This is a genomic window from Aeromonas sp. S11(2024), assembly GCF_041402345.1.
Taxonomy (GTDB): Bacteria; Pseudomonadota; Gammaproteobacteria; order Enterobacterales; family Aeromonadaceae; genus Aeromonas; species Aeromonas veronii.
Genome location: NZ_JBGLRC010000015.1, coordinates 1 through 56331 on the forward strand (window position 1 = coordinate 1; position 56331 = coordinate 56331).

At 59.2% G+C, this 56331-nt stretch carries 57 protein-coding genes (1 of these 57 only partly in view); 29 read left to right on the top strand and 28 right to left on the bottom strand.

Features of this window, described 5'->3' with window-relative positions:
* Positions 1-195: 195 nt before the first annotated feature.
* The 9 genes from ACB040_RS13190 to glpT form a co-directional block, all read right to left on the bottom strand.
* On the bottom strand, positions 196-1386 hold the full coding sequence (locus ACB040_RS13190) for an amino acid aminotransferase (protein ID WP_371155210.1): 1191 nt from the start codon (positions 1384-1386) through the stop codon (positions 196-198).
* Between the two features lie 145 nt (positions 1387-1531).
* The gene (locus ACB040_RS13195) at positions 1532-2473 is read right to left on the bottom strand and encodes a hypothetical protein (protein ID WP_371155208.1); all 942 of its coding nucleotides are present in this window, start codon (positions 2471-2473) and stop codon (positions 1532-1534) included.
* 175 nt (positions 2474-2648) lie between these two features.
* Positions 2649-3521, bottom strand: a complete 873-nt coding sequence (gene hdfR, locus ACB040_RS13200) for an HTH-type transcriptional regulator HdfR (RefSeq protein ID WP_139406517.1) — start codon at positions 3519-3521, stop codon at positions 2649-2651.
* A complete protein-coding gene (locus ACB040_RS13205) occupies positions 3521-3892 on the bottom strand; it encodes a DUF413 domain-containing protein (RefSeq protein WP_005350885.1) in 372 nt (123 codons plus the stop codon). Before ACB040_RS13205 ends, hdfR begins: the two co-directional genes overlap by 1 nt.
* A 298-nt stretch (positions 3893-4190) precedes the next feature.
* On the bottom strand, positions 4191-4673 hold the full coding sequence (eco, locus tag ACB040_RS13210) for a serine protease inhibitor ecotin (RefSeq protein WP_005337529.1): 483 nt from the start codon (positions 4671-4673) through the stop codon (positions 4191-4193).
* Between the two features lie 218 nt (positions 4674-4891).
* A complete protein-coding gene (gene glpQ / locus ACB040_RS13215; RefSeq protein ID WP_129504254.1) occupies positions 4892-5980 on the bottom strand; it encodes a glycerophosphodiester phosphodiesterase in 1089 nt (362 codons plus the stop codon).
* Positions 5981-6086: 106 nt separating this feature from the next.
* Positions 6087-7574 (bottom strand): glycerol-3-phosphate dehydrogenase, encoded by a 1488-nt coding sequence (gene glpD, locus ACB040_RS13220; RefSeq protein WP_371155205.1) that lies wholly within the window; start codon positions 7572-7574, stop codon positions 6087-6089.
* A 317-nt stretch (positions 7575-7891) separates the two neighbouring features.
* On the bottom strand, positions 7892-8650 hold the full coding sequence (locus tag ACB040_RS13225; protein ID WP_005337538.1) for a DeoR/GlpR family transcriptional regulator: 759 nt from the start codon (positions 8648-8650) through the stop codon (positions 7892-7894).
* Between the two features lie 102 nt (positions 8651-8752).
* Positions 8753-10111: a glycerol-3-phosphate transporter gene (gene glpT, locus ACB040_RS13230; protein WP_005337540.1), complete on the bottom strand. Its 1359-nt coding sequence runs from the start codon at positions 10109-10111 to the stop codon at positions 8753-8755.
* A 489-nt stretch (positions 10112-10600) separates the two neighbouring features.
* On the opposite strand from glpT, the gene ACB040_RS13235 reads away from it, so the two are divergent.
* The 4 genes from ACB040_RS13235 to ACB040_RS13250 all read left to right on the top strand — a co-directional run bounded on the left by ACB040_RS13235 (position 10601) and on the right by ACB040_RS13250 (position 15634).
* On the top strand, positions 10601-11449 hold the full coding sequence (locus ACB040_RS13235) for an MIP/aquaporin family protein (RefSeq protein WP_005350866.1): 849 nt from the start codon (positions 10601-10603) through the stop codon (positions 11447-11449).
* A 54-nt stretch (positions 11450-11503) separates the two neighbouring features.
* Positions 11504-13006: a glycerol kinase GlpK gene (gene glpK / locus ACB040_RS13240; RefSeq protein ID WP_371155202.1), complete on the top strand. Its 1503-nt coding sequence runs from the start codon at positions 11504-11506 to the stop codon at positions 13004-13006.
* A 224-nt stretch (positions 13007-13230) separates the two neighbouring features.
* Complete coding sequence (locus ACB040_RS13245; protein WP_371155200.1) at positions 13231-15207, top strand: methyl-accepting chemotaxis protein; 1977 nt, start codon at positions 13231-13233, stop codon at positions 15205-15207.
* A gap of 193 nt (positions 15208-15400) precedes the next feature.
* Positions 15401-15634: a hypothetical protein gene (locus ACB040_RS13250; RefSeq protein WP_371155198.1), complete on the top strand. Its 234-nt coding sequence runs from the start codon at positions 15401-15403 to the stop codon at positions 15632-15634.
* A 171-nt stretch (positions 15635-15805) separates the two neighbouring features.
* Here the strand turns inward: ACB040_RS13250 and ACB040_RS13255 are convergent, their stop codons facing one another.
* Positions 15806-16708, bottom strand: a complete 903-nt coding sequence (locus ACB040_RS13255) for a LysR substrate-binding domain-containing protein (RefSeq protein WP_107682356.1) — start codon at positions 16706-16708, stop codon at positions 15806-15808.
* A gap of 194 nt (positions 16709-16902) precedes the next feature.
* On the opposite strand from ACB040_RS13255, the gene ACB040_RS13260 reads away from it, so the two are divergent.
* From ACB040_RS13260 to dkgB, 5 genes are all read left to right on the top strand, one after another.
* Positions 16903-17301: a DUF6404 family protein gene (locus tag ACB040_RS13260; RefSeq protein WP_371155196.1), complete on the top strand. Its 399-nt coding sequence runs from the start codon at positions 16903-16905 to the stop codon at positions 17299-17301.
* Positions 17288-17650: a VOC family protein gene (locus ACB040_RS13265; protein ID WP_371155194.1), complete on the top strand. Its 363-nt coding sequence runs from the start codon at positions 17288-17290 to the stop codon at positions 17648-17650. Before ACB040_RS13260 ends, ACB040_RS13265 begins: the two co-directional genes overlap by 14 nt.
* 259 nt (positions 17651-17909) lie before the next feature.
* Positions 17910-19241: a DUF4062 domain-containing protein gene (locus tag ACB040_RS13270; RefSeq protein ID WP_139442589.1), complete on the top strand. Its 1332-nt coding sequence runs from the start codon at positions 17910-17912 to the stop codon at positions 19239-19241.
* Positions 19242-19404: 163 nt separating this feature from the next.
* Positions 19405-19707, top strand: a complete 303-nt coding sequence (locus tag ACB040_RS13275) for a putative quinol monooxygenase (RefSeq protein WP_371155192.1) — start codon at positions 19405-19407, stop codon at positions 19705-19707.
* Positions 19708-19715: 8 nt separating this feature from the next.
* Positions 19716-20519 carry a 2,5-didehydrogluconate reductase DkgB gene (dkgB, locus tag ACB040_RS13280; RefSeq protein WP_371155190.1) on the top strand — a complete coding sequence of 268 codons (804 nt, stop codon included), beginning with the start codon at positions 19716-19718 and terminating at the stop codon, positions 20517-20519.
* Positions 20520-20680: 161 nt separating this feature from the next.
* Here the strand turns inward: dkgB and ACB040_RS13285 are convergent, their stop codons facing one another.
* The gene (locus ACB040_RS13285) at positions 20681-21691 is read right to left on the bottom strand and encodes an HAD family hydrolase (RefSeq protein ID WP_371155188.1); all 1011 of its coding nucleotides are present in this window, start codon (positions 21689-21691) and stop codon (positions 20681-20683) included.
* 351 nt (positions 21692-22042) lie between these two features.
* Between ACB040_RS13285 and ACB040_RS13290 the strand changes: the two genes are divergently transcribed.
* Both ACB040_RS13290 and ACB040_RS13295 read left to right on the top strand, forming a co-directional pair.
* Positions 22043-23221 carry an MFS transporter gene (locus ACB040_RS13290; protein WP_204483780.1) on the top strand — a complete coding sequence of 393 codons (1179 nt, stop codon included), beginning with the start codon at positions 22043-22045 and terminating at the stop codon, positions 23219-23221.
* Between the two features lie 143 nt (positions 23222-23364).
* A complete protein-coding gene (locus ACB040_RS13295; protein ID WP_136501580.1) occupies positions 23365-24036 on the top strand; it encodes an NAD(P)H-dependent oxidoreductase in 672 nt (223 codons plus the stop codon).
* A gap of 114 nt (positions 24037-24150) precedes the next feature.
* Here ACB040_RS13295 and ACB040_RS13300 read toward each other — a convergent pair whose 3' ends face one another.
* From ACB040_RS13300 to ACB040_RS13335, 8 genes are all read right to left on the bottom strand, one after another.
* Entirely contained in the window at positions 24151-24759 is a 609-nt protein-coding gene (locus ACB040_RS13300) for a DoxX family protein (RefSeq protein WP_005337566.1), read from the bottom strand.
* Positions 24756-25550, bottom strand: coding sequence for a putative DNA-binding domain-containing protein (locus tag ACB040_RS13305; RefSeq protein ID WP_371155185.1), 795 nt, complete (start codon positions 25548-25550; stop codon positions 24756-24758). Before ACB040_RS13305 ends, ACB040_RS13300 begins: the two co-directional genes overlap by 4 nt.
* The gene (locus ACB040_RS13310; protein ID WP_371155183.1) at positions 25543-26400 is read right to left on the bottom strand and encodes a DUF692 domain-containing protein; all 858 of its coding nucleotides are present in this window, start codon (positions 26398-26400) and stop codon (positions 25543-25545) included. Before ACB040_RS13310 ends, ACB040_RS13305 begins: the two co-directional genes overlap by 8 nt.
* The gene (locus tag ACB040_RS13315) at positions 26388-26723 is read right to left on the bottom strand and encodes a hypothetical protein (RefSeq protein ID WP_371155181.1); all 336 of its coding nucleotides are present in this window, start codon (positions 26721-26723) and stop codon (positions 26388-26390) included. Before ACB040_RS13315 ends, ACB040_RS13310 begins: the two co-directional genes overlap by 13 nt.
* The gene (locus tag ACB040_RS13320; protein ID WP_371155179.1) at positions 26716-27675 is read right to left on the bottom strand and encodes an MBL fold metallo-hydrolase; all 960 of its coding nucleotides are present in this window, start codon (positions 27673-27675) and stop codon (positions 26716-26718) included. Before ACB040_RS13320 ends, ACB040_RS13315 begins: the two co-directional genes overlap by 8 nt.
* 131 nt (positions 27676-27806) lie before the next feature.
* Positions 27807-27917, bottom strand: a complete 111-nt coding sequence (cydX, locus tag ACB040_RS13325) for a cytochrome bd-I oxidase subunit CydX (protein ID WP_021230659.1) — start codon at positions 27915-27917, stop codon at positions 27807-27809.
* A 16-nt stretch (positions 27918-27933) separates the two neighbouring features.
* Positions 27934-29073 (bottom strand): cytochrome d ubiquinol oxidase subunit II, encoded by a 1140-nt coding sequence (gene cydB / locus ACB040_RS13330; RefSeq protein ID WP_371155177.1) that lies wholly within the window; start codon positions 29071-29073, stop codon positions 27934-27936.
* A complete protein-coding gene (locus ACB040_RS13335; RefSeq protein WP_371155175.1) occupies positions 29073-30644 on the bottom strand; it encodes a cytochrome ubiquinol oxidase subunit I in 1572 nt (523 codons plus the stop codon). Before ACB040_RS13335 ends, cydB begins: the two co-directional genes overlap by 1 nt.
* Before the next feature lie 122 nt (positions 30645-30766).
* Here ACB040_RS13335 and ACB040_RS13340 point away from each other — a divergent pair, with 122 nt between their 5' ends.
* A complete protein-coding gene (locus ACB040_RS13340; protein ID WP_371155173.1) occupies positions 30767-32182 on the top strand; it encodes a PLP-dependent aminotransferase family protein in 1416 nt (471 codons plus the stop codon).
* 93 nt (positions 32183-32275) lie between these two features.
* Here the strand turns inward: ACB040_RS13340 and ACB040_RS13345 are convergent, their stop codons facing one another.
* A complete protein-coding gene (locus ACB040_RS13345; RefSeq protein ID WP_042056363.1) occupies positions 32276-32734 on the bottom strand; it encodes a GNAT family N-acetyltransferase in 459 nt (152 codons plus the stop codon).
* Between the two features lie 154 nt (positions 32735-32888).
* Positions 32889-33527, bottom strand: coding sequence for a tellurite resistance TerB family protein (locus ACB040_RS13350; RefSeq protein ID WP_042656069.1), 639 nt, complete (start codon positions 33525-33527; stop codon positions 32889-32891).
* 138 nt (positions 33528-33665) lie between these two features.
* Between ACB040_RS13350 and ACB040_RS13355 the strand changes: the two genes are divergently transcribed.
* Entirely contained in the window at positions 33666-34133 is a 468-nt protein-coding gene (locus tag ACB040_RS13355) for an acyl-CoA thioesterase (RefSeq protein WP_005337580.1), read from the top strand.
* 94 nt (positions 34134-34227) lie between these two features.
* Positions 34228-34383 carry a pleiotropic regulatory protein RsmS gene (gene rsmS, locus ACB040_RS13360; RefSeq protein ID WP_005359642.1) on the top strand — a complete coding sequence of 52 codons (156 nt, stop codon included), beginning with the start codon at positions 34228-34230 and terminating at the stop codon, positions 34381-34383.
* A 63-nt stretch (positions 34384-34446) separates the two neighbouring features.
* On the opposite strand, the gene ACB040_RS13365 is transcribed toward rsmS, so the two are convergent.
* On the bottom strand, positions 34447-35289 hold the full coding sequence (locus ACB040_RS13365) for a LysR family transcriptional regulator (RefSeq protein WP_371155170.1): 843 nt from the start codon (positions 35287-35289) through the stop codon (positions 34447-34449).
* A 176-nt stretch (positions 35290-35465) separates the two neighbouring features.
* Here ACB040_RS13365 and ACB040_RS13370 point away from each other — a divergent pair, with 176 nt between their 5' ends.
* Positions 35466-36728 (top strand): cyanate transporter, encoded by a 1263-nt coding sequence (locus ACB040_RS13370; RefSeq protein ID WP_371155168.1) that lies wholly within the window; start codon positions 35466-35468, stop codon positions 36726-36728.
* A 68-nt stretch (positions 36729-36796) separates the two neighbouring features.
* On the opposite strand, the gene rluF is transcribed toward ACB040_RS13370, so the two are convergent.
* Together rluF and ACB040_RS13380 are read right to left on the bottom strand one after the other, a co-directional pair.
* A complete protein-coding gene (gene rluF, locus ACB040_RS13375; RefSeq protein ID WP_244774151.1) occupies positions 36797-37813 on the bottom strand; it encodes a 23S rRNA pseudouridine(2604) synthase RluF in 1017 nt (338 codons plus the stop codon).
* Positions 37803-37925, bottom strand: coding sequence for a hypothetical protein (locus tag ACB040_RS13380; protein ID WP_005359634.1), 123 nt, complete (start codon positions 37923-37925; stop codon positions 37803-37805). The genes rluF and ACB040_RS13380 overlap by 11 nt, the downstream gene beginning before the upstream one ends.
* A 345-nt stretch (positions 37926-38270) precedes the next feature.
* Between ACB040_RS13380 and ACB040_RS13385 the strand changes: the two genes are divergently transcribed.
* Positions 38271-39851 (top strand): alpha/beta hydrolase, encoded by a 1581-nt coding sequence (locus ACB040_RS13385; protein ID WP_371155165.1) that lies wholly within the window; start codon positions 38271-38273, stop codon positions 39849-39851.
* Between the two features lie 221 nt (positions 39852-40072).
* Here ACB040_RS13385 and ACB040_RS13390 read toward each other — a convergent pair whose 3' ends face one another.
* Together ACB040_RS13390 and ACB040_RS13395 are read right to left on the bottom strand one after the other, a co-directional pair.
* Positions 40073-40441: a VOC family protein gene (locus tag ACB040_RS13390; RefSeq protein ID WP_058058755.1), complete on the bottom strand. Its 369-nt coding sequence runs from the start codon at positions 40439-40441 to the stop codon at positions 40073-40075.
* Positions 40442-40604: 163 nt separating this feature from the next.
* Positions 40605-41072 carry a hypothetical protein gene (locus tag ACB040_RS13395; protein WP_371155163.1) on the bottom strand — a complete coding sequence of 156 codons (468 nt, stop codon included), beginning with the start codon at positions 41070-41072 and terminating at the stop codon, positions 40605-40607.
* A 154-nt stretch (positions 41073-41226) separates the two neighbouring features.
* Here ACB040_RS13395 and ACB040_RS13400 point away from each other — a divergent pair, with 154 nt between their 5' ends.
* The 9 genes from ACB040_RS13400 to gloA all read left to right on the top strand — a co-directional run bounded on the left by ACB040_RS13400 (position 41227) and on the right by gloA (position 52227).
* A complete protein-coding gene (locus ACB040_RS13400) occupies positions 41227-44370 on the top strand; it encodes a DUF3427 domain-containing protein (RefSeq protein WP_371155161.1) in 3144 nt (1047 codons plus the stop codon).
* Positions 44371-44551: 181 nt separating this feature from the next.
* Positions 44552-45133, top strand: coding sequence for an electron transport complex subunit RsxA (gene rsxA / locus ACB040_RS13405; protein WP_005337600.1), 582 nt, complete (start codon positions 44552-44554; stop codon positions 45131-45133).
* Positions 45134-45135: 2 nt separating this feature from the next.
* The gene (gene rsxB / locus ACB040_RS13410) at positions 45136-45714 is read left to right on the top strand and encodes an electron transport complex subunit RsxB (RefSeq protein WP_005350799.1); all 579 of its coding nucleotides are present in this window, start codon (positions 45136-45138) and stop codon (positions 45712-45714) included.
* Between the two features lie 14 nt (positions 45715-45728).
* The gene (gene rsxC, locus ACB040_RS13415; protein WP_371155158.1) at positions 45729-48470 is read left to right on the top strand and encodes an electron transport complex subunit RsxC; all 2742 of its coding nucleotides are present in this window, start codon (positions 45729-45731) and stop codon (positions 48468-48470) included.
* A gap of 11 nt (positions 48471-48481) precedes the next feature.
* Positions 48482-49534, top strand: a complete 1053-nt coding sequence (gene rsxD / locus ACB040_RS13420) for an electron transport complex subunit RsxD (RefSeq protein ID WP_005337606.1) — start codon at positions 48482-48484, stop codon at positions 49532-49534.
* A 43-nt stretch (positions 49535-49577) separates the two neighbouring features.
* Entirely contained in the window at positions 49578-50210 is a 633-nt protein-coding gene (gene rsxG, locus ACB040_RS13425; protein ID WP_005359614.1) for an electron transport complex subunit RsxG, read from the top strand.
* A 15-nt stretch (positions 50211-50225) separates the two neighbouring features.
* The gene (locus ACB040_RS13430; protein WP_005337608.1) at positions 50226-50987 is read left to right on the top strand and encodes an electron transport complex subunit E; all 762 of its coding nucleotides are present in this window, start codon (positions 50226-50228) and stop codon (positions 50985-50987) included.
* A gap of 13 nt (positions 50988-51000) precedes the next feature.
* Positions 51001-51642, top strand: a complete 642-nt coding sequence (gene nth / locus ACB040_RS13435) for an endonuclease III (protein ID WP_371155155.1) — start codon at positions 51001-51003, stop codon at positions 51640-51642.
* Between the two features lie 171 nt (positions 51643-51813).
* The gene (gene gloA / locus ACB040_RS13440) at positions 51814-52227 is read left to right on the top strand and encodes a lactoylglutathione lyase (RefSeq protein WP_005347113.1); all 414 of its coding nucleotides are present in this window, start codon (positions 51814-51816) and stop codon (positions 52225-52227) included.
* 84 nt (positions 52228-52311) lie between these two features.
* Here the strand turns inward: gloA and ACB040_RS13445 are convergent, their stop codons facing one another.
* Complete coding sequence (locus ACB040_RS13445) at positions 52312-53187, bottom strand: OmpA family protein (RefSeq protein WP_005350788.1); 876 nt, start codon at positions 53185-53187, stop codon at positions 52312-52314.
* A 223-nt stretch (positions 53188-53410) separates the two neighbouring features.
* Between ACB040_RS13445 and ACB040_RS13450 the strand changes: the two genes are divergently transcribed.
* Positions 53411-54376 carry a hypothetical protein gene (locus tag ACB040_RS13450; protein ID WP_371155153.1) on the top strand — a complete coding sequence of 322 codons (966 nt, stop codon included), beginning with the start codon at positions 53411-53413 and terminating at the stop codon, positions 54374-54376.
* A gap of 114 nt (positions 54377-54490) precedes the next feature.
* On the opposite strand, the gene ACB040_RS13455 is transcribed toward ACB040_RS13450, so the two are convergent.
* Positions 54491-54703 (bottom strand): hypothetical protein, encoded by a 213-nt coding sequence (locus ACB040_RS13455; RefSeq protein WP_371155151.1) that lies wholly within the window; start codon positions 54701-54703, stop codon positions 54491-54493.
* Positions 54704-55004: 301 nt separating this feature from the next.
* Here ACB040_RS13455 and ACB040_RS13460 point away from each other — a divergent pair, with 301 nt between their 5' ends.
* The 3 genes from ACB040_RS13460 to ACB040_RS13470 form a co-directional block, all read left to right on the top strand.
* Entirely contained in the window at positions 55005-55544 is a 540-nt protein-coding gene (locus tag ACB040_RS13460; protein WP_371155149.1) for a hypothetical protein, read from the top strand.
* A gap of 87 nt (positions 55545-55631) precedes the next feature.
* Positions 55632-56015, top strand: coding sequence for a hypothetical protein (locus ACB040_RS13465; RefSeq protein WP_371155147.1), 384 nt, complete (start codon positions 55632-55634; stop codon positions 56013-56015).
* 312 nt (positions 56016-56327) lie between these two features.
* On the top strand, positions 56328-56331 hold the start of the coding sequence (locus tag ACB040_RS13470) for a phospholipase D family protein (RefSeq protein ID WP_021230635.1). It continues 623 nt past the right edge of the window; only the first 4 of its 627 coding nucleotides appear in the window; the start codon lies at positions 56328-56330; the stop codon falls past the right edge of the window.

Genomic DNA, 56331 nt, shown 5'->3' on the forward strand with positions numbered 1-56331 from the left:
GTGCCAGTTTAAAAGTCAGCGAGTAATCGCGCTGTGTCCGTTTCACACCTTGTCCCATCGGGTTCTCCATTTATTGGGGGGAAAGGTGTAAACCATATTCAGGACGGGACATGGCGATCAAAAAAGCCCGTCACCAAGGTGACGGGCTTTTTCATGGCATAGTGCCGCATAGTGCCAGAGCACCAGGCGATGCGATTACAGCACCTTGGCAATGGCCTCGCACAGGGGATCTATGTTGGCGCGGGTGATCCCGGCTACGCTGATCCGGCCTGAGCCGACGATGTAGATGGCAAATTCGCTCTTGAGGCGCTCCACCTGATCCTTGGTGAGACCGGAGAAGGAGAACATGCCGTTCTGCTCGCGGATAAAGCTGAAATCCTGGCTCACGCCGAGGGCAGCCAACTTCTCTACCAGCAGTTCGCGCATCTCGCGAATACGCACCCGCATAGCGGCCACTTCTTCGACCCACTCGGCATAGAGAGCCGGATCGCTCACCACGGCGGTGACCACAGCGGCGCCGTGTGACGGCGGGTTGGAGTAGTTGGCACGGATCACTGTCTTGACCTGAGTGAAGGCCACATCGGCGATCTCCTTGGTCGCGCTGACCAGCGTGAAGGCGCCGACCCGCTCGTTGTAGAGGCCGAAGTTCTTGGAGAAAGAGCTCGCCACCAACAGTTCGTCATGGCACTCGGCGAAAATCCGCAGACCTTCGGCATCCTCTTCGATACCACGGGCAAAACCCTGATAGGCGAAGTCAAACAACGGCAACCAGCCGGCGGCAGCACTCTGCTTGGCCAGCGCGCGCAACTGATCGCTAGTGGGGTCGATACCGGTCGGGTTGTGGCAGCAGCCGTGCAGCAGCACCAGCTCACCCGGCTGCACTTCGGCCAGCGAAGCCTGCATAGCGGCAAAGTCGAGCCCCTTGGTCGCTGCGTCGTAGTACTTGTACCACTTGACGGTCAGGCCCGCGGCCTGGAACACGCTGACGTGGTTGGCCCAGGTGGGATCGGAGATCCAGATGGTCTTGGCCAGACCGTTGCGCACCACGAATTCGGCCGCGATACGCAGGGCACCGGTACCGCCCGGCGCTTGCGCGGTCTTGGCGCGGCCGCTGGCAACCAGCGCAGAGTGCTGCCCGAATAGCAGTTGCTGCACGATGCGGCCATATTCGATATTGCCTTCAATACCGAGGTAGTTCTTGGTCTTCTCGTCGGTCAGCAGCTTCTGCTCGGCTTTCTTGACGCAGTGAAGAATGGGGGTGGCACCGGACTCGTCCTTGTAGATCCCTACGCCCAGATTGATCTTGTGGCTGCGAGAGTCAGCGCGGAAGGCTTCGGTCAGGCCCAGGATCGGATCCGCTGGGGCGGCAACAACCTTTTCAAACATGGTATTCCCTGTATTCCGTTGAGTTCGTTGGGTGGCAAAGCGGCTTGATAAACAAAAGCGCTCATCTGGCGAGCGCTTCGTCAACTCTTTATATCACCGCGTTCAATGGGGGAAAACCGCTTTTTGGCTCGCTTTCAGGCCAATTTCAACCAACGGCATGCCACGCTGGCGCCAGCGCACACACCTCGGCCGACAAGCCACCATTGGACTCAACCAAACCGCTACAAACTGCTAACAATGGCTTGGGGATCCGGCTCGGCTCCCAGGGCCTAGCCTCAATCAAAGGCTGGGCATACGCACTGAGAATGGGGGCCAGATCACGGGGCAACCACCAGCTGGCCGGACGACCCAGCCGCTGGGCCAGCGCCTGCAGCCGATCCACCCCGGCAGGGTCGAGAGCGGTGAGATGACTCCACAACACATTGGGGGGCAAGGCGGCCACTACCTGCTGCAAGGCTAGAGGAGCCGATGGAGGGGCCCACACCAGCAAGGTGCCGGGTTCAAGAAGCAGCTCGGCAAAGGCGCCGACGCTGTCTGTGGTGATCACCCGCTCGATACTCCCCTCCCCCCACAGGATCTTGCCAAGACCCGCCAGGGTGCGCTCGGGCAGCGCCACCTCCCCCAGCGCCTGCAACCAGGGGGCAGCATCGATCAGGGTGCCGCCGCTGAAAAAGAGGCTGAATGGCTGGGCGGCGCGCAAGCGCAACAGCTGATCGGCACAGAGCCGGATCCCCTTGTCCTCGAAATCGATCTGCTCATTGGGGGTGAAGTTCACCTCGCTCTTGCGATAGAGCGCCGCCAGCACCCGTTCGTTGACCTGCTCCCCCAATTGCCAGCCCTGAGCATGCAACCACTCCTCGGGCTCGGGGGGGGCAGTTGCGATCTCGGCCAGCATCAGCTCGCGGGTGAGATAGCGCCGCCCGGCCGGGGTGAGCTCATAGCTGTGGTTGCCATGGGCGAGCAGCAGCTGGTTATCCTTGAGCAGGCCCACCAGCGGTTGCCACTGGCGGCCACGGATCACCACAGGTGAGTGGCTCAGCAACTGCTGCGCCAGCGCCCGCCATTCGGGGTGACTAAAGTCGATCAATTACAATCCATCCCTGTCAGTGCTCAATCGGATAAACAAACAGCCTGAAAAGGTACCGTTACAGGCCGATGACGCCAAGCCTCCCGCGCCAATTACGTGACTTCGCTCCCTGCAATTTTCCCCAAACAGAAGAGCCCACCGTGGGGTGGGCTCTTTCTTGGATAACACTCGACGCTTATTCGACGTTGAGACGCAGCTCGGCGTCGTGCCAACCCAGTGGCAGGGTCAGCAACTGATCGATCAGCTCCCGGCGATCGGATTTCTCCAGATAGGCGAGATAGAGCGGACGGCTCAGCGGCTGGCCCCCTTCAACCAGATACAACGCCCCCTTCTCGAGGAAGGGGCTGACCATCCGCCGTGGCAGGTAAGCAGCGCCACCATTGGCCAACACAAACTGTAACGCCATGCTGGCAGAGCTGGAGTGCAGCACCGGGGTCTTTTGCAGGCTCTGCAAGCGGCTGGGTTGCGGCTCGAAGCTGGTGCCCCAGTCGAGGTGGATGTGCGGCATCTGCATCAGGTTGTCGGCATTGGCGGCCGGATCCCGGCTCACCAGCTCGAACACCAGCTCACCGATGGGATGCAGGGCAATCTCGTCGATCTTGGTGGGCTCGGAGAGCAGGGCCAGATCGAGGGAGCGCTCCAGCAACTGGCGGCAGAGGTGCTCGCGGGAGGCTGTTTCCAGCCGCACCGCCAAACCGGGCGCCAGCGCATAGATGTGATTGAGCCAGTCGTTGAAATCGAGCTCCCAGAACACAGCGGGCGCGCCGATGGCCAACTGCTGGCTGAATCCCGGCGAGAGTGCCACATCCTGCTTGGCACGACCAAGGGTGTGCAAGATGGCGTCTGCGTAGGGCAGCAGACGCTCACCGGAGGCGGTCAGACGGATATTGTTGCGATGACGGGCAAACAGACTGACACCCAGTTGCTGCTCTAGCTGGCGGATCCGGAAACTCACCGCCGACTGGGTCAGGTAGAGATTTTCAGCAGCCCGGCCAAAGTGCCGGGTCTTGCTCACCTCGATAAAGGTCCGAAGCAGCTCGGTATCCATTAATCGATGGACTCGTCACTGCCACCGCCGCTGCCACCACCGACATCAAAGCTGCCGCCACCGCTGCTCTCTTCGCTGGCGCCGCCAACGACGGTGCAGAGGCGATGAACGCGCTTGGGACCGATCACCTTGAGGTACTTGAACCACACCTTGGCATGGGGGTTGGCACCGGCTTCGCCGGATTTGACCTGTTCGACGAAGGCGGACTCGACATCGTCACGGGGTGCAAGGTTGCCCTGGTAGAGTGCCAGCATGGCGGTACCATACTTTTCCAGACTGTCCGCTTCGGCCACAGTGAATTCGCCACTGCGACGCAGGCCACGGGGAAAATGTTTGAAGTCGTTGAAACGCTTGTCTGATTCGAAGCTCATAGTGCTCTTTTTTCTGGTTAGTTTGACCTTTGCGGGCAAGTATCATCAGGCCATCGCCGAGTGCAAAATCAATTTTCTCACTATGTTAATAAATATCTTTTATCGAAGTCACTTTGCCCCTTCGTTGACGCCGATTTTGTGGCATAACACACAAAAAACGTTGATAAATAATAAACTTATGTAAACGTGCAGCCAATTTGCACGTCACTTTTTGGACTGTGCAGGCAAAAATAAAGCGCCATACGGCGCTTTATTTATCACATCAGGTGAACCAGCTGAACCTTTGGTTCAAACATGCTTACTCAATCATGGCCGGTTGGGCCAGGTTGTCGGCACGCCACAAACGGTAGCGCACTTCATACTCCTGCGGCACGTAGATCACGAACGGCAGTTTTGAGTTGTAGTTCACGAAGAAGCCCTGACCGTAGATCTGGACGAAGGTCTCTTTCTGCTGGTTATCCGGGCACATCATCAGGGTGCTGATGGGGTCGGAGACTTTGCCCAGTTTCAGGTAGTTGTAGCCCCAGCCTTTGACGCTGTGCTGTTCCAGGTTGCCTGCAAAACGCGGTACGTTGCAATCAACCATCATCTTTTTGCCGACCTGCAGCTCGACCATCATGTCGGCTTCTTTCTCGACTTCAGGCAGGCGGATCACCACACGTTCCTGATTCACGTCAGCGGCTGGGAACATGCTGATATCAAATTTTTTCGGCTCGGCGGCGAAGGCATGGCCACCCAGCAACAAGGCGCCCAGCAGGCTAAAACGCAATACGGTTTTCATCTGTACCTCATGGGGTTGGTTCAACGCCGCTAGACTAACCGCTCTGCCGATTTCATGCCAGCGATCTGCTACGTAAAAACTGCGTAAAATGATGCAGATCCGGCACACCATGACGTGATCTGGCTATTTTCTGACAGGGCGCACACTCCCGTTACGGGAACCTGAAACAAAAAGCGAGGCCAATTGGCCTCGCTTTGCATTCAAATGGCGCCTGGCGGTTATTTAGCCGCCCCTTCATAGGCCTTGATGACGGCGACCGCCTTGTCGGGGAAGTCGCTGAACACCCCGTCCACATCGGCTTGATAGAGGAAGATGTTGAGCAGATCGGTGAAGTCCTTGGCATAGGCCGGGATCTGCCCCTCATCCTGACGGAAGGTATAGGGGTGAACTTTCAGGCCCGCTGCATGGGCTTCTTTTACCATGCCGGTGAAGACCGGTTTGCCCAAAGTGCCCGGCTCGGTGACGATCATCGGTTTCCACGGGCCAATCCCTTCGGCATAGCTGGCGATGGTTTTCATCGCACCCGGCTTGAACATCCAGTCATAGTTGTAGGGGGTCGCCTTGCCCTTGGCGTCGTAGACCATGGTCTCGTTCCAGTCGGTCTCGGCCATCAGCTGCACCAGTTTCAGATCCATACCCATGGCGGGCATCAGCTCGCTGTTGATGCGCTTGAGTTCATCGGCATCGAAGCACTGCAGGTAGACCTTGTCATCCTTCCCGGTGTAGCCGTACTCCTTGAGCACCTTCAGCACCGCCTTGGAGATATCCTTGCCTTCGTGACGGAACAACCAGGGCGCCTTGATCTCCGGGTAGATGCCGATGTTCTTGCCGGTGCTCTTGTTGAGCCCCTGGATCATCTCTATCTCCTCCTGGAAGGTATGGATCTTGAAGTCTGACTTCCAGAGCGGGAAGCGGGCCGGATAGACCGGCACCTGCTTGCCATCCACCAGCTGGAACGGCTCGGTCATACGCAGGGAACGCACCTCGTCCAGGGTAAAATCCACCACATAGTAACGGCCGTCCGGACGGGCACGACCGGGGAAGCGCGCCGCCACATCGGTGATGCCATCGAGGAAGTGATCGTGCATCACCACCAGCTGGTCATCCTTGGTCATCACCAGATCCTGCTCCAGATAGTCAGCCCCCATGCCATAGGCCAGCGCCTTGGACTCCAGGGTATGCTCGGGCAGGTAGCCGGAAGCGCCACGGTGGGCGATCACCACCTTGCCTTCATCGGCAGCCAACACGGGTAATGAGAGGGATGCCCCAAGGCTCAAGGCGATGAGGGAAACGGCAAGTTTTTTCATATGTGATGCTCTTTATTATTGTGTGTAGGTAATTGTTCTATCAGAGGTTTGTTGCATATTTACGGTGGAAAGCGGTGGGCAGCAACGCACTGCCCACCGTCACTCATCAGCTCGCCTTGCGCAGAGCCTGATGGTATTGGTCGAGCCAGATCTGCAGCATCTGCTGCTCTGACTCGTTCAGGCGCAGCCCCAGCTTGCTGCGGCGCCAGAGAATATCGTCCAGTGAACAGGCCCACTCCCGCTCGATGAGATAGCGCACTTCCGACTCGTAGAGGCCACCACCGAAGTGAATGCCGCGATCCTCTTTTAGCCAGAGACGGGCATGGGCGCCATAGGCCTCGGCAATGCGCAGGGCGCTGCGATCATCGAGCCAGTCAAACTCCAGCGCAAAGGCGCGGGCCAGCTCGCGTACCGAGCAGTCAAACTCGCCGCCGGGCAGACGGCTGGTCGCCGTCCAGTCATCCCCCATCTGGCTGAACCAGGGCTTGAGCTTGTTGCAGGCGGCCTGCGCCAGCTTGCGATAGGTGGTGAGCTTGCCGCCAAACACCGACAAGAGCGGCGCACCGTCAGACTCGCCAGAAAGTTCGAGGGTGTAGTCGCGGGTCACCGCCTGCGGCGAGTCTGACTCGTCATCACAGAGCGGGCGCACCCCGGCATAGGTCCAGATCACATCTTTCGGCGCAATTTGGCGAATGAAGTGGGCGTTGACCACCTTGCACAGGTAGGTAATTTCGGCCTCGCTGATCTTCGCTTCCCGCGGGCTGCCGTGGTGCTCCACATCGGTGGTGCCGATAAGGGAGTAGTCCTGCTGATAAGGGATGACGAAGACGATGCGATTGTCTTCGTTTTGCAGGATATAGGCCTCTTCGCGCTCATGGATGCGCGGCACTATCATGTGACTGCCTTTAATAAGGCGAATGCCGCGGGGGGATTTCTCGTGCAGGCTCTCGTCATAGAAGGTCTTGACCCAGGGGCCCGCCGCATTGACCAGACCACGGCTGGTGACGGTGAACTGCTCGCCCCCTTCCCGCTCCAAAGTGAGCGTCCAGTGTTTGGATCCGCGCACCGCCTTGATGCAGCGAGTGCGGGTCTGCACATCGGCCCCCTTGTCACGGGCCATCATGGCGTTGAGTACCACCAGCCGGGCGTCGTCGACCCAGGCATCCGAGTATTCAAACCCTTTGTTGATCCCTGCTGTCAACCCATCTTGCGGCAGGAAGCGCACGCCACAGCTCCCCTTGAGCTTGTCGCGCTTGGCCAGATTGTCATAGAGGAACAGACCGGCTCGGATCATCCAGGCCGGACGCAGGTGCGGGCGGTGCGGCAGGCGAAAACGCATGGGACGGGCGATGTGAGGCGCCATACCGAGCAGCACCTCCCGCTCCGCCAGCGCCTCTTTCACCAGCCGGAATTCGTAATGCTCGAGATAGCGCAAACCGCCGTGGATCAGCTTGCTGGAGTTGGACGAGGTGGCAGAGGCGAGATCTTGCGCCTCAAACAGGGCAACCTTCAGACCCCGTCCTGCCGCATCGGCTGCGATGCCGACCCCGTTGATGCCGCCACCGACGACGACCAGATCATAATGTTCGCTCATGTTCACCTACTTTCATTTTTATGATTGCTATAACAGCAATGTTTGATTTCGCTCATTTTAGAACATGAAAATACAACAAACGAACATTTTATGGTGAAAGTGTGATCGCCACAGCCCGCCAGAGGTGGCAAAGGGGACAGGTCAGCGGAGCAAATGGCGTTGAGCCAGCATCGGCGAGTTAATAGCCAAAAAAACCAGATTGAATAGTGGTTTTGGCAATACCTATAAAGGGGTGAGATGGATGCAGGGATGGGGGAGAGAAAGAGAAAGGAGGCCGCCCTGACGGGCGACCGGCACAGCCTTGACGTGTTTCGCCGTCAGCAGATGTGGCAGGCAATCTGGTGTTGCGCCATCAATCGCGCCAGCTTTTCCGGTGGCTCCTGATCGGTAAAGAGGGCGTGGATCTGGCTGAGATTGCCCAGATTGACCATGGCATTGCGACCGAACTTGGTGTGGTCGGCGGCCAGGAACACCTGACGGGAGTGGGCGATGATGGCCTGGGCGATCTTCACCTCGTGATAGTCGAAATCGAGCAGGGAGCCGTCGTTGTCGATCCCCGAAATCCCGATGACACCATAGTCCATGCGAAACTGACCGATGAAGTCGCGGGTCGCCTCCCCCACGATGCCGCCATCGCGGTTGCGGATCTCGCCGCCGGCGATGATGACGGTGAAGTCATCCTTTGCCGTCAGGATGCTGGCCACGTTGAGGTTGTTGGTGACGATGCGCAGCTCACGGTGATCGAGCAGGGCGCGGGCAATAGCTTCGGTGGTGGTGCCTATGTCGATAAAGAGCGATGAGCCGTCGGGAATATTGGCCGCTACCTCGCGGGCGATGCGCTCTTTCTCCTTGAGTTGCATCACTTTACGGGCGCTGTAGGCGGTATTGACGGTACTCGAATGCAGGGAGGCACCGCCATGATGGCGCCGGATCTTGTTCTGTTCGGCGAGATCGTTCAGATCCCGGCGAATGGTCTGGGGGCTGACGTCAAAGTGGGTCACCAGATCGTCGGTCGAGACAAATCCCTGCCGCGTCAGGACGTCCAGGATCTCCAGATGTCGTTGGGTTTGCTTCACGCTTGCACTCCGATGATGAGACAAAAAAAGGCCCCGGCAGATGCGGGGCCTTTTGGCAGTTTACCTGATCCCCTTTGGGATCAATAAGCTGAGGATCACGTTTTATGCCTTATGGGCAGCCGCTTTCTTGGCCGCAACGGCAATGTTCTCATGCTTGAGGGTCATCGCCAGCAGGATGATGGAGAGCACGCAGGAGACAGTCAGCACCATGAAGCCGCCATCCCAACCAAAGTGGTCAACGGTATAACCCAGCATGGCGTTGGCTGCCACGGCGCCGCCCAGATAACCGAACAGACCGGTGAAACCTGCCGCAGTACCGGCTGCTTTCTTCGGTGCCAGCTCAAGAGCATAGAGGCCGATCAGCATGACAGGACCGTAGATCAGGAAGCCGATAGCTACCAGCGCCATCATGTCGATGGTCGGATTGCCGGCCGGGTTGAACCAGTAAACCAGCACAGCCAGGGTCACCAGCACCATGAACAGGATACCGGCCGGGGCACGGCGGCCCTGGAACATCTTGTCAGAGATCCAGCCACACAGCAGGGTGCCCGGAATACCGGCCCACTCGTAGAGGAAGTAAGCCCAGGAAGAATTGTCGACGGTGAAGTGCTTGGCCTCTTTCAGGTAGGTTGGCGCCCAGTCCAGCACACCGTAACGAATGAGGTAAACGAAGGCGTTAGCGATCGCGATGTACCACAGCAGTTTGTTGTGCAGCACGTACTTGACGAAGATCTCCTTGGCGGAAAACTCCTGCTCGTGGCTCTCGTTGTAATCCTTCGGATAGTCGTTCTTGTACTCCTCGATGGGAGGCAGACCGACCGATTGCGGGGTATCACGCATCACGAAGAAGGCGATCACCGCGATGGCGGCCGCCGCTGCCGCAGGCACATAGAAGGCGCTGCGCCAGTCGTTGAACCAGCCCATCCCGAGGATAAACAGCGGGCCAATCATGCCGCCGCCCACGTTGTGCGCCACGTTCCAGACCGCAACCACTTCGCCGCGCTCTTTCTGTGACCACCAGTGCACCATGGTGCGACCGCAGGGCGGCCAGCCCATGCCCTGTGCCCAGCCGTTCAGGAACAACAGCACAAACATGATGGCAATGCTGGAGGTGGCCCAGTGCATGGTACCCATCATGAACATGATGGCAGCCGAGAGCAGCAGACCGGCGGAGAGGAAGTAACGGGCGTTGGAACGGTCAGAGACGTTCCCCATCAGGAACTTGGACAAACCGTAAGCGATGGAGACCCCGGAGAGCGCGAAACCGAGATCACCACGGGAGAAGCCCTGCTCGATCAGATAGGGCATCGCCAGACTGAAGTTTTTCCGTACCAGATAGTAGCCGGCGTAACCGAAGAAGATCCCGAAAAACACCTGCCAACGCATGCGTTTGTAGAAGGGGTCGACCTTGTCAGCCGGGAGCCTGTCGATGTGCGCCGCAGGCCTGAAGAGACTAAGCATGTTCTGCTTCCTTATTGTTGTTATGGGCGGTTGAGGATGCCCTGACCATTCCAACGAATCATGTGAGTCCACTAATTCGTAAGCGAGCCTATTGTGCTCATATACGCTCATTTAATCTGTGATGCATGCTCAAATATTGCAGTTTTATTACAAATAAAAGCTCCAAATGAGAAATCACTCAGCAAGCGCCAGCCCTTGTGTGGCAAGGGTTGCGAGCTACCCCCTAAGTGGTAAATGGCGGTTATCAAGATGCTTTACGTCACATTTTCTTAGCAATGAGTGGGATCTTGTCCACATTTCCTATGGAGGGGGGATGGTGAAATTATTGGGAAGGGTTATTTTCTGTCACGACCGATAACGAGCGCAAACGAGCATAACGTTTGCGCAAGACGCAAAAACAACAAGGAAACGTTTTCGGCGGCAACGGATAGACACAAAAAGATAAAACGGAACATCAAACCTCTACGGGTGGATATAAGGAACAAAAGTATGAGCATACAAAGACCCAATACCCTGCTTGGCGAGTGCATCGCCGAGTTTATCGGAACCGGCCTGCTGATATTTTTCGGCGTCGGATGTGTGGCGGCACTGGTGCTGGCAGGCGCCAACTTCGGGCAGTGGGAAATTTCCATTACCTGGGGTCTGGGTGTGGCCATTGCCATCTATGTGACCGGCGGCATTTCAGGTGCCCACTTGAACCCGGCTGTAACCCTGGCGCTGATGACCTTCTGCGGTTTCGACAAGCGCAAGGTGGTTCCCTACATCATCGCCCAGATGGCCGGTGCCTTCTGCTTCGCGGCCCTTGTCTACTTCCTTTATGGTAACCTTTTCACCCAGTGGGAAGTGACCCATAACGTGGTGCGCGGCAGCGTCGAGAGCCTCGGCACCGCCGGGATCTTCTCCACCTACCCCAATGCCCTGCTGACCAACATGCAAGCTTTTGCCGTCGAGCTGGTGATCACCGCCGTCCTGATGCTGGGCATCATGGCGCTGGGTGACAACAACAACGGCGCTCCCAAAGGTTTCGCAGCCGCTCTGCTGATCGGTATCCTGATCGCGGTGATCGGCGCCTCCCTTGGCCCGTTAACCGGTTTTGCCATGAACCCGGCCCGTGACTTTGGTCCGAAACTGTTCGCGTTCTTTGCTGGCTGGGGTGATGTTGCCCTGACCGGTGGTCGTGACAACCCCTACTTCTGGGTTCCGATCCTTGGCCCCATCGTTGGCGCCCAGATTGGTACCGCTCTGTATGTCAAAGTGCTGGCTCCCTGCGTCCCGGGCAACCGTGTCGTCACCACCGAGCAAGCGACCCAAACCGCCAAAGAAGAGGCTGCCGCATAAGAGCGGCCCCCTCCAACGTATAAAAACGTGGAAAATAGAAACGTGGAGAACATCATGTCTGCTGAAAAGAAATATGTCGTCGCTCTGGACCAGGGAACCACCTCTTCCCGCGCCATCGTGTTTGATCAGGATGCCAACATTGTCGGTACCTCCCAGCGCGAATTCACCCAGCACTACCCGAAAGCGGGCTGGGTAGAGCACGACCCGATGGAGATCTGGGCGACCCAATCCTCCGTCTTTACCGAAGTGCTGGCCAAGACCGGCCTGCGCAGCGAAGAGATCGCCGCCATCGGTATCACCAACCAGCGTGAAACCACCGTTGTCTGGGAAAAGGCCACCGGCAAGCCCATCTACAACGCCATCGTCTGGCAGTGCCGCCGCACCGCCGCCATCTGCGAAGAGCTCAAAGCTCGCGGTCTGGAAGAGTACGTTCGCGAGAACACAGGTCTGGTGCTGGATGCCTACTTCTCCGGTACCAAGGTGAAGTGGATCCTCGACAACGTGGAAGGTGCCCGCGAGAAGGCGATGAACGGCGAACTGCTGTTCGGCACCATCGACACCTGGCTGGTCTGGAAAATGACCAATGGCGAAGTGCACGTCACCGACCCGACCAACGCCTCCCGTACCATGCTCTACAACATCCGCGAGCTGAAGTGGGACGAGAAGATGCTGGACGAGCTGGGCATCCCCATGTCCATGCTGCCGGAAGTGAAACCCTCTTCAGAAGTGTACGGCTACACCACCCGTGGCGGCGGCTCCCGCATCCCCATCGCCGGTATTGCCGGTGACCAGCAGTCTGCCCTGTTCGGCCAGCTCTGCTTTGAGAAAGGGATGGCCAAGAACACCTACGGCACCGGCTGCTTCATGCTGATGAACACCGGTACCGAGCCGGTTCGCTCCAACAACGGCCTGCTGACTACCGTTGCCATCGGCCCGAAAGGGGAAGTGAACTACGCGCTGGAAGGTGCGGTATTTATGGGCGGCGCCACCATCCAGTGGCTGCGTGACGAGCTGAAGATCATTCACGATGCCCGCGATACTGACTACTTCGCCTCCAAGGTGGGTGACACCAACGGCGTCTATCTGGTGCCGGCCTTCGTCGGTCTGGGCGCACCCTACTGGGATCCGTATGCTCGCGGCACCATGGTTGGTCTAACCCGTGGTGCCAACCGCAACCACATCATCCGCGCCGCGCTGGAATCCATCGCCTATCAGAGCCGCGACGTGCTGGATGCCATGCAGCAGGACTCCGGCATCAAGCTGGCAGCCCTCAAGGTAGACGGCGGCGCCGTAGCCAACGACTTCCTGATGCAGTTCCAGGCTGACATGATGCACACCCCGGTGATACGTCCGACCCGCATCGAGACTACCGCCATGGGTGCCGCCTTCCTGGCAGGTCTGGCAGTCGGCTTCTGGAAGAGCTCGGACGAGCTGGAAGACAAGTTCAGCGTGGACCGCGAGTTCATCCCGCAGATGGACAGAGACGATCGCGCCAAACGTTACAGCGGCTGGCAAAAAGCAGTTGAGCGTTCACGCCGTTGGGCTGAAGAGGAGTGATCGGGCACCCGACATTCCGTTGAGATAAACACCCAAGAGGCCGACCGCTATGTCGGCCTCTCTTTTTATGCTTTCCCTTGCCGCTTTCTGCCCCCTTCCCGCTAATTGCTCCCTCCCTTTTTCTGCCGCCCTCTGTTGTTACCATCCGCCACAACACAATTGAGTTATCTATCTATAATCATCATCTGGGTCGCATATGCGACCTTATTTATGAGGAGAGCGATATGGAGAGGGCGATACACCGTTTTACACTGCACTCACTCTGGTCAGGGCTCGGGATCCGCACCCGGATCCTCGCTGGCGTGGCGATACTGATGGCCATCGCTATCAGCTGCATCACCTTGATCCTCGAGCAGATATCCCACAGTCAGGCCCAGCAGCGGGTCGAACGCTACGAGCTGCCAAGCAGCGTGGATCGCATTGCCAACCAGCTGACCGCCCAGCTTATCCAGCACCTGACCGAAGCGCAGGCGCTGGCCAGCAACCGTTTTGTCATCGACTGGCTGACCGCTGGCATGCCAGAGCAAGAGTGGCCCGCCATGGAGCGTTACTTTCAGGATCTGCAACGGCGGATCGGCGGCAACGTCTTTATCGCCCCCCGCCAGAGCAACACCCTGATCAACTTCAGCGGCGGCCCCACCGCCCAGAAATCGCTGAGCGAATCAGACCCGAAAGATGGGTGGTTTTTCGGCTTTCTCAAACGCAGCAAACCCTATGAGCTGAACCTCGACATCTCGGATTTCGACAAGCGAGCCTCCCTCTATATCAACACCGCCGTCACCCACGAGGGCAAGACCCTGGCGGTGGCAGGCACCTCCATTGACATGAGCGCCCTGAGCAAACTCATCAGCGGCTACCGGATCGGCAAGAGCGGTCAGGTCTATCTGGCGGATATGGAGGGCAATATCGAGATCCACCCCGAGCAGGAGGTGGAAGGGGCCGCCCACCACCAGCAATCCTTCCTCGATACCGTCAAGCGGCTTATTCCCAATGCCCGGGAACAGGTGGCCGTAGAGGCGCTAACGCTGGAGGGACAAACCTACCTCATCGCGGTGCGTTACATCCCCACCCTCAACCGGCTGCTGATTGGCGAGATCAACAGCGCCGAGCTGGAAGAGGGCCTGCAGGAATCCCGCCAGCTCATTATCATGGTCTCGCTCGCCATCGGCGGGATCGCCATGCTGGCCTCTGCCTGGCTGGCTCACTCCATCAGTCGCCCCATTCGTCAGGCTGCCGATGGCATGCACCACATCACTGCCGATCGGGATCTGGCAACCCGCCTCGACTTCTCTGACGAGTCGGAGCTGGGGCTGATGGCCCAAAGCTTCAATCGGCTGATCCAGAGCCTGAACCAGAGCTTCTCCCGCTTCCAGCAGTCAGGCAGCGCCCTCTCCGCCCAGTCGTCCCAATCCATGCAACAGGCCCAGGCACTGGCAGGAGAAGCGTGCCAGCAGGCCCAGAGCATTCAGGAGCTGACCACTGTGGTCACCACCATCGGCGACAACGCCGAGCAGATCGCCAGCCGCTCTGAAGGGGTCAACGACGTAACCCAACGCATCGCCAACCATATGCTCAGCATCGAGCAGGATGTGACCCAGAGCGCCGCGCAACTCGACACCTTGCGCAGCAGCATCGGCAGCTCCTCAGCCCTGCTCGATGAAGTGGTGAAAGACAGCAACAACATCACCCAGATCATGAACCTCATCCGCGATGTCTCGAACCAGACCAACCTGCTGGCCCTCAATGCGGCCATCGAAGCGGCCCGGGCGGGGGATATGGGACGGGGCTTTGCGGTGGTGGCCGACGAGGTACGCCAACTGGCGGTGCGTACCCAGACCGCCACCAAGGATGTGCAGGATCTTATCTTGCGCCTGCAGGAGGGAACGCGGCAGGCCAGCAGCTCGATGGCAGACTCCCGCAACCTGAGCGAAGAGGGATACAACCGGATGAATCAGGCCAGAGAGGTGCTGGTTGATGCCACCAGCCAGATCAACCAGACCGCCCTCGAGATCAACGAGATCAGCGCGCTGGCGCAGGCGCAGAATCAACAGATGGGGCAAGCCAGAACGGCGCTTGACGAGCTGGCCATGGTGGCCGAACACCAGCGGGAACACGCGCAGGAGAGCAATGCCGCCAGCCGCGAACTGTTCGAACTGGCCAAGGCCATCGACGAGCAGATCCGCCAATACCGGATTGGCTAGGCCTGGCGCTTCCCTCTCTCCCTCTCAATAACCAAGACGCCACCACAGGGTGGCGTTTTCATTTTGCAAATCATTTTGCCTGCGCTCTCGAAACGGGAATGACGACAAAACTCGCAAAATATTGATAATTAACATGAAAAAATGTGGAACGGCCATTGCTTAGTGATATCAGACTCAACAGAGGGATATCGCCATGAAACCGACCACCACTCAAGCGCCCGTAGCCCACGTCGCCACTCAAAAAGAGACACTGACCCCCCGCGAAGGCACCTTCCTGATGATGGTGGCCCAACTGGTGGTGCTCACCTGCATCGTACTGGCCGCCACCGTCGGCGGCCTCTCATGGCAGTGGACTCTGCTGCTGGCCATTTCGCCGGTGATCGGCGGCGCCCTGCTCAGCCGGGTATGGGGCAAACTGCCACGGTAACTGCGCTTCACCTCACACACCTTCCCGAACCGGCGGCCGACCCTCAAGTCGGCCGTCTGTTTATCCGCCACCTGGCTAATGCTGATTGGCCGCAACGAATGAGCGGCTTGTTTTTCGTTAAGCAAACCGCAGCGACGAACCGTTCAAACAAACCGCACAAACCAACCTGAACTACAGGGTATGGCTGCCCAACTGCTCTTTGAGAAAATCGAGCCAGACCCGCAGTCGGATATCCCGCTGGGCATCGGAGTAGAAGACAGCATTGATGGGGCGCGAGGCGCCACTGTTGCTGCGGGCCAGCACCTCCACCAGCGCGCCGCTCTCCCGATCCGGCCCGGTCATGAAATCCGACAGACAGACGATCCCCTGCCCCGCCAGCGCCAGCTGACGCAAGGTTTCGCCGCTGCTGGCACGCAGACTGGGGGTGATGGCAAAGCGATCCCCCTGCTCGGCACTGAGCAGCGGCCAGTGGTTGAGGTGATCGGGATGCAAAAAGCCGAGCAGCTCGTGACCGCTCAGCAGATCCGTCGGTTGGCGCGGGGTGCCGCGCTCGCTCAAGTAAGCAGGAGAGGCCAGCAGCCGCAACCGCGAACGACCCAGCGGCAGCGCGCGCAGGGAGGAGTCGGTCAGCTCACCGATGCGGATGGCCATGTCCACCCGCCGCTCCATCAGATTGATAAAGCCCTCCGAGCTGTGCAGCTGCAACTCGATGGCAGGGTAGCGGCGGCGAAACTCGCCGATGATCGGCACCAGCCGGTGCAGGATAAAGGGGGTGGCCGCATCGACTCTCAACACCCCTTCGGGTTGTTCCCGGCGCATCAGCAGATGCCCCTCCGCCTCGCTCATCTCGGTCAGGATCTTCACCGCCCGCTGATAGAACCAGCTCCCCTCCTCGGTCAGACTGACTCGGCGGGTGGTGCGATTGAGCAGCACGGTGGAAAGCTTCTCCTCCAGCCGCTTGATGCCACGGCTCACCACCGAGTTGTCCATGCCGAGGTTCTCCGCCGCCTGGCGAAAACTGCCCGCCTCCACCACCGCCACAAACAGGGTCAGTTCATCAGAATGGGTCTTCATTGCTGTTATCCGGACAAGAGTAATGGGCCTTTATAGGCGCAGCCGCTGTGGATTGGCAAGCGTGCGCTGAGGCCAGTTCTTTTTTCTACAGAGAAAGAACGTGACCGCGAGCCCACATCATGCCCGCGATTTGTCAGTACAATGCAGCCTGAAAAGCACCGTATGGCACCACTTATTTCACAAGGATGAATACCATGACATTTGAAGAGCGGCTGGCCGCCGCCCATCAGGAGCTGGCTAACAAAGGGGTATGGCATGCCAACTACAATCCACCGCTGTGCAGACTGCTGCGCAGGTTCGGTTATCCCGTCAAACCGCCTCACTATGAAGGTTGGCTAACCAACGTTCTGGTATTCGGGGTAGGCATTGGTCTGGTATGGGGCATGGCGATGTGGTTTTTCAGCTGGCACCCCATGGGGATAGATCCGCTATTTGCCCTGCGCCAAACAGCCCTGTTTGCGGGATTCTGCGGCCTGACTATGGCATCTTGGCTCTGGCTGCGGCGCAAGCAGCTTAAACTGACCCCGTGGGAGCAACTTGCTGAGCCCACCGATGCTGATGATGAGGGAGACGAACTGAATGAAAGCCCATGAAAAACTGAACTATGTGGAGTTTGCAGCCAGAGATCTTGCCGCCACCAAGGCCTTCTTTCAGGCCGTATTTGGCTGGCAATTTGCCGATTATGGCCCCGATTATTGCGCCTTCGAGGGAGAAGGGCTGGATGGCGGCTTCTATCGCGCCGATCTGTGCAGCCAGAGTGCGCAGGGCGGCGCCCTGCTGGTGTTCTACAGCGCCGATATTGAAGCGACTCAAGCCAAGGTGAGCCAACACTGTGGCTCCATCAACCGCCCTCTTTTCGACTTCCCCGGTGGCCGCCGTTTCCACTTCGTTGAGCCAAGCGGCAATGAGTTTGCAGTTTGGGCAGAACCAAAGAAAGTCTGATGATTCGAGGGCGAAGCACCGCAACCTTCACCCTCATCATTCTCCAAACCAACAATTATCTCTCTTAAGCAAAAAAATTAATGATAATAAACATATTTTGTAATCTTAAAGATTCCTGTCAGGTAGCCAGATAGATTACAATTGTCTGCTCTTAAGTATACTGATTCGCTTTGTTATAAATTTTTAAATTTCAACTTATTAACAATTTTTGAGCATCAATGACTAAAGTCATTTAGCTAATGTGATTGGAAGGTACGCCGTGGCAGCAATTAAATATCAAGTGTTCATTAGTTCCACCTATACTGATCTAATTGATGAAAGGGACTCCATAATTAAAGCAATATTGGAAATGTACCATATACCCATAGGCATGGAGATGTTTAGCGCTGAAGACGAAGACCAATGGGAAATAATCAGAAGAACAATTGAAGTAAGTGATTATTACATACTTATATTAGGTCTTAGATATGGTTCAAAAACCACTGAAATGATCAGCTTCACCCAAAAGGAATATGAGTATGCGTTAGAGAAAAACATTCCTATTCTTGCTTTTATTATGGATGAGAATGTATCTTTACCAAAAGAAAAACGAGATGATAATCTAACGGAAATCAATACTTTCCGCGCAACAGTTCTTAGAAACTCTAAAATGGCCCAATATTGGAAAACAAAAGACGAGCTAATCAAAAATGTTTCTATTTCATTGATGAAACAAATAATGCAAAAACCTGGCATCGGGTGGACAAGAGGAAATAATGCCATATTAGAGGAAGCATTATCAAAAGAGGTGGCTAACTTAAGCAAAGAAAATAGAGAGTTAAGATTGGAAATTAAAGAACTTGAGTCAAAAATATCGCCTAAAGCACCAAAAATTGACGTATCAGTAAATGACATCGAATTCAATAGCCCGTTTAAACCATATACTGACACCATTTTACCAACGAAAATATCTCTAGATGATGTCCCACACTACTTACGTGATTATATTTCGAGCGCTGATATCGAAGGTTATAACAATAGTCTACCCAGTCAGGATGAACTCGAACTATATAATATAAAGATGAATTTTTTCTATAATCACAAAAACTTCTCATCTCCATTAACTATTGATGTCATCAATTTAGGAAATGTAAAAGCAACTAACATGTACATTGACATTATTTTCCCAAATGATTTGATTGTCATTGATAGCAACAAAAAGATAGAAGAACCCCAAAACCCTATACATCCAAGCCCAATTGAGCTGGCAGAATCTGACCTAAATTTCGGAGGGTTAATTCCAAAGCATGTTAGAGATATACTGGATGCTACCTCTCCATATTCTGGAGTATTAGGGGCTACCTTCCCTAAAATATATGAACCAATAAAAATATCGCCAATAAATCAATCATGGAGCACAAACGTCACAGAAAACAAACTAACAATAAAAATAAAGAATTTACTACATACAAGAAACATGAAGTTTGATGATGAGTATGTTATTGTCCCTATGAAATCAGGTATTTTTGATATCGAAATAAAAGTCATCTGTGAGGAACTGGAGCAACCAGAGGTTAAAATTATTAAAATCAATGTGCCCAAAGAAGATTAAAGTGCCTTACTCGTTTCCAAGCAAATAATGATGCCGATTTTATCGGTGTCATTTACTTAACATCATTGCTGCTCTCCCCTCAATACTGTTTTGCGACCAGCGCCCTATTTCCTGCAAGTCACGGCAGGCATACTGACCCTTCGTTTTTGCCAAGGAGGTTCAGATGTCATCACCCGTGATTGTGATTGCCCAGCTTGAAGCCAAACCCGAATTCGCCGCCCAGTTTCGCGCCGCCCTTGAGCCGCTGATTGCGGCCACCTTGCAAGAGGCGGGCTGCCAGCGCTATCAGCTGCATCAGGACTTGGACAATCCACACAGCTGGATGCTCTACGAGGTGTGGGAGAGCGAAGCGCCCCTCACCGCCCATCAGGGTCAGCCCCACTTTACCGAATTTGTCGCCAAGGCCGAACCCTGGTTTGCCAGCAGCACCATTCAGCCCATCGAGGGCCAACCACCACCCCATTGAGGAACGAGATGATCAATATGCCACCCATGGGTCTGGGCACCTTCCGCCTGAAGGGCGAGCCGCTGCTTGCCACCCTGACTAACGGTCTGGAGCTGGGCTATCGCCATATCGATACCGCCCAGATCTATGACAATGAAGCCGAGGTCGGCGCCGTGCTGACCCGCAGTGCCATTGCCCGTCACGAGATCTACCTGACCACCAAGGTGTGGACCAGCGAGTTTGGCCCGGGCAAGCTGATCCCGAGCCTTGAGGTGAGCCTGGAAAAACTGGGCACCGACTATCTGGATCTGGCGCTGATCCACTGGCCCTCCCCCAAGGATGAGGTGCCGATGGCGGTCTATCTGGAGCAGCTGGCTGAGGCCAAAGCCTGGGGCCTGACCCGGGAGATCGGGGTCTCCAACTTCACCGTGGCCCAGCTCAAACAGGCTATCGACATTTTGGGGCCTGGGGCCATCGCTCACCAGCAGCTCGAGGTTCATCCCCTGCTGCAAAACCGCAAGGTGGTCGAATTCTGTAAAGCCCAGGGTATCGCCGTCACCGCCTATATGCCGCTCGCCTATGGCAAGGTGCTGAGCGAGCCGCTGCTGATGGAGATTGGCAAGCGCCACGGGGTATCGGCGGCGCAGGTGTCGCTGGCCTGGCTGCTGGCGCAGGACATGACAGTGATCCCGAGCTCCACCAAGCGGGAGAATCAGGCCGCCAATCTGGCCGCTCTCGATATCACCTTGAGTAGCGAGGAGATGGCCGCCATCGCCACGCTGGATAGGGGTGAGCGCTGCGCCAATCCCGACTTTGCCCCCGCGTGGGACTGACGCGAAAGGCGTGAGACTAACGCGAAAGAAAGGCTGGCTCGCCAGCAAGCCAGATAAAACAGGGAGAGCATCATGCTCTCCCTGTCTCTTTTCTTGCCTCACGCTTTGCCGCGCTTGCTGAACGTCCAGTCGCCATATTGATGCCAGATACAGCCCCGCAATCAGGGCGCGTTCTGGCAAAGGGCGGGATCGAACACTTGCTTCCAGTCTGATTTCATATCGACCACCACCCAGCCCCGCGCTTTTGCCTGTGCCAGCCCGTCGATCAGCTTGCCGCTGGCAGGCGGATGACTGTCGTAGGCGTATTCGCGCTTGGCATCGGTGTGGTGCACCAGCAGGCCGAAGGTGTGGTAATCCGGGTTGGTCGAGGTGTATTGCAGCATGGGCACGTCGCCATCGCTGTTGCCAAAGGCGCCGACCGGACGCTGTCCCATAAAGAGGTGAATGGCGGCCGGTTTCGCCTTGCTGTCATCGAAATAGGCGCCGTTCATTGTCTTGCGGATCTCGCTGCCCTCCCCGGTCAGGGCAAACTCGCCGAGGGTAAAGGAGCCAATCACCTGCTGGGGCGGGATGCCATACATCTGCTCGGACATCACCCGCATAAAATCGACGCCGCCGCCGGAGACAATCCAGGTCTGGAAGCCATTATCCCGCAGATACCCCAGCAGCTGCTTCATCGGCAGATACCCGAGCTGATCGTAGTGGCAGCCAAAACGGGGATCCTTGCTGCTGTTGACCCAGCGAGTGACCCGCTCGGCAAACTCGGTGGTAGTCATGCCGCTGTGGGTCAGTCCCACCAGCTTGGCGAGCCCCTTCTCCCCCGATTTGGCAACGGCCTTGAGGTCGTTGTTCAGCACTGCCGCGACGATGGGGTCGGCCTTCCACTCCGAGTGTTCCGGCGCCAGGCGCTTGATCTCGTCCATCGCATACTGCAGCTGATAGGTCATGGGCGCTTCCGGCCAGAGGGTGCCGTCATTGTCAAACACCACATGGCGCTTCTCTGGCGGAATAAAAGTGGCCTGCTGCTGATCGGTGGCATTGGTTACCCAGCGGGTGATCGCCTGCTTGGCTGCCGTGTCATTCCAGGCAGAGAGGGGATCGCTCTGGCCAGCCTGTACCGCAAAGGCGCCGCACAGCAGCAAAAGAGAGGAGAGTCGATTCAATGTCATCATGTTACCTGTCAGCTGGATATTGCCTGTCTATTGCCTGTAGATGAAAGCGCACGGCTATCACAACACCGGCGCACATGGGTTCAACACACACGGGTTTCACAGGGAAAATCCTATGGCGGCCAGCTTGTACTGGAGCTTAAGCAAGCTCAGAAAAGGAGCAGCGTTCATCCCGTTCTGCGAGGCAGATCACTGCGTTGCGCTCACGCTGCGGGCAGCACAATCCCCTCCCACTCAGCCTTATTGCTGCTTATTTGGCAAAAGTAATTTGCTGTCACCGTCATTTTTGCCAACAAAACCCATCGGCATACTGGCGCCATTCTCCCGTCGGGAGTCCCTAACCAAGGAGTTGTTATGCCACTGGCGTTATTTGCCCTTACCCTGAGTGCCTTTGCGATCGGCACCACCGAATTTGTGATCGTGGGGCTTATCCCCACCATCGCCGAGCAGCTCAATGTCTCGCTCCCCTCGGCGGGCCTGTTGGTCAGCCTCTATGCCCTTGGCGTAGCCATCGGTGCCCCCGTGCTCACGGCGCTGACTGGCAAGGTGCCGCGCAAGTGGTTGCTGGTGGGGCTGATGGCACTCTTTACCGCCGGCAACCTGCTGGCCTGGCAGGCCCCCGGTTACGAGAGCCTGATTGTGGCCCGCATCCTGACCGGATTGGCCCACGGGGTCTTCTTCTCGGTGGGCAGCACCATCGCCACAGGTCTTGTGGCCAAAGAGAAGGCGGCGAGCGCCATCGCCATCATGTTCAGCGGCCTTACCGTGGCGCTGGTGACCGGCGTACCGCTCGGCACCTGGATTGGTCAGGTCTTTGGCTGGCGTGAAACCTTTCTGGTGGTGAGCCTGCTCGGCCTCGTCGCCATGGTGGGTAGCCTGCTGCTGATCCCGGGCAACCTGCCCAAGGGGGCAGCCTCCACCATCCGCGAACAGCTCTCGGTACTGACCAAAAAACCGCTGCTGCTGGTCTACGCCAAGACCGCCCTCGGTTATGGCGGCGCCTTCACGGCGTTTACCTTCCTCGCCCCCATCCTGCAGCAGGTGAGTGGCTTTAGCGCCGGTGCGGTGAGCCTGATCCTGCTGGTCTACGGGGTATCGGTTGCCGTCGGCAATATCTGGGGTGGCAAGCTGGCCGACAAGATGGGTCCCCTGCCCGCGCTGAAGCTGCTGTTTGCCGGTCTGGCGCTGGTGCTGCTGGCCCTCACCTTCACCGCCCCCCATCCGGTGCTGGCCGTGCTCACCGTGCTGGTGTGGGGCGCCTTTGCCTTCGGCAACGTGCCGGGTCTGCAGGTGCTGGTGGTGAAGCAGGCCGAACTGCACACCCCCAAGGCAGTGGATGTGGCATCGGGCCTCAATATTGCCGCCTTCAACGTCGGCATTGCGCTGGGATCTGTGGTCGGTGGTTTTGTGGTAGAGCACCTCGGCCTGATGCACACCCCCTGGATCGGCGCCCTTATCGTACTGCTGGCCTACGGGCTGACCCATGTCAGCGAGCGACGCGAAGCCCTCCGGCTCGCCGCCTGTCAGGCATAAGCTGCGCCAGCAGGCGTCACGCAAGGGCGTGGCGCCTGCTGCAATCGGCGCGGCAGGCTTCTATGCTGTGACACAGCCTCAAGCCCTCAACTGTTTTAGCAACCAAGCCTGTCACCCTCGCATCATTTGCCATGGAGTCTGTTATGAAGGTGCTTATCGTCTATGCCCATCCCGAACCCAAAAGTTTCAACGGTGCCCTCTTCTGCCACGCCATCAGGGCGCTGGAGCAGGCGGGCCACACTGTGATGACCAGCGATCTCTATGCCATGGGATTTGATCCCGTCTCAGATCGGCGCAACTTCACTGCCGCCAGCGATCCCGATTTTCTCAAGCTGCAACTCGAAGAGCTGGCTGCCACCGAGCAGAGCAGCTTCGCCCCGCAGCTGGAGCAGGAGATGCAAAAACTGGAGGCGGCCGATCTGCTGATCTTCCAGTTCCCGCTCTGGTGGTTTGGCCTGCCCGCCATCCTCAAGGGGTGGGTGGATCGGGTCTTTGCCATGGGGCGGGTCTACGGTCAGGGCCATATCTACGAGAGCGGCAAGTTTCGCGGCAAGCGGGCACTGCTGAGCCTCACCACCGGCGGCCCTGCCGAGACCTATCTACCCGACGGCTTCAACGGCGATATCGACGGGGTGCTGCGCCCCATCCAGCGCGGGATCCTGCAATTTGTCGGCTTCGACGTGCTGCGCCCCCATATCTGCTATGCCCCGGTGCGGGTCTCGCAAGAAGAGCGGGAAGCCTGGCTCGCCCAGTGGGCCGAGCGCCTTGGCCAGATTGAGCAGGAGTCCCCCATCGCGGTCGGCCGCTACCAGTAACGGCTGACGCAGCTGACACTCTCCCCCACACAGCACAAAAACAGCGAGCGGCACCCGGCCGCTCGCTGTTTTTCATGCTCTGTCGTTATGGTTTTTGTTATCCGTTGGCGGGTCTTATGCCGCCTGTTGCACGCCTGCTTTGCCGGTCACAGCACGTTTGAGCCAGTAGTCGAGGCTGACGTAGCGGCCCCCGCCGTAAACCAGCAGCACCAGCAGCATCACGAAGTAGGTAGCGGCAAACTCCATCCCGTTGTTGAGCATCACGGGATCCCCGAGCTCGGTGATGTAGTTGTAACGACCGGGGAAGTTGGCGGCCAGCCACTCGATAAAGCCATTGAGGCGCACAGTGGCCTCCATACTGCCGGTGGCGATGGCATCCCAGCCGTGCTTCCAGTGCACCATGGCACTCGCCACGCTCATCAGGAAGATGGTGGGAATGGCCATGATGCGGGTAAAGAGGCCAAGGGCGATGCAGATGCAGCCCAGCACCTCGGTGCCCGCCGCCAGAAAGGCGAGCAGGGTCGGGAACGGCAGGTTGAGCCCCCCTTCCGAAACCGGTGCGCCAAACCAGGCGACCGTGCCGGCAAAGCCCATCACCTTGGAGTGGGCCCCCACATAGATGACCGGAATGAGATAGAGGCGAATGGCCAGCAGGGCCAGAAAATCGAGCCGCTTGCACTGGGCCACCGCCCGCTCGTACCACTGGATAAGGGTGTTGTTCATGGGAATTCTCCTTGGTGTTTGCTAAATGGGGGCAAGGGGGTGCCGGACTGGCGCTCGCCAACGGACAAGGTCAACAGACCCAGCCGGTGAAAATGGCGTGCCCACCCTGTCAGATCAAAATCACGGCGAACCTGTTGCACCTGTTGCTGGAACGCGGCATGGGCGATCCCCGGCTGCTGTTGCAGCAACTGGATCAGCGCCACGTCCCATTCGCGCAAGCGCTGGGTCACCACCTGATGATCCGGGCTGCGAAACAGGCCATAGAAGTGATTGCCCTGCCGGGTCGGCACCACCCCGCTGCGACGGATGGCAAAGGGGAGTTCAAGCAGTTGCAGGGTGGGATTGAGCACAAGCGGACTCTCCGCCGTCACCTCAACCCCCGGCATAACTTGCGGCACTACCCCTTGGTCAATCTCGACACAGAGGCAGGCCCACTCATACTCCAGCAGCGCCAGCCGCTGCCTGGGCCAGTTGAGGGTGCCTTCGCCGTGACGATGCTGCACATAGCGGACAAATTCGGTGGCGATATGGTGAAACTCGGGGGCTTCGGCGCCGTGCTGGATAACAAAGCCCTCCACCAGCAGCCCTCTGTCCACCGGCGCCCAGTGAGCGTGGGTGAGCGGAAAAGCGCTCTCCAGCACCGACTCCACATTGGCGCGCACGCTGCGGGCATAGTGGCTGGCGATGCCATCCTGCGGCAGCCGTACCCGGCTCGCCAGCCAAGCGGTCTGCTGCTGCATCCGCTGCGGCGCCGTCTTGGGAGAGGTGATCAGTGATAACCGTCTATCCATAGCGCACCTCCCGCACCTGATGGTCGATCGCCTCGCAACAGGCGCCGTGCACCCGTGCCAGCTCGGCCTCCAGCTCTGCCAGCGGCGGCAGATGGTGATCCCGCTCCAGCAGCAGGGGGCGCAGGCCGTGGGTCTGCACCGTATAACGGGCCAGCGCCACCACCGCCTCGCAGACCGGACGACCATGGGTATCCAGCAAGGTGCCGTCCGCCTCTTCCAGATGACCGGCGATATGGAAGTAGCGGATCGCGTCGCCCGGCAGCCCGGCGATCATCCGCTTGGGGCAGTAACCGTGGTTGCGGCTGTTCACAAAGACGTTGTTGATATCGAGCAGCAGCTCGCAGCCGCTGCGCGCCACCAGCTCGGCGAGAAAATCCTCCTCCGGCATCTCGTGGTCATAGCCGTGGTAGTAGGAGATATTTTCCAGCACCAGCGGGCGGGCCAGCGCCTCCTGCACCTGCTCGATCCGCTCGGCCAGATAGGGGATGTTCTCCCACTGGCGCGGCACCGGCAGCAGTTCGTAAAGATACCCCTGCTGGTCACGGGAAAAGCTCAGGTGCTCGCTGTAGATCCCGATGCCGAACTCATCCAGAAAGGTTCGGATCTGGCTGAGCAAAGTGCGATTGAGGGGCTGGCAATCGCCGAGGGAGAGGCTGAGGCCGTGGGCCACCAGCGGGTAACGCTCGGCCAGCTGATGCAACTGCGCCCGCCTGGCGCCGCCGATGGCCATCCAGTTCTCCGGCGCCAGCTCGAGAAAGTCGATGCCTGGGCGGACGGGGCCGGAGCAGAGCGCATCCAGATGCTCCTGACGCAGCCCGATCCCCCGACTGCGGGAGCTTATTGGCCGCATACCCCCTCCGTCATCTTGCTGCCGCTGTTGGTACCGGATCTGTCGCCATCAATCCCCTCTCCCACCACGCCACACTTGCCATCGCGGGCGCGCACCAGTCGGCCTTGCGGATCGCTGTCGAGGGCTTGCTTTTCAAAGCGCTTCTCGGTGCCGCACTTGCCCGCCGCACACTTGCCGCCGTGCTGTTCGCTGGGGGCGGCTTTCACCGGCGCATCGCCCGGGGTGGCCGCCAGCGCCAGCCCCGGGGTCAGGGCAATCAGGCTGGTCATGGCGATGGAGAGGGTCAGTTTGCCGGTGGTTTTGTTGCTGCTTGAGTTACTCATGGGCGGACTCCTTGACGGATGAAACGGGGTAGCTGGAGAGATCGCGGGCGGCCACGATCTGACCGTGGAACTGCTGCTTGACGATGGCCATCGCCTCTTTCTTGTGATTGAGGCCGACCCCCATCCAGTGGTTGAGCACCAGCAGCTTGGGGTTCACCTCGGCGGCAATCTTGGCCACCACAGATGGCTTGGCATGGAGCGAGGCGGAGACAGGGTCGGCCCCTTCGTGGATGGCGAGCGGCATCACCAGAATGTCGGCCCCCTTGGCAAACGGCACAAAGGCCGGGTTGCTGCCGTTCTGATCTGCCGAGATAACGATGGTCCCCTCGGCGCTCTCGATGCGATAGGCCAGACAGGGCACGTCACCATGAGGGATGCCGAGCGCCGTGATGGTCAGCCCATCCTGCTGATAGACGGTGTGAGGCTGCGGGTTCTGGTAGGGCACATCGTGCAAGGTGATGGGGAAGAGGCCATCGGTGCCATCCTTGAAGCCGCTCAGGTAGGCATAAGCGCCCTTGTCCTTGTTGAAGAGGGCATCGAAGTAGCCGCTCATGCTGGGAAAGGCCGAGCCGGCCTCGGGCCCCGCCAGATCCAGCGGATCGCTGCGCTCGAAGAAGTAGGCCCCCTTGAGCAGGGCGGGCAGGTCGGTCACATGATCGGTGTGAAAGTGGGTGATGCCGATAAAATCGACCTCTTCGAGCTTGGCCCCCGCTTGGCCGAAGCGCAGGTAGACGCCGCCACCGGCATCGATCAGGATGCGGGATTTCCCCTTCCACCAGATCACCTCGCTGGAGGAGGCACGCAGGTCGTCGGAGATAGGGCCACCACTGCCGAGCACCTGCAGGGTGAAGGTTTTATCCAGTGGCGTCAGTTGTACCGGTTCGGCACAGGCCGGGGCGACGGTGAGCGCGCACCCGATGGCCAGCGCCACCGCTTTCAATCTCTGTTTCATCACAATTACCTGTCGGTTGGTTGTCGGTTGAAAGTGTGTCGTTTGTGTCGTTTAAAGAGGGGGGATAGAGGGGTCGATGGCGACGAGTGAACGCCAGCCACCGGCCATGGCGGGGCGCGAGCCCCCCGCCGTCAGTTACCGTCCTGCTCGTCTGCCTGCCAGCGCGCTTCCAGCCAGAGCAGGTTGCACAAGCCCAGCAGCAGGGCGAATCCGAGGCCCAAAATCCAGGTGAAGTACCACATAGCAGATCCCTTGAGGTCAGTAGAGTTGATGGCTGTCGCGCTTGATGCGGGCACGGTCGAGCTTGCCGCGCACCACTCGATAGACCCAGCCGGTATAGCCCAGGTTGATCGGCATCAGCACCAGCACGAGGCCGAACATGATGGCCAGGGTCTTGTAGCTGGAGGTGCTGTCCCACAGGGTCAGGCTGCTGACCGCATCGAGGGATGAAGGCAGCACGAAGGGGAACAGGGCGATGGCCACCGAGCAGAGCATGGCGGCGCAGGCAATGGCGCTGGCCAGCAGCGCAATCCGGCCCTGCTCAAGCCAGGAGGCAATCCCGCTCACCAGCGGCGCCAGCGTCCCGATGATCGGCACCAACCACAGCAGCGGATAGTCAAAATAGTTGCGCAGCCAGCCACCGGCGTGGGGGATCACCCCCTTCATCAGCGGGCTGATGGCAGCATTCGGGTCAAAGGGTTGTGTGCCCACACCGGTCAGCTGAAACCCTTGCAGATCCACCAGATGCCAGCCGGCCAGCAGATAGCAGAGGCTCACCAGCGGGGCCAGCAGGATGGCGATGCCCCGTGCGCGCAGCGCAGGGGTGCCGGTCACCTTGGCTTGCAGAAAACCGGCGCCGTGCAGTAGCAACAGGGTGATGGCGGTGGCCAGCACCGAGAGCAGCCAGCCCCAGTGGAAGTCGAACGCGCCGTAGTGCAGACGCAGCGCCGTGTCAAAGCGAAACGGCAGCCCCTCCATCACCAGACCGATAGCTGCACCGAGGATGAGCGCCGGTATCAGGCCACCGGCCACCAGCGCCCGATCCCACCAGCGGCGCCACACCGGATCGGCCAGCTTGCTGCGATAGTCAAAACCGACCGGACGCAGAAAGAGCCCGAGCAGCAGCACCACCATGGGGATGTAAAGCCCCGAGAAAGCTGCGGCATAAACCAGCGGCCAGGCGGCGAACAGGGCACCGGCACCGGCAATCAGCCACACCTGATTGCCCTCCCACACCGGCCCCACGCTGTTGAGCACCAGACGGCGGTCGTCGTCATCTTTCGACACCACCGGCAGCAGCATGGCGATGCCGAGATCGAAGCCATCCATCACGATAAAACCGACCATCATGAAGAGCACCAGCGCCCACCAGATGAGTTTCAGGGTTGCGTAATCCATCAGGCGATCCTCGCAAGTTCGGGTTGTTCACCGCTGTAGCGGCCGGTATGGAGAATGGCGGGCCCCTTGCGGATCACATGGCGCAACAGGAACAGCTCCACCACCAGCAACAGGGTGTAGATGGAACAGATGGCGATGAGGCTGAACCAGAGTTGGCCCGGCTGAAGCAAAGAGACCGAGGCCGAGACCGGCAGCACATCGCTGATGGTCCAGGGTTGACGGCCGAGTTCGGCCACCAGCCAGCCCGCCTCGATGGCAATCCAGGGCAGCGGAATGCTCCAGAACAGGGTCTTGAGCAGCCGTGGCGAGTCTTGCAGCCGGTTGCGGCAGAGCTGAACAAAGCTCACCACCATCAGCCCCAGCATGGTGACACCAAGCCCCACCATCACCCGAAAGCCCCAGAACAGCGGCGCCACTGGCGGGATGGAGTCATCGACCGCTTTGGCAATCTCCGCCTCCCCTGCCTTGGCGATATTGCTGGCATAGGGGGTAAGCAGCATGCCGTAGCCGAGATCCTTGCCGTGCTGCTCGAAGCGGGCGCGGTTGGCCGGGGTGTCAGCGCCTTGCCGGATCTGGTCGAGGGCCTCGGCCGCCACCATGCCACTGCGGATGCGCGCCTCGTTCTGCACCTTGATATCCTTGAGGCCGGTCACCGCCTCGTCGATGGAGCGGGTGGCGATGATTCCCATCAGATACGGGATCTTGATGGCGGCGTGGGTGGTTTGCGCCTGCTGATCCGGGAAGCCGAACAGGGTGAATGACGCAGGGGCCGGCTCGGTCTCCCACTCCGCCTCGATGGCGGCGAGCTTCACCTTCTGCACCTCGCCGGTGCGATAGCCCGACTCATCCCCGAGCACAATGACCGAGAGGATGGCCGCCAGCCCGAAGCCGGAGGCGATGGCGAAGGAGCGCAGGGCAAACTGCACTTCCGTCTTGCGCAGCAGATACCAGCTGCTCACCCCCATCACGAACATGGAGGCCGCCACATAGCCCGCCGCAACGGTGTGAACGAACTTCACCTGCGCCACCGGGTTGAACAGCACGGCGGCGATATCCACCAGCTCCATGCGCTGGGTCAGCAGGTTGAACTCGGCCCCCACCGGGTTTTGCATCCAGCCGTTGCCGATCAGGATCCAGAGCGCCGAGAGGTTGGAGCCGAGCGCCACCAGCATGGTCACCAGCAGGTGCTTGCCGCGGGAGAGCTTGTCCCAGCCGAAGAAGAAGAGCCCCACCAGGGTCGATTCGAGGAAGAAGGCCATCAGCCCCTCGATGGCCAGTGGAGTACCGAAGATGTCCCCCACATAGTGGGAATAGTAAGCCCAGTTGGTGCCGAACTGAAACTCCATGGTGATCCCCGTGGTGACCCCCATGACGAAGTTGATGCCAAACAGTTTGCCCCAGAAGCGGGTGATGTCCTGATAGATCACCTTGCCGGTCATCACATAAGCCGACTCGGCGATCACCAGGATCCAGGACAGCCCCAACGTGAGGGGCACAAACAGGAAGTGGAACAGGGCCGTGGCGCCAAATTGCAGGCGAGACAGGCTGACCACGTCATCCGGATTGATCATGCGTCACTCTCTTTTGTTGTATTTGCCTTGCACGTTTCGTGCGTGACAAGTACATCACGGAGCATGACACCTATAACAGATGCAGTTATATTGAATTATACCTATAACAGTTGATCCAGATCATGTCCCTTTACCAGCAGTTGGCCGACCGCCTGCAAAGCCAGATTGACGATGGCATCTGGCAACCGGGGGAGCGCATCCCCTCCATTCGCCAGAGCTGCAAGACCCACGGGCTCAGCCCCATGACGGTGTTGCAGGCCTATCAACTGCTCGAAAGTCAGGGGCGGATCCTCGCCCGCCCCCAGTCCGGCTACTACGTCAAAGCCGCCTCACCACAGGTCGTGCAGCACACCCCGAGCCAGACCCACTACAGCGGCTCGGTGGATATCAACGATCTGGTGTTCGAGGTGTTGCAGGCGAGCAAATCGCGGGATCTGGTGCCCCTTGGCATGTCGGTAGCAGACCCGACCCTGTTCCCCCATCCCCAGCTCGGGCGGGCCCTGGCCAGCTGCATGCGCAAGCTCGATCCCTTCAGCACGGTGGCCGACCTGCCCCCCGGCAACGAAGCGCTGCGCCGCGCCATCGCCCAGCGCTACGCCAGTGACGGGGTGGCGGTCAATCCGCAGGAGATCATCATCACCACCGGCGCCATGGAGGCGCTCTCCCTCAGCCTGCAGGTGCTGACCGAGCCCGGTGACTGGGTGGTGGTGGAGTCCCCCACCTTCTATGGCGCCCTGCAGGCCATCGAGCGGCTGAAACTCAAGGCGGTGGAGATCCCGGTCATCCCGGGGGTGGGTATCGATCTGGCGCTATTGGAAGACGCCCTCACCCGCATTCCGGTCAAGGCGTGCTGGCTGATGGGCAATGTGCAGCACCCGCTGGGCCACACCATGCCCGATGCGCACAAAGCGCAGCTGATGGCGCTGCTCAACCTCTATGCCGTGCCGTTGGTGGAGGATGATGTCTATGCGGAGGTCTACTTCGGCCGCGAGCGGCCCAAGCCCATCAAACATTGGGATCGACGCGGCGACAGCCTGCTCTGCAGCTCCTTTTCCAAGTGCCTGGCGCCGGGCTTTCGGGTCGGCTGGGTGGTGGCCGGGCCCCATGCCGAGCGGGTGCAGCGGCTGCAACTGATGTCCACCCTCTCCACCAATGTGCCGAGCCAGCTGGCGCTGGCCGAGATGCTGCGCCAGGGAGGGGTCGATGCCCACTTTCGCCGCCTGCGCCACACCCTGGCCCAGCGCCAGCAGCTGATGCGGGCGGCCCTGCAACGGCTGTTGCCGGACGAGGTGCGGATCTCCGCCCCCGATGGCGGCTACTTCCTCTGGCTGGCGCTGCCTGCCCATTTCGACAGCCGCGCCCTGCACGCCAAGGCGCTGGGCAGCGGTTTTTCAGTAGCCCCCGGCGCGCTCTTCTCCAGTCAGGGGCAACACAACCACTGCCTGCGCCTCAACAGCTCCCATCCCTGGAGCGAACAGCTGGAGCAGGCCCTCACCCGGCTGGCGGCACTGATTGCCGCACAGCTCGGTGAAAAGTAACGAGGCAAGGAGCCGCTGGCGAAACGAACAAAGGCCCGCAACGGGCCTTTGTGGTTGGGGAGTGACGCGGCTTGGCTAGCAATCAGAAACAGATCATCTGGCCATGATCTGCGACTGCACCTTGAACCCCAGCGCCTCGTAGAGAGCTTGGGCGCGCTCGTTGAAGGCCATCACCTCCAGCCGGATTTGCTGAGCATCACGGGCCTTGGCCCACTCATCGCAATGGGCGATCAGCGCCTTGCCAATCCCGCGGGAGCGGTGCTGCTCATCCACCACCACCGAGCCGATCCGGCAGAGAGGCAGCTTGCTGAGGAAAGGCACGCTCTCATTGATGTCTATCCGCGCCGTCAAAAAGCCCACCACCCTGCCATCCTGTTCGGCAACGCAGAATAGACGCCCTTCGGCGCCGATGGCGCTCAGCAAAAATGCCCGCTCCTCTGGCGAAGGGGGACTGAACACTTCGGGATAGTGCTGATGGTGGATCTCTCCTATCTGCCGGTTCAGCTCGACAATGGCGTCGATATCCAGTTCGCTTGCCTTGCGTATCTCCAACGGTTGCTCCTTGCAAAAAAGGTGATGGTCATGCGCCATCTTAGGGGCTGTGTCCCGCAATCCAAATAGGCTCATCCGTATCTTTTGACGAGCCGCAGAAACAACAACGCCCCATGAGCGGGGCGTTATCGGCAATCCATGGCGATGAGGGGTATCAGGCGGGGGCGTTAAGTTGGGCCACCTGCCGCTCGATGCTCCCTTTGAGGTTGTCATCGAGCTTGAGGGCCCGAGCCAGCTCATCGAGATAACCGCGCTCCATAAAGTGATCCACCTCGATGGCAAGCAGGGAGGCGAGATAGACCTCGGTGGCCAGCTCCATATCGGTCACTTCCCGCGCCAGCGCGTGGGGGTCGAGGGGACGGGCCAGCTCGGCGTCAATCCAGCGGGCGACATCGCTCTGACCCTGTTCGGTCAGGTACTCCTGAATTTTCTGGCGCTCGGCCCCGTCGATATGGCCATCGGCCCGGGCCGCTGCCACCATGGCGCGCACCAAAAGCGCCGCGCGGGCATCCAGCGCATTGCCTTCCAGCCCACTGATGGGATGGGTGGGCTGGGCCGGTGCCGCCTGCTGGGCCTGCCAATCCTGATAGAGCTTGTAGGCCAGCCCGCCAAGGGCCGCAGCGCCCCCCACGGCAGCGGCCTTGCCACCATATTTGCGCACTTTTTTATTGCCCAGCAGCAGACCGAGCGCGCCACCGGCCAGCGCCCCCTGCATCTGCCCCTTGCGCTTGTCTCCGCCTTCGTTGAGCCAGCCTTTGCCTGCCCCCAACAACTGTTCCAGCATCTGTTTCATGGTGTCACTCCTGCGGCTATGTTCCCGTCGATAGAGCAAGATAGTGACCCCGCCCCCCTGAATCGGGGATGAACCCTTGACCGGGCAGGCCGATGGGGCAAAGCTCAGGGAAACCCTTCAGGCAATAAGGATGTAACTGTGCCCAATCGCGAACTGACCCTGCAATTTCTGGCCGAACCCTCTGACGTCAATTTCGGCGGCAAGGTACACGGCGGCATGGTGATGAAGTGGATCGATCAGGCGGGCTATGCCTGCGCCGCTGGCTGGTGCGGCGGCTATGCGGTGACTGTCTATGTGGGGGGGATCCGCTTTTTGCGCCCCATCCAGATTGGCCAGCTGGTGGAGGTGCACGCCCAGGTTATCCACACCGGCACCACCAGCATGCATCTGGCGGTGGATGTCTACAGCCGCCACCCCACCGAGACCGAGCGCCACAAGACCACCCACTGCATCATCATCTTTGTGGCGATGGATGAACAGGGCAAACCGACCCCGGTGCCCCAGTGGCAGCCGGTGAGCGAGAGCGATCTGCAGTTGCAGCAGTACGCCAAAAAGCTGATCGCCCTGCGCGAGGAGATCGACAAGGAGATGCGTCAGCACCTCTGACCTTCATGCCTCACAGCCCGACAGAGCGGGCGCTTTCGGCCAACGGCGGCGCCCCTGTATAATCCCCCCTCTTCCCGCAACAGGAACCCTGCCCATGTCACTGGAAACTGCCCCGCCCGAGGTAAAACTCGCGGTGGATCTGATTGAACTGCTGGAAACCAACCAGCTGGCCCCCGAACTGGTGCTGGCGGCGCTGGCCATCGTAAAAAATGACTACGAGCGCAAGCTGGCGGAGGGGAAGGATCACTGATCCCCCCGTTTATCTTTCCGACTTCAGTTTTTCCCCACAGAAGTTTTTCCCCACATAGGCCACTCACTGCGGCCCCATCACCTCGTCACAGAGGGCGATCAGGGCCGCGCTCAAGCGGCTAAGCGGCTCGCTCCCGCTTACCCCGGCATGGAGCGCCAGCTCCACAGGCGCCACCCTGGGCCACTGGGTCAGGGCCAGCTGATCGGCGGGCATCAGCCGCTTGGGCAGCAAGCTCACGCCGATGCCTGCGCTCACCGCCCCCTGCAAACTGGCGAGGCTGGCGCTGACATAGGCGATACGCCAACGCCGACCGAGGCCATCAAGCGCCTCGGTCATCTGCCGCCGATAGAGCCCTTCGCTCGGGAACACCACCAGCGGCAGCGGATCCCGTTCCCGTGCAGGCCAGTCGCGACTGTCGACCCACACCAGCGGCTCGCGCCAACTGGCAAGGGGCGAACCCTTTCCTCGAGCCTGCTTGACCAGCGCCAGATCCAGCTCCCCCGCCTCGAAGCGCTGCCAGATCTCGTGGCTCAGGCCGCTCTCCACCTCCAGCCGCACCTCGGGGTAGTCGCGGGCAAAGGCGGCCAGCACAGGGGTGATGGCGCCGGCGGCGAAATCCTCCGGCACCCCGAGGCTGAGCGATATGCTCCCCTCGCTCACCTGCTCCTCGGCCTGCGCCAGCAGCGCCAGAATGCGGCGGGCCAGCCCCAGCAATTTTTCCCCCTCCGCCGTCGCCACCACCTGTCGGCCAGCGCGATCGAGCAGCGGGCAGCCGAGCTGCTGCTCAAGGCGGCGGATCTGCTGGCTGATGGTGGATTGGGTCAGATGGACCCGTTCACCGGCGCGGGTAAAGCTGCCGGTGTCGATAATGGCGACAAAACTGCGCAGTAACAGGGGATCCAGCATGGGGCACTCCATTTACAAAACCACTGAACTCCATTCTATCATTTAATTTCCAAATGACTTTCGAGCCCGCTAGGCTGGCATTTTTGCCTCCTTTGACAGTGATCTGCCATGTTCAGCCCCGATGACTCCGCATCCCGAATGCCCCCTGTCTCTCCCAGAACCGGAAACAGCACCCGATGAATCAACGAAATACGGATCAACCCGCAGGCCAGACTGCCCTGTTGGTGCTGGTGATCCTGATTGGCCTGAATCTGCGCCCCTTTCTTACCGCCATCGGCCCGCTGAGCGGCGAGATTGGCCGCACCCTGTCGCTCGGGATGGATACCCTCGCCTGGCTCACCCTGCTGCCGCTCTGGCTGATCGGGATTGGCGTGCTGCTCACCCCCAGCCTGCGTAGACGCACCAGTGCGCGCCAACTGCTGGGGGCCGCCCTGCTGCTGCTCGGCATTGGCAGCGCTATGCGCTTCGATGCCCAAAGCGGTGCCTTGCTGATCGCCAGCGCGGCGCTTTGTGGATTGGGGTCGGCACTGGTGCAGGGAGTGCTGCCCGCGCTGATCAAGCAGGCCTTCGCCCGCAAGGTGCCGCTGGTGATGGGGATCTTCTCCGCCTGCATGATGGGGGGCGGGGCGCTGGGGGCTAGCCTTACCCCAAGGCTGGCGGCGAGCCTCGACTGGTCGCAGGCACTGGCACTCTGGAGCCTGCCGCTGCTGCTGGCCCTCGTCTGGCTTGGGTGGAAAGTGCGTCAGCCACGTGCCGCCGCGGTCGCCATTCCCGATGGCGAACAGCGGCTGATCACCCTGCCCCGCAGTTGGTTGCTGATCGTCTGCTTTGGCATCATCAACAGCGGCTACGGCATCGTAGTGGCCTGGCTGGCCCCCGCCTATATGGCGCAAGGGTGGAGCGCCGCACAGGCGGGCGAGCTGGTCGCCTGGCTGGCACTGGCCCAGACCGCCAGCGGCCTCGGTCTGCCGCTGCTGGCGGCGCGCAGTCTGGATCGGCGGCCGTGGATGGGGCTGGCGATTGCCATGCAGTTGGCGGGATTTGGCGGCCTCTGGCTGGCGCCAGCCAGTGCCCCGATCCTCTGGTGCATGCTGTGCGGCGCCGGTCTGGGCGGCAGCTTTTCCCTCATCATGGTGATTGCGCTCGATCACCTGCCGGACCCGCGCCGTGCCGGCACCTTAAGCGCCCTGATGCAGGGCTTCGGCTTTATGCTGGCCGCCACCGGCCCCTGGGTGGCGGCGCGGCTCTATCACTATGTGGGCGACTTTGCGGCCGCCTGGCAGTGGCAACTGGGAGGATTGCTGCTGATGAGCCTGCTGGTAGTGCGCCTCGACCCGCGCCACTATCCCCGTGTCATGGGGTTAAAGACCACCAGCGAGCCAACCCTTCCGGCGCCTCGCCCAACCGACTCTGCGACCCAAAGCAACACACCGGCCTGAGGCCGGTGTGTTGGGGATAGCAGTGTTGAGGATCACAAGACGAGGCTGACGCCACTCAGAGGGGCAACTTAGCGCCCCTTCTTCTGCCGTCCGGTGTTAGCGGTGCGCGGCTTGCCTGCAGCCGGTTTGCCACCCTTGGGTGCCCCTTTGCCAGCACCGCCCTTGTTGGCAGCACCTTTGCCCGCGCCCCCCTTGCCCACCGGCAGCTTCTTCTCGAAGGCTTCCGGGCCCGGCACATTGGGGCGACCGCCAATCTCATGATCATCATCGCGGCGCGGCTTCTTGCCTTGAGCCGGTTTGGCGCTTTGCGCCGCAGGGGCCTTGGCCGCCTTGGGTTTGTCGCCTTTGGCCGGTTTCACCTCGGAGGAGGAGTCCTCAATCAGCTTGAACAGATCGATCAGCTCGTCGTCGGTGAGATCGCGCCACTCGCCTACCGGCAGCCCCTTGAGGCTGACGTTCATGATGCGGATGCGCTCCAGCTTGGTCACTTCAAAACCGAAGTGCTCGCACATCCGGCGGATCTGGCGGTTCAGTCCCTGCACCAGGGTGATGCGAAAAACAAACGGCGCCTCTTTCTTCACCTTGCACTTCTTGGTCACAGTACCGAGGATCGGCACCCCGGCCGCCATGCCGCGCACAAACTCGTCGGTCACCGGCTTGTCGACGGTCACCAGATACTCTTTCTCGTGATCGTTGCCCGCCCGCAGGATCTTGTTGACCAGATCGCCGTGGTTGGTAAGGAAGATCAGACCCTGCGAATCCTTGTCGAGACGCCCGATGGGGAAGACCCGGGTGCTGTGGTTGACGAAATCGACGATGTTGTCCTTCTCGCCCGCCTCTGTGGTACTGACGATACCCACCGGCTTGTTGAGGGCGATCAGCACCAGACTGTCCGCCTCGCGCGGCTCGATCACCTGACCATTCACCTTGACCAGATCGCCAACCTGCACCTGATCGCCAATCCCGGCCCGCTTGCCGTTGATAAAGACATGGCCCTGCTCAATAAAGCGGTCGGCCTCGCGGCGCGAGCAGATGCCGCTCTCGCTGATGTATTTGTTCAGGCGCATGGATTCGTTAGCCAGCATGGATCACCTGCCACAGGTTCTGGGCCGCGCCCGGTTGTGCCATCGCCTGTTCCGGCTGCGCCGGGGAGGCTGTTTGCTGCATCAGCCAATTCACTACGTCAAAGTTCTGCATACCATTCCATCTTCAAAAAAGGCCAATGCCAGCTTATCCATCAAAAAACGCCGCTACAGTAGCATAATTGCCCCCTTTCAGGGGCAGATAGTTGCAGGGTCGCAGCGTCCAAGCGGGCATCTGCGAACTGGTTCACGCCGCCAGATGGCCCGCGATGCAGCCTTTGAACAACCAGCCTGATGCCAACGGCAGGAGCAGGCGCCCACAGCCAGCGTGGCCGAACGCCATCAACTATACATATCACCTTGTTTCCATTAGGCTTTAAGCCGATTAGCAGCGCCTAGGGTGCTGCGCCGAACTCGCCCGCCCAGAGGCGGCCCCATCTCTATCGCCAAGGATTGCACCATGCTGGCTCACACTCGCCGCCTTGTTCGCCGTGCTCTGCTGACCCTGTTGCTGCTGTTGCTGACCGCATGGGCGGTGATCGCCTACTTCGCCTGGCAGGCAGCGCCGCTGCAGCTGTGGCACACAGTAGTGCCCCCCGAACTCAGAGCTGATGAGCTCGACAGCAGCGACTGGCAAGCCTATCTGGCCCGCGAAGCAGAGCTGTTCGAGCTGGTGGCCACCGAGGTGGTTGCCAAGACGCCGCCGGAGCAGCAACTGGCCAGCAATCGCTACTATCAGGACGCCCCCATCAATCCCGCCCGCTTTCAGCAGAACTGGAACCGCTCCTACCTGCTGCGCCCCGAGGGGGAAGTCAAAGGGGTGGCGGTGCTGCTGCACGGCCTGACCGACTCCCCCTACAGCCTGCGCCATCTGGCCAGACGTTATCAGGAGCAGGGCTTTATCGCGCTGGGGCTGAGGATCCCCGGCCACGGCACCGTGCCCGCTGGCCTCGTGGATGTGGATTGGGAGACCTGGCTGGCCGCCACCCGACTGGCGGTGCGGGAGGCCAGATTGCTGGCACCGGGCAAGCGGCCGCTGCATCTGGTGGGCTTTTCCAACGGCGGCGCGCTGGCGGTGAAATATGCGCTCGATGCGCTGGCCGACCCGAGCGGCACGCTGGCAAAACCGGATCGGCTGGTACTGATCTCTCCGATGATCGGGGTGACCCGCTTTGCCCGCTTCGCCGGGCTCAAGGCCGTGCCGGCCCTGCTGCCCGCCTTTGCCAACGCCGCCTGGCTCGACACCATGCCGGAGTTCAACCCGTTCAAATACAACTCGTTTCCGGTCAACGGCGCGCGCCAGTCCTACCGCCTGACCCACGCCATTCAGCAGCAGGTGCGCCAGCTGGCCGCCAGTGGCGAGCTGGCGGCATTTCCCCCCGCCCTCACCTTCCAGTCGGTGATGGACTACACCGTCAGCACCCGCTCCATCATTGCCGATCTCTACCACTACCTGCCGGCCAACGGCAGCGAACTGGTGCTGTTTGATATCAACCGCAGCACCCTGTTTGGCCCGCTGATGAGCTCGGCCTCCGAGCTGGCGCTGCACCGCTTGCTGCCAAACGCCCCTCAGCACTATCGCCTCACCGTGGTGGGCAATGTCGAGCCCGCCTCTCTCGCGACGCAGGCCAGAACGCTGGCCAGCGCAGACCAGCCTGAGCAGCTCCGCCCGCTGGGTATCGATTATCCCAAGGAGATCTACTCCCTCTCCCATGTGGCGCTCCCCTTCCCGATGGACGCCCCCCTCTATGGCATGACGGCGCGCCCGGAGCAGCGGGAGCAATACGGCATCAATCTCGGCGGTCTGGCCCTGCGTGGTGAGCGCGGCGTGCTGATCGTCAACCCCGGCGCCCTCACCCGCACCTCCTCCAACCCCTTCTACCCCTATCTGCAGCAGCGGGTGATGGAGACCCTCACCGCCCCTCCCGTCGTCCGGCCTGCCGCCGTAATCCCTGCCAGCAGCGGTCAACCTGATGCGGCCTATCAGGCCGAGCTGGAACTGTTTTTACAGGAGAGCGACGAGAGCAGCGCGCCTTTCTAGGGCGTTTCTGCCACATCGGCCAAGCGGCCGACTTGCTTGGCGCGATAGCGATACGAGAAAGGGGCCGTCAATTGACGGCCCCTTTCTGCTGGAGATGGTGATGGGACTGATGGCTTGGTGGACTCAGGGATAGATGCTCACTTCTATCAGATTCTGATCCGGGTCGAGGAAGTAGAGTGATTCTGACAGGTGTTGCACCGTCAGGCGCCGCGCCAACCCTGTCAGGGATAGATGCTCACTTCTATCAGGTTCTGGTCAGGGTCGAGGAAGTAGATGGATTCTATCGGCCCGCAGGCACCGCTTTTGGTCACCGGCCCCTCGACAATCTCCACCCCGTGGCAGGCAAGCTGGGTCATCACCTGCTCCAGCGGCCAGCGGGTGATAAGGCAGACATCTCCCGACCCCACCTGCGCCCGATTGCGCGGCTCCTGCCCCAGCAATTGCAGATTGATCTTCTGGTTGCCAAACCCTACCGCCCGGCGCCCCGCACCGAAGGTGATGGCCTCCATATTGAGCACCGAACTGTAAAACGCCACGGCCCGTTCGATATCACTGACCGTCAATACCAGATGGTCGATATGGCTGATCATGGTTACCTCCTGGTGGTGATCTGGCTGATGTGACCGACATATGCCCGCAAACATCCGACTGTTGCCGCTACAGCGGGCTACCCCATCATACCCGGCAAGGGGAAACCCATGTGTGCCGTGGCGCGCAAAGAGAGCGCAAATGTTCTGGTCAGATAAATTCGCGTTACTGCACCGCAGCGCACGCTTTGTCACGCTGGGCCAGCAGGGCTTCATCGTCACTGTCCATCGCAGCCAGAATCGCCTGATTGCAGGCCCGCTCTGCCAGCTTGGCTGGACTCTGTTTGGCATTCCCAATCTCGGCAATCATCGGCCTGTAGCTGACGGCGGCCGAACAATACATGGCGCGATATTTGGGCAGTTGCCAACTGCTGTCATCCTGCCGGGTCAGGTCATCGCACAGCTTGTGAAACAGAGCCGAAGCCTTGACCGTGCACTGGCTAAAACGCCGAACATCCTGCTCGTAGGAACGACAAACGCTCGGCTGCTGGATCTGCCACAGCTGAAAAGAGAACGGGACCGACTCCCCTTCATACTGCACCACCAGCGTCTTGGCCTCGGTGCCATAGATATCCGCAACCTGCTGCTGTACCAGATTGAGGTAAGCCGAAAAAAGATAGGAAACCGGATCCATCACCACCTCCCTGTGGTTGTTACTGCCGCGCTCTCTTACCGAAAACCAGGGCGATTTTCAAACGAGTAACAGGCGACAACAGCTTACTGATTTGGTTGGAAAAAATGATACTCTTCTCGCCACCCTCATGTACAACGTTCAAGGCTAAAGTGCGATGCAACAATGCGGTATTTATGAACAGCTCATTACTCAACTGCTGACATCTCGACTCGACCGCGCGCGCTTTTACGTAGGGGAACGCCAACTTGAACCTGCCGAAGCGGCAGTTTGGTTATCCAGATTTCTGAGCCGGGTTTTGGAATATGCGGTGGGTTCGGTCACTGGAGAGGATCAGCTGCAACGGCAGATCGAGCTGGCTAACCAGTTATTGCTTTGGCTAAAGGATCGCACCCAAGACCCAGACTTTATTGGCGAGAACCTCATCGATAGTCAGGGGAAAATTCTGACCGCGCTTTACCAGTTGGATAACCCCATCTCCGCCAATTTAAAGCAATATGCCGAGGATATTTTCCCTCTGACAGGTCTCACTCAGAGCGAACTGTTTTGTGGCAGCAATGCGGGTTTGTCGATGGAGTCGGAGATTAAACGGGAGATATTATCTGCAGATAACATCTGCTGGCTGGTCTCATTTATCAAATGGGCAGGTATCCGTATTTTCCGTCATGAGCTGGAAGAGTTCACTCGCAGCGGCCGCCAATTAAAAGTAATTACTACCTCTTATATGGGGGCGACCGATGCCAAGGCAGTTGAATTTTTAGCTAGTCTCCCCAATACCGAAGTCAAACTCAGCTATAACACCCAGCGCGAGCGGTTGCATGCCAAGAGCTATCTCTTTTGCCGGAATACCGGCTTTCATACCGGCTATATAGGCTCCTCCAATCTCTCTCACTCTGCCCTCACCAGCGGCTTGGAGTGGAACCTAAAAATCACCTCGCAAGAGATCCCGCATATTATCGAGAAATCCCTGAGTACCTTTGAAACCTATTGGGAATCCGATGATTTTGAGCTGTTTGATGGCAAGCTCGAAAGCCGTACAAAATTGCAGCATGCGCTGCAAGAGGCCCGTGGGGATGGGGACAAAAATAGCCCTGCCTATTTCTTTGATATCACGCCGTTTCCCCATCAACTGGAGATCCTTGAACAATTGGCGATGGAACGCGCTTTACATCAGCGCTTTCGTAACTTGGTGGTAGCGGCTACCGGTACAGGGAAAACCCTGATATCCGCCTTTGATTTTGCGCGTTTTTTGAAAACCAAACCCGATGCCAAGTTTCTGTTTGTCGCCCACAAAGAGGAGATCTTGCGCCAAGCATTAGCCTCGTACCGCGGAGTGCTCAAGCAATCCAATTTTGGCGAACTCTTGGTCGGCGGCACCGTGCCAACCCACTACCGTCAACTATTTGCCTCGGTGCAATCCTTAAATAACCAGCTGGATACGTTGCGGCTTAGCCCAGACTATTTCGATTACATCGTCATTGATGAGGTTCATCATATTGCTGCGGCCAGTTATCGTGGTTTGCTCGCCGCCTTTGAACCTCACATTCTGTTGGGATTAACTGCAACGCCAGAGCGCCATGATGGCGGTGATATTCTCGCTGATTTTTGTGGTGTCATCGCAGCAGAGATCCGCTTGCCAGAGGCCATTAATCATCGCCATCTCTGTACGTTCCAATATTTTGGTATCGATGATGATACTGACTTGCGCCAAGTGGCTTGGAAAAATGGCCGTTATGACATCACTGAACTCACCAATATCTATACCCACAATCAGCAGCGGGTACAGAAAATAGTCCAGAGCCTCAATGAGATCGTCACCGATATTACCAAGATCAAAGCACTGGCATTTTGTGTGAGCCGTGAACATGCCGATTTTATGCGCAAGGCCTTTTTATTGAAGGGCATCAAGGCTGATATTCTCACCAGCGATAACCGAGAAGAACGGTATAGCAAACAACAAGATTTGCGTACCGGCGTTATCAATATTCTCTGCGTGGTGGATATCTTCAACGAAGGGGTTGATATCCCAGAAGTCGATACCTTGCTGTTTTTACGACCAACGGAAAGCCTCACCATCTTTTTACAGCAATTAGGGCGGGGCCTGCGGCTGGCGAGCGATAAAGAGTGCTGCACCGTGTTGGACTTTGTTGGGAATGCCCGTGCTGAGTATGACTTTGCCCAGAAATTCCGGGCACTGGTGGGTAAAACTAATAAGGCGATCAGCCACGAGATCAAACAGGGCTTCCCTCACGCCCCCTTGGGCTGCCGCATCGAACTCTCAGAACAAACCCAAGAGTTAATTCTGAGCAATATCAAAAAGGCGACCCTCAATACCTCGCGCCTCATGGGCCTGATCCGCCGTTTCTCACTGGATTGTGATTTACCGCTGACGCTGGCGAACTTTTTGAAGTTCTACCCTCATATCAGCCTTGAGGAGATCTACAAGCGCGGCAATTGGAGCGCCTTGGTCAAACAGGCTAGCAACCATACCATTTCTGAAATGAGCGATGAGAAACTATCCACCCTCTACACCCGGGCCATCAAAACCCGGCTATTGGGCTGCGATGCGCTCCATTACTTGAACTTCTTACAAACCTTAGTGGAAAGCGCCTTTACCTTAACGGCCGAGCACGATGAGCGGATGGCCTTGATGTGCCATTACGACTTCTGGCAACAGAGCGGCCCCACTGCAGGCTTTAGCTCCTTGGCGCACAGCCTGAAACAACTCAATCAACCTGAATTAAGGGCCGAGCTGGCAGATCTGTTGCCCATGCTGATCAACCGGGTGCAACACGAACAAAGCGCCATGCCAAACCTTCTCGGTAATCCGCTGCAACTGCATGCTCGCTATGCCAGAGAGCAGGTGCTGGTTGGCTTTGGCGCGACCACCTTCGCGCAGCAACCCACTGCTCGCGAAGGGATCTATGTCATCGCAGAGCAAAATATCGAGTTGCTGTTCGTGACCTTGAACAAAACGGAACAGCACTTCTCCCCCACCACCCGTTATCACGACTACGCCATCAACGAGTCGCTGTTTCATTGGCAGAGCCAAAACAGCGCTCGCCCCGAGCGGGGTAAGGGTCTGAGTTACATCAACCACAGAGCAGAGGGTAAGCGCTTGTTTTTGTTCGTCCGCGAGCAGAGCAAAGATGAATTTGGCCGCACCCTTGGCTTTGTGAACTTTGGTGAGGTGGAGTACGTATCCCACACTGGCAGCCAACCGATGAACATTAAATGGCGTCTCACTACTCCGATGCCGCCATTTATGTGGAAAGAGGCCGCCAAACTGGCTGTTGGTTAGTAAGGCTTCTCACCCGGTGGGGATATGACGCAAAACCCACCGGATTCTCGCCCAAAACGCCGGCTAAATTATCCAGTTGCATAATAACCATGCGGCCTTGCGGTTGTTTAACTGGCCCTAACGTCACATAATACCGCCCGCCTTCAAACCCCGATAACCCGACTTTCAGTGACGGTAATTGATGACTGAGTACCTGCTTTTATTGATCGGCACCGTGCTGGTTAACAACTTCGTGCTGGTGAAATTCCTCGGCCTCTGCCCCTTTATGGGGGTCTCCGGCAAGCTGGAAACCGCCATCGGCATGGGGCTGGCGACCACCTTCGTGATGACCCTCGCCAGTGCCAGCTCCTATCTGGTGGAGCACTATATCCTGCTGCCGCTGGATATCGCCTATCTGCGCACCCTCGCCTTTATTCTGGTGATCGCCGTGGTGGTGCAGTTTACCGAGATGGTGGTGCGCAAGAGCAGCCCGACCCTCTATCGCCTGCTGGGGATCTTCCTGCCCCTCATCACCACCAACTGCGCGGTGCTCGGGGTGGCGCTGCTCAGCATCAATGAGCGACACGACTTTATCCAGAGCGTGATCTACGGCTTTGGCGCCGCCACCGGCTTCTCGCTGGTGTTGATCCTGTTTGCCGCCATGCGCGAGCGTCTGGTCGCCGCCGATGTACCCGCGCCGTTTCGCGGGGTATCGATTGCCATGATCACCGCCGGTCTGATGTCGCTGGCCTTTATGGGCTTTACCGGCCTTATCAAGATATAACCATGATCCATATTCTCTTTGCCATTCTGGTGCTCACCCTGCTGGCGCTGGCGTTCGGGATTATCCTGGGCTTTGCCGCCGTCAAGTTTCATGTGGAAGCAGACCCCATCGTCGATCAGCTCGATGCCCTGCTGCCCCAGACCCAGTGTGGCCAGTGCGGCTATCCCGGCTGCAAACCCTACGCCGAGGCGCTCGCCAACGGCGATCAGATCAACAAGTGCGTACCCGGTGGCGAGGCCACCATGCGCAAAATTGCCGATCTGATGGGGGTCGAGCCCCAGCCACTGGGGGGCAGTGACGAGGCCGCCGTGCCAGTCAAAAAGGTCGCCTTTATCCACGAAGATCAGTGCATCGGCTGCACCAAGTGCATTCAGGCCTGCCCGGTAGATGCCATCGTCGGCGCCACCAAGGCGATGCATACCGTGATTGCCAACGAGTGCACCGGTTGCGATCTCTGTGTCGATCCCTGCCCGACCGACTGCATCGAGATGATCCCGGTGCCCACCACGGTCGATAACTGGAAGTGGGATCTCAATAACGTGCATGTTCCGGGCAAGATTCCGGTCAAGATAGTGGAATAAACAGCGGAGCAACCATGCATTCCTTACTCGAACGTATCAAAGCCGGCACGCTCTGGGACTTTCACGGTGGCATTCACCCCGCCGACAACAAGCTGCAATCAAGCCAGAGCCCGGTGGTAGACGCCGGTCTGCCGCCGCGCCTCATCATTCCGCTGCGCCAGCACGCAGGCCCCGCCGGCGATCTGCTGGTGCAGGTGGGCGACAAGGTCAAGAAGGGTCAGCCGCTGACCCGTTATGCCAAGGGGCGGGTCGTCCCTGTCCATGCCTCCACCTCCGGCACCATCACCGAGATTGGCAACCACACGGTTGCCCACCCCTCCGGGCTCGGCGATCTCTGCGTCATTCTCACCCCCGATGGGGAGGATGAGTGGGGCGAGCGCAATGGCAAACCCGATTACTGGAATCTGGAGCGGAGCGAGCTGCTCGAGCGCATCCAGCAGGCGGGGGTAGCGGGCCTTGGCGGCGCCGTGTTCCCCACCCACAGCAAACTCGACGGCCGCGGCCAGCTCACCGAGATCCTGATCGTCAACGGGCTGGAGTGCGAACCCTATATCACCACCGACGATCGGTTGATGCAGCAGTATGCCGACGAGATCATGGATGGCATCCGGGTGCTCAAGCACCTGCTCAAACCGAAACTCACCCTGATCGGGGTGGAAGACAACAAGCCCGAGGCGATCACCGAGCTGACTCGCCACGCCACAGACGAGGATGTGCTGGTCAAGACGGTGCCGACCAAGTACCCCTCCGGCGGTGCCAAGCAGACCATCGAGCTGCTCACCGGCCGTCAGGTGCCCAAAGGCGGCCGCGCGGTCGATATCGGCATCATGGTGCTCAACGTCGCCACCGTGTTTGCCATCAAGCGCGCCATTATCGACGGCGAGCCGCTGATCGAGCGGATCGTCACCCTTACCGGCGACAGCTTCAAGAAGCCCGGCAACGCCTGGGTGCGCCTCGGTACGCCGGTACGCTGGCTGTTGCAGCGTTTCGAACTGCAACCGGAAGCGGAGCAGCGGGTGATCATGGGGGGCCCCATGATGGGCTTTACCCTGCCCCACGCCATGGTGCCTGTGGTCAAGGCCACCAACTGCCTGCTGGCGCCGACGCAGGCCGAACTACCCGCCCCCGGCCCGGAGCAGCCCTGCATCCGTTGCAGCGCCTGTGCCGATGCCTGCCCGGCCACTCTGCTGCCGCAAGAGCTCTACTGGTACAGCCGGGCCAAGGAGTATGACAAGGCCGAAAAGCTCAACCTGATGGACTGCATCGAGTGCGGCGCCTGTGCCTGGGTCTGCCCGAGCGAGATCCCGCTGGTGCAGTACTACAAGATCGCCAAAGACGACATTCGCGAAGCCCGCGCCGAGGCCGAAAAGGCCGAGCGCGCCAAGCAGCGTTTCGAGGCCAAGCAGGCCCGTTTCGAGCGTGAGAAAGCAGCCCGCGAAGCGCGCCACGCCGAGGCCGCCGCCCAGCGCCGTCAGACCATGACGGCCGCAGGCGGGGAAGATCCGGTGGCAGCGGCACTGGCCCGCATCAAGGCCAAGCAGGATGCGCCCATCACAGCCATTGCCGCCACCGCCGAGGGCTTGCCTGACAACAGCGCCGTGATTGCCGCTCGCGAAGCCCGCAAACGGGAAGCGGAAGCGCGCCGCGCCGCCAAGCTGGCGGAGAGCGCAAATAGCGAAACAGCCGCTGCGGCGCAACCCGCCGAGGCGGTTGACCCCGCCAGCGATCCCAAGAAAGCAGCCATCGCCGCCGCACTGGCGCGCGCCAAGGCCAAGAAAGCCGCTCAGGCTGGCGATAGCGCCGAGCCTGTGACTGCCGAAGCCGTTGCTGCCCCTGCGGTAGTAAATGCTGATCAGCAAAAGGCAGAGGTTGATCCGAAAAAAGCGGCGATTGCCGCCGCCATTGCCCGAGCCAAGGCCAAAAAGGCCGAGGCGAATGGTGAACCGGTAAGCGCAGATATCAGCGCGGCAGCAGACGCAGGCTCGCAAGGCGATGCGCCATCTGCTGCCAGCGAAGCAGTTGATCCCAAGAAAGCGGCTATCGCTGCCGCCATCGCCCGAGCCAAAGCCAAAAAGGCCGCCCAGCAGGGCGACAGCGCTGAGGGCGACCTGACCGCAAATGCTGGCACCAGCGAATCCGCTGCAGCCCAAAGCGATGCGCCATCTGCTGCCAGCGAAGCGATCGATCCCAAGAAAGCTGCTATCGCCGCTGCTATTGCCCGGGCCAAGGCCAAAAAGCTGGCCCAGCAGGGCGAAAGTGCCGGTGCTGAGGGTACGCAAGGTGAGCTATCAGCAAGCGCGGAGACCCGCGACATGGCAGTAGCCAAGAGCGAAGTAACCACCAGCCAAAGCGATACGGCTGCAAGTGAAGCGGTCGATCCCAAGAAGGCCGCAATCGCCGCGGCCATCGCCCGAGCCAAGGCCAAAAAGCTGGCGCAACAGAGCGCAAGTACCAGTGCTGAGGTAGAAAATGCCGGTACTCAGGTAGAGAGTGCCGGAACTGAGGGTGAGCGCGCACCGGCTGAGCCGATGCAAAGCGATGCTGCCAGCAGTGAGCAACCACTTGCCGTCGCAGAGGCTCCTGAAGCGAGCGCCCCTGCGGCTGATGCCCCGGTTGATCCGAAAAAAGCGGCCATTGCAGCCGCGGTGGCCCGCGCCAAGGCGAAGAAGCTGGCGGCCGAGGCAGCCAGAGCCGCCGAAACCGCCGAAACCGCCGCTGAAGATGCCCCGTCAGCCGACCGAACAACCACAAGGTAATCGACAGACTCATGTTCAATATTGCGACTGCGCCGTTTGCCCATAACCGCAAACAGACCCGAACCCTGATGCTGCTGGTGATCCTGGCCTGCGTGCCGGGCTTGCTGGCCCAGACCTGGTTCTTCGGCTGGGGCTCCTTTATCCAGATCCTGCTGGCGTTGGTGACCGCGCTGCTGTGCGAGGCGCTGGTGCTCAAGCTCCGTGGCCGCGCCATCAAGCCTGCCCTGATGGATGGCAGTGCGGCGCTCACCGCCGTGCTGATCGGTCTCTCCCTGCCGCCGCTGCTGCCGTGGTGGATGCTGGTAGTGGGCACGGCCTTTGCGATCATCGTCGCCAAACACCTTTACGGCGGACTGGGCCAGAACCTGTTCAACCCGGCCATGGTCGCCTATGTGCTGCTGCTGGTCTCCTTCCCGGTGCAGATGACCAGCTGGCTGCCGCCGGAGAGCGTGCGCGCCTACAGCCTCGGTTTTGGTGATGCGGCGTCGGTGATCTTCACCGGCTTTAGCCTCGACGGCTACAGCATGGCCCAGCTCAAGCAGGGGGTGGATGGTCTCACCATGGCGACCCCCCTCGATACCCTGAAAACCGGCTTGACTCAGGGGCTCACCACCGGCGAGATCCTGAGCGGCCCGCTGTTCGAGGGCTGGGGCGGCATCGGCTGGAGCTGGGTCAACCTCGGCTATCTGCTGGGCGGCCTGTTCCTGCTGCAACAGAAGGTGATCAACTGGCGCATTCCCACCGCCATTCTCGGTGCCCTGCTGGCGGCCTCCACCATCGGCTATCTGGTAAGCCCGGATGCAACCGCCACGCCCATGTTCCATCTCTTTAGCGGCGCGACCATGCTGGGGGCCTTCTTTATCGCCACCGATCCGGTCAGTGCCTGCACCACGCCGCGTGGCCGACTGGTCTATGGCGTGCTGATCGGGGTGCTGGTCTACATCATTCGCCGCTTTGGCGGCTATCCCGATGCGTTCGCCTTCGCCGTGCTGCTGGCCAACCTTTGTGTGCCGTTTATAGACAGCCTGACTCGCCCGAAAGTGTATGGAGCCCGTCGCCAATGATGTTTCTGCCCTTTTCCCCCATCACAGCTGACGGAGCCCGGACATGTTAAAGAGCATGCGCAAGAACGGCCTTATTCTGGCGATGTTCGCGCTCGGCTGTACCGCGCTGGTGGTACTGACCAACGAGCTGACCAAGGATAAAATCGCTCACCAGCAACAGCTGGAGAAGCAGCAGACCCTCTCGGTATTGCTGCCGGAGGGGAGCTATGACAACGATCTGGTAGCCAGCTGCAAGCAGGTGACCAGCAGGAAATATCTGGGCAGCGATCAGCCGCAAGCCCTCTATACCGCCAGCAAAAATGGCGTGGTAACCGGCTATGCGCTGGAGGCGATCGCACCGGATGGCTACAGCGGGGCGATCCGCATCGTGGCGGGCTTTGATGCCAAGGGCACCATCACCGCCGTGCGCGTGCTCGCTCACAACGAGACACCGGGTCTGGGTGACAAGATCGAGCTGAAGAAATCGGACTGGATCAACAGCTTTGCCGGAAAATTCCTGACCCATGACAACGAGCCCCAGTGGGCGGTGAAGAAGGATGGCGGCGAATTCGATGCCTTTACCGGTGCCACCATCACCCCGCGAGCCGTGGTCAAGGCGGTGAAAAACCTGCTTAAACTGCAGCAGGAGCAACCCGAACTGCTCAGCAACGCCCCGGCTTGCCCGGCGGCGAACTAACGGAGTCGAGCCATCATGAACCAGATGGAACAGATTGAAACGGGCGCAGCCCCGATTGCCGAGCTGGAAAGCCGCAAGGGCGAGCTCAAGGAGCTGATGAGCCAGGGGCTGTGGAAGAACAACCCCTCGCTGGTGCAGGTGCTGGGCCTCTGCCCGACCCTCGCCGTCTCCTCCACCTTTACCAATGCGCTGGGGCTGGGCCTTGCCACCATGGCAGTGCTGGTCTGCTCCAACCTCGCCGTCTCGCTGGTGCGCAACTGGGTGCCGAAGGATATTCGCATCCCGGTCTATGTGATGATCATCGCCTCGCTGGTGACCAGCGTACAGCTGCTGATGAACGCCTACACCTATGGCCTCTATCAGGCGCTCGGCATCTTTATCGCCCTCATCGTCACCAACTGCGTCATCATCGGCCGCGCCGAGGCCTATGCCTCCAAGAATCCGCCGCTGCTGGCGGCCCTCGACGGCCTGATGATGGGCCTTGGTTTTACCCTGGTGCTGCTGGTACTGGGTGGCATGCGCGAGATCATCGGCATGGGCACCCTGTTTGATGGCGCCGAACTGCTGCTGGGCGAGTGGGCCAAATCCCTGCGCATCGAGCTGTTCCACGCCGATGCCAGCCTGCTGCTGGCGATTTTGCCGCCGGGCGGCTTTATCGGGTTGGGACTGCTGATCGCCGCCAAGAACGCCATCAACGACTGGCGGGACCGCAAACAGGCCGCTACCGTGGCCCACTGCAACGTTGCCCCGGCCCGCGTCCGGGCGACCGAGCTATGATCGGACGCAAGGCATGAACAACCAGAAACGCAGAGAGATCCTCGAGCGACTGCGAGAAAACAACCCCCACCCCACCACAGAGCTCAACTTCAACTCGCCGTTCGAGCTACTGATCGCCGTGCTGCTCTCGGCGCAGGCGACCGATGTCAGCGTCAACAAGGCGACCGACAAGCTCTATCCGGTGGCCAACACCCCGCAAGCGATGCTGGATCTCGGGGTGGACGGGCTCAAGGAGTACATCAAGACCATTGGCCTGTTCAACACCAAGGCCGAGAACGTCATCAAGACCTGCGCCATCCTGCTGGAGCGCCACGGTGGCGAGGTGCCGGAGAGCCGCGAAGCGCTGGAAGCCCTGCCGGGCGTCGGCCGCAAGACCGCTAACGTGGTACTCAACACCGCCTTTGGCTGGCCCACCATCGCCGTCGATACCCATATCTTCCGGGTATCGAACCGCACCGGCTTTGCGGTAGGCAAGAACGTGGATCAGGTGGAGGAGAAGCTGCTCAAGGTAGTGCCCGCCGAGTTCAAGCTGGATGTTCACCACTGGCTGATCCTGCACGGGCGTTACACCTGTCTGGCTCGCAAGCCCCGTTGTGGTTCCTGTATCATCGAGGACTTGTGCGAATACAAAGAGAAGGTCTATCCAGAGAACTGAATGACTGGGCGCCACAACCGTCCTACCTGTCTCGCTCGCAAACATCCGCTGCAGTGGTTCCTGTATCATCGAGGACCTCTGCGAGTACAAAGAGAAGGTCTATCCAGAAAGCTGATGGCCTCGCAACCGAGATTGAAAGCAGTACACATCACCAACCCGGAGAACTGAGCAATGAGAATTCTGCATACCATGCTGCGTGTCGGCGATCTGCAACGCTCCATCGACTTCTACACCCGTGTCCTTGGCATGAAGCTGCTGCGCAAGAGCGAGAACAGCGAGTACAAGTACACCCTGGCCTTCGTTGGCTACGGTGACGAGAAGGATGAAGCGGTGATCGAGCTGACCTACAACTGGGGGGTGAGCGAGTACGAACTGGGCTCTGCCTACGGCCACATCGCGCTGGAAGCGGACGACATCTACGCCACCTGCGACGCACTGCGCGCCGCCGGTGCCAAGATCACCCGCGAGCCGGGCCCGGTCAAGGGCGGTACCACCGTGATCGCCTTCGTCGAAGATCCGGACGGTTACAAGATTGAACTGATCGCCAAGAAAGATGCCGGTACCGGCCTCGGTGACAGCTTCTAAGCTACCCGACTCCCGCTGCCGGATGGCAGGATCAAAAAAGAGCGCAGATGCGCTCTTTTTTATGCTTCTCTGACGGGGATGACGCTAGATCTCGCCATTGCGCCCCATGCTGATCACCACCCGCCGGTTCTTGGCACGACCCTGTTCGGTTTCGTTGGAGGCAACGTGCTGCTTCTCGCCATGCCCCTCCACCGAGATCTTGCCGGGATCGATCCCCAGATCGACAAACACCTTCTTGATGGCATCGGCCCGCTTCTCGGAGAGTTTCAGGTTCGGCCAGCGGCCGCCGTAGCTGTCGCTGTAGGCATCGATCACCACCACGTCGATGCCCTTGTCCGCCTTGATAAACTCGCTGATCATCGCCAGCCGCCGCTTGGAGGGGATGGAGAGCTGATCGCTGTTTTTGTCGTAGGTGAGCACGCTAAAGGCGATATCGTTGAAGCTGTAGGGCAACAGCCCACTCAGACAGTCTATAAAGGCCTGATATTTAACCCGAAAGTTAACCGACGAGAGGGACACTCGCACCGCGCGGTTCTGGCGATACCAGTCCCGATACTGGAAAGTGGGCATCCGCCCCCCCTCCAGCTCGTCGAGCATGGTCCAGGCAGTCTGCCCCTCCACCAGCCCATCGAACTGCTGATAGAAGCGCAGTTGACTCACTTCTCGCCCGGCGATCCCCGGGCGCCATACCGGCGGCATGATGCCAAGGCTCACCGTCTGGGTCTGGGCCTGCGGCCGCTTGCCCTTGAGCTCGAAATCGAGGTTGATCTTGCGCCCGGCGCGGCTGACAAAAGCCCCCGTTCCCCAGTTGGGAATAGGGTGCTCGAGGCGGCACTCAATCTGGGTATCGGAGGTCAAACGCCAGACGGATTGATCCAGACCGGCACCAAATTCGGTGACCCCAGCCTGTAACTGCATACTCACTGATATGCTGACCAACCCCAACACCCAAGCGTTCAATTGCTTGTCCTCCACACGATCTCACAAGAGATATCGGCGGCAAGAGGCCAAGCTTTAGCGACAAACTGCAAAGGCGTGCCGTTGGTGTGGCAAAGGCTTGCCCCCCAACGGCAACCGACCGCAAGCGGCGCTTATTCCCCCCTCTTAACTCAGTGCCAACCGGCGGGAAGCTCGCTACAGTAAAACCAGGGCAATCAGACGCCGCTTATCGGGAACCACACTCATGCACCGCTCTTGCTCCTCTTTATTGCAGATGTTGTTGCCAATGCTGCTGGCGCTATCCGGCAGCACCGTCAAAGCTGCAACACAGGATCAGGAGTGGGCACAAGAGCGCGCCAATGCGGTGCTCTCGCTGATGACCTTCACCGTGGTGCCCGACATCACCGCCAGCAACCTCGATATCGGCAGCGGCACCAATCAATCTGCCGCCCTTAACATGACCCAGATCGGTGGCGGCGCCACCATGAGCGAAGCCGTGCCCATCTATCTGGAAGGGGCGATCGGCTTTAGCCGCTACGATCCCCAGTTTGTGGTGAGCAACGGCACCGAGAGCCGCACCCTCCCGACCAAATGGAATAGCCTGACCGCTTCGGGCGGGATCGGCTGGGATATCGCCCTCCATGAAGACCCGCGCGGTGGCCACTGGGTACTGCGCCCCATCGCCAACGTCTCGCTCGGTACCATGGCCAGCGATCTGCGGATCGGCAACTGGTTGCTGGAGCGCACCACGGGCTACTCGCTGGATTTTCTCGATGGTGGACAGCTCAATATGTACGGACTGGGAGGCTCGCTGATGCTCGACTACGAGCTCTTTTCAAAGGCGCAGGATATCGATATCGAAGTGCGCTACTCCTACCAACACCTGCAGAGCTTTGGCGGTACCTCGACCAGCGTCCGTGGTCACGCCGAGGCGGAGAACCTCGGTCTCTATCTGCGCCGCCGGGCCCCGCTGTTCCACTGGACCCTGCTCGACAGACCGGTGCGCTATGTACTGGAAGGGGCCCATACCGCATATCTGGGGGAGCAGCGGGGGTTGCTTGGCTTTGACTCCCTCAACTCTATCGGCGCCGGTCTGGAGCTGGACAGCAGCAAATACGACATCATAGTCACCCGTACCCGGCTGGTTGCCCGCTATATGTTCAGCCACAACACCAGCGGTTATTCCATCGGGTTGGCCATGAGTTTCTAAGTCGTTATATTTTCCTGCCACGAGTGGGCAATCCTCAGGGAAAGCACATTAACAATCCATATAATCATGTCTCTATTGATGGAGGGTTTATTTATCCTGACCCTTTCATATGCCTCACCACCCAGTCATATCAGGTAAAAATACCTTCCTGCTGGCAGGCCAATTTTTTTCACCCTCGCACACCAAATATTGGAGTTTTTTGTCTGTGTATTTACGGCGCGCAATGGCTGATTGGCCCTTGATATCGCCAGCCGGTGCCATCATGCAACATAGGAAATACTCTGCTCCCGGCATTGCAGCCCTATAGCCAACTTTATCGACACCCATAAGGAACCATCCCGGATGGTCCCCCATCTTTTTCAAAGTGACTTAAACCACATATAACCCATTGTTTTAAATGGTTTATAGTTTTTCATATTTTATGAATCCAATTAATCCTGTTTTATTTTACTTACATCACCAGACTGCTAAATTTGGCGTCATCCCGGCAGGACGAGGCGCACTGAAACGACTGGCTGCGGGCTACCGATAACAGGTGTGCAATGGGCACAGAAATAACGTTAAGGCATAGCAACCGTTATTTTGACGACATCACACTTGCTGATCCTTGTTGATTTGAGGTTATCTGATGAAAAAAACGCTGCTTGCTCTCTCTGTATTGGTCATGACCGGAACCGCATATGCAGGGGTGCCTGATTTATCCGCCAGCTGTCCTGGACATATTAATATTCGCGTCGAAGATGGCACGGCTTATATCAATAACCAGCAAGTTCCACTTAAAAAAGTGAATTCAAATTTCTACGAGGCGAGCAAGGGGCGCACCACCCTCTCCATGGTGAAAAATGGCGACTGGGGCATCACCTATTTTGTCAAAAATGGCGACAGCGGCGCCTGCCAGCTCAATGACGATGAGAACGATGACGACGGCGATGATGAGAGCGCCAGCAGCAGTGCCTACAACGGTAGCACTGCGCAAACCAAGGTTGCCGAGAACGCCTGCATGAACGCCGTCGCCAGAAAAGCGGGCGTCAGCCGCAGCAAACTGACCCTCGACTATGTGGCCGACTCCCAAGCGGGGATGATGATTGATATCAAGGGGCCCCATGACCAGCTCTGGCACTGCCTCACCGACGCCCGCGGCCATATTTCTGGCATCAATCAGGACTGATTTCGAGCCACGGCTCAGCGGGGCCCACACCGACCGTGGGGGCTCCACCCCTTATCCATTGCAATTATTTGATACAGGAAAATGAAGATGAAATCCAAACAGACTCTGCTCAATGTCGCCCTCGGTTGCCTGCTGGCGATCGGTATCTCCGGCTGTGCCGTGGCCAAAACCCATCACGGCCACAAGACCCATGCCCAAGCGCACGCTCAGGAAGGGGCCGTGCAGTATGGCGACGAGAGCCCGTGGGCTGGCAACTATAAGGCGGTCACTGACGATGGCCGCACCGTGGCCGAAATTCACGTCGATACCACAGGGGAGACCTATATCGATGGCAATCAGGTCAAACCGAGCCACAGCGGCAGCGACTACCTGAAATTCAAGCAGGAGACCATCACTTACACCCTGCGCAAAAGCGGCGCCAGCTGGAAAGACAGCGATGCCGGCACCAGCGGCCGCATCCTGTTCGATTGATAATCCCGACACCGCCCTTGCCAGACACCAAGCCCCGCCAAGGGGCTTTTTTGCACCTGCGATTTACCATCAACCACAGCCCGCCCCGAAAAATCCAGCCTTGTCACAGAGTTAGTGCAATCTGTCACATATTCCTGTTGATGAAATTGTTAGGATGGTTCAGTTCGGCGCCCAATTGTCCGCATGAAACCATGATGTCGATTGCCAGCCGCAGTGGCTGGGTGATCACGGCGCCCGGAATGAAAATGACCTGCCGAACGCCAGCCAAGTATTTGCGCCACCAGTTACACCACAGGGATAGAGATTTTTGCCATGG

Bases quoted from the DNA above. Each gene is read 5' to 3' on its own strand.
- ACB040_RS13190 (WP_371155210.1), bottom strand. From the start codon at position 1,386: ATGTTTGAAAAGGTTGTTGCCGCCCCAGCGGATCCGATCCTGGGCCTG.
- hdfR (WP_139406517.1), bottom strand. From the start codon at position 3,521: ATGGATACCGAGCTGCTTCGGACCTTTATCGAGGTGAGCAAGACCCGG.
- ACB040_RS13205 (WP_005350885.1), bottom strand. From the start codon at position 3,892: ATGAGCTTCGAATCAGACAAGCGTTTCAACGACTTCAAACATTTTCCC.
- eco (WP_005337529.1), bottom strand. From the start codon at position 4,673: ATGAAAACCGTATTGCGTTTTAGCCTGCTGGGCGCCTTGTTGCTGGGT.
- glpQ (WP_129504254.1), bottom strand. From the start codon at position 5,980: ATGAAAAAACTTGCCGTTTCCCTCATCGCCTTGAGCCTTGGGGCATCC.
- glpD (WP_371155205.1), bottom strand. From the start codon at position 7,574: ATGAGCGAACATTATGATCTGGTCGTCGTCGGTGGCGGCATCAACGGG.
- glpT (WP_005337540.1), bottom strand. From the start codon at position 10,111: ATGCTTAGTCTCTTCAGGCCTGCGGCGCACATCGACAGGCTCCCGGCT.
- ACB040_RS13235 (WP_005350866.1), top strand. From the start codon at position 10,601: ATGAGCATACAAAGACCCAATACCCTGCTTGGCGAGTGCATCGCCGAG.
- glpK (WP_371155202.1), top strand. From the start codon at position 11,504: ATGTCTGCTGAAAAGAAATATGTCGTCGCTCTGGACCAGGGAACCACC.
- ACB040_RS13245 (WP_371155200.1), top strand. From the start codon at position 13,231: ATGGAGAGGGCGATACACCGTTTTACACTGCACTCACTCTGGTCAGGG.
- ACB040_RS13250 (WP_371155198.1), top strand. From the start codon at position 15,401: ATGAAACCGACCACCACTCAAGCGCCCGTAGCCCACGTCGCCACTCAA.
- ACB040_RS13255 (WP_107682356.1), bottom strand. From the start codon at position 16,708: ATGAAGACCCATTCTGATGAACTGACCCTGTTTGTGGCGGTGGTGGAG.
- ACB040_RS13260 (WP_371155196.1), top strand. From the start codon at position 16,903: ATGACATTTGAAGAGCGGCTGGCCGCCGCCCATCAGGAGCTGGCTAAC.
- ACB040_RS13265 (WP_371155194.1), top strand. From the start codon at position 17,288: ATGAAAGCCCATGAAAAACTGAACTATGTGGAGTTTGCAGCCAGAGAT.
- ACB040_RS13275 (WP_371155192.1), top strand. From the start codon at position 19,405: ATGTCATCACCCGTGATTGTGATTGCCCAGCTTGAAGCCAAACCCGAA.
- dkgB (WP_371155190.1), top strand. From the start codon at position 19,716: ATGATCAATATGCCACCCATGGGTCTGGGCACCTTCCGCCTGAAGGGC.
- ACB040_RS13285 (WP_371155188.1), bottom strand. From the start codon at position 21,691: ATGATGACATTGAATCGACTCTCCTCTCTTTTGCTGCTGTGCGGCGCC.
- ACB040_RS13290 (WP_204483780.1), top strand. From the start codon at position 22,043: ATGCCACTGGCGTTATTTGCCCTTACCCTGAGTGCCTTTGCGATCGGC.
- ACB040_RS13295 (WP_136501580.1), top strand. From the start codon at position 23,365: ATGAAGGTGCTTATCGTCTATGCCCATCCCGAACCCAAAAGTTTCAAC.
- ACB040_RS13300 (WP_005337566.1), bottom strand. From the start codon at position 24,759: ATGAACAACACCCTTATCCAGTGGTACGAGCGGGCGGTGGCCCAGTGC.
- ACB040_RS13305 (WP_371155185.1), bottom strand. From the start codon at position 25,550: ATGGATAGACGGTTATCACTGATCACCTCTCCCAAGACGGCGCCGCAG.
- ACB040_RS13310 (WP_371155183.1), bottom strand. From the start codon at position 26,400: ATGCGGCCAATAAGCTCCCGCAGTCGGGGGATCGGGCTGCGTCAGGAG.
- ACB040_RS13315 (WP_371155181.1), bottom strand. From the start codon at position 26,723: ATGAGTAACTCAAGCAGCAACAAAACCACCGGCAAACTGACCCTCTCC.
- ACB040_RS13320 (WP_371155179.1), bottom strand. From the start codon at position 27,675: ATGAAACAGAGATTGAAAGCGGTGGCGCTGGCCATCGGGTGCGCGCTC.
- cydX (WP_021230659.1), bottom strand. From the start codon at position 27,917: ATGTGGTACTTCACCTGGATTTTGGGCCTCGGATTCGCCCTGCTGCTG.
- cydB (WP_371155177.1), bottom strand. From the start codon at position 29,073: ATGGATTACGCAACCCTGAAACTCATCTGGTGGGCGCTGGTGCTCTTC.
- ACB040_RS13335 (WP_371155175.1), bottom strand. From the start codon at position 30,644: ATGATCAATCCGGATGACGTGGTCAGCCTGTCTCGCCTGCAATTTGGC.
- ACB040_RS13340 (WP_371155173.1), top strand. From the start codon at position 30,767: ATGTCCCTTTACCAGCAGTTGGCCGACCGCCTGCAAAGCCAGATTGAC.
- ACB040_RS13350 (WP_042656069.1), bottom strand. From the start codon at position 33,527: ATGAAACAGATGCTGGAACAGTTGTTGGGGGCAGGCAAAGGCTGGCTC.
- rsmS (WP_005359642.1), top strand. From the start codon at position 34,228: ATGTCACTGGAAACTGCCCCGCCCGAGGTAAAACTCGCGGTGGATCTG.
- ACB040_RS13365 (WP_371155170.1), bottom strand. From the start codon at position 35,289: ATGCTGGATCCCCTGTTACTGCGCAGTTTTGTCGCCATTATCGACACC.
- ACB040_RS13370 (WP_371155168.1), top strand. From the start codon at position 35,466: ATGAATCAACGAAATACGGATCAACCCGCAGGCCAGACTGCCCTGTTG.
- rluF (WP_244774151.1), bottom strand. From the start codon at position 37,813: ATGCTGGCTAACGAATCCATGCGCCTGAACAAATACATCAGCGAGAGC.
- ACB040_RS13380 (WP_005359634.1), bottom strand. From the start codon at position 37,925: ATGCAGAACTTTGACGTAGTGAATTGGCTGATGCAGCAAACAGCCTCC.
- ACB040_RS13385 (WP_371155165.1), top strand. From the start codon at position 38,271: ATGCTGGCTCACACTCGCCGCCTTGTTCGCCGTGCTCTGCTGACCCTG.
- ACB040_RS13390 (WP_058058755.1), bottom strand. From the start codon at position 40,441: ATGATCAGCCATATCGACCATCTGGTATTGACGGTCAGTGATATCGAA.
- ACB040_RS13395 (WP_371155163.1), bottom strand. From the start codon at position 41,072: ATGGATCCGGTTTCCTATCTTTTTTCGGCTTACCTCAATCTGGTACAG.
- ACB040_RS13400 (WP_371155161.1), top strand. From the start codon at position 41,227: ATGCAACAATGCGGTATTTATGAACAGCTCATTACTCAACTGCTGACA.
- rsxA (WP_005337600.1), top strand. From the start codon at position 44,552: ATGACTGAGTACCTGCTTTTATTGATCGGCACCGTGCTGGTTAACAAC.
- rsxB (WP_005350799.1), top strand. From the start codon at position 45,136: ATGATCCATATTCTCTTTGCCATTCTGGTGCTCACCCTGCTGGCGCTG.
- rsxC (WP_371155158.1), top strand. From the start codon at position 45,729: ATGCATTCCTTACTCGAACGTATCAAAGCCGGCACGCTCTGGGACTTT.
- rsxD (WP_005337606.1), top strand. From the start codon at position 48,482: ATGTTCAATATTGCGACTGCGCCGTTTGCCCATAACCGCAAACAGACC.
- rsxG (WP_005359614.1), top strand. From the start codon at position 49,578: ATGTTAAAGAGCATGCGCAAGAACGGCCTTATTCTGGCGATGTTCGCG.
- ACB040_RS13430 (WP_005337608.1), top strand. From the start codon at position 50,226: ATGAACCAGATGGAACAGATTGAAACGGGCGCAGCCCCGATTGCCGAG.
- nth (WP_371155155.1), top strand. From the start codon at position 51,001: ATGAACAACCAGAAACGCAGAGAGATCCTCGAGCGACTGCGAGAAAAC.
- gloA (WP_005347113.1), top strand. From the start codon at position 51,814: ATGAGAATTCTGCATACCATGCTGCGTGTCGGCGATCTGCAACGCTCC.
- ACB040_RS13450 (WP_371155153.1), top strand. From the start codon at position 53,411: ATGCACCGCTCTTGCTCCTCTTTATTGCAGATGTTGTTGCCAATGCTG.
- ACB040_RS13455 (WP_371155151.1), bottom strand. From the start codon at position 54,703: ATGGGTGTCGATAAAGTTGGCTATAGGGCTGCAATGCCGGGAGCAGAG.
- ACB040_RS13460 (WP_371155149.1), top strand. From the start codon at position 55,005: ATGAAAAAAACGCTGCTTGCTCTCTCTGTATTGGTCATGACCGGAACC.
- ACB040_RS13465 (WP_371155147.1), top strand. From the start codon at position 55,632: ATGAAATCCAAACAGACTCTGCTCAATGTCGCCCTCGGTTGCCTGCTG.